General features: G+C 34.3%; 45 protein-coding genes and 1 pseudogene (2 of these 46 only partly in view). 21 read left to right on the top strand and 25 right to left on the bottom strand.

Going from position 1 to position 57,671, the window contains the following annotated elements:
• The 15 genes from ED556_RS04260 to panC all read right to left on the bottom strand — a co-directional run.
• A protein-coding gene (locus ED556_RS04260) for a T9SS type B sorting domain-containing protein (protein ID WP_296319672.1) crosses the window boundary here: on the bottom strand, positions 1-2,031 show its 5' portion. The gene continues 1,998 nt to the left of window position 1, outside the view; 2,031 of the gene's 4,029 nt are visible here — the first part of the coding sequence; it begins with the start codon at positions 2,029-2,031; its stop codon lies off the left edge, out of view.
• Between the two features lie 22 nt (positions 2,032-2,053).
• Complete coding sequence (locus ED556_RS04255; protein ID WP_296319671.1) at positions 2,054-2,668, bottom strand: lipoprotein signal peptidase; 615 nt, start codon at positions 2,666-2,668, stop codon at positions 2,054-2,056.
• Between the two features lie 8 nt (positions 2,669-2,676).
• Entirely contained in the window at positions 2,677-3,339 is a 663-nt protein-coding gene (locus ED556_RS04250) for a hypothetical protein (RefSeq protein ID WP_296319669.1), read from the bottom strand.
• A gap of 13 nt (positions 3,340-3,352) precedes the next feature.
• Complete coding sequence (locus ED556_RS04245; RefSeq protein ID WP_296319667.1) at positions 3,353-3,736, bottom strand: TraR/DksA C4-type zinc finger protein; 384 nt, start codon at positions 3,734-3,736, stop codon at positions 3,353-3,355.
• A 2-nt stretch (positions 3,737-3,738) separates the two neighbouring features.
• Positions 3,739-7,143 carry an isoleucine--tRNA ligase gene (gene ileS, locus ED556_RS04240; protein ID WP_296319665.1) on the bottom strand — a complete coding sequence of 1,135 codons (3,405 nt, stop codon included), beginning with the start codon at positions 7,141-7,143 and terminating at the stop codon, positions 3,739-3,741.
• A 99-nt stretch (positions 7,144-7,242) separates the two neighbouring features.
• A complete protein-coding gene (locus ED556_RS04235) occupies positions 7,243-7,857 on the bottom strand; it encodes a hypothetical protein (RefSeq protein WP_296319662.1) in 615 nt (204 codons plus the stop codon).
• Positions 7,838-8,524, bottom strand: coding sequence for a response regulator transcription factor (locus ED556_RS04230; RefSeq protein WP_296319660.1), 687 nt, complete (start codon positions 8,522-8,524; stop codon positions 7,838-7,840). Before ED556_RS04230 ends, ED556_RS04235 begins: the two co-directional genes overlap by 20 nt.
• The gene (locus ED556_RS04225) at positions 8,508-9,314 is read right to left on the bottom strand and encodes a histidine kinase (protein WP_296319659.1); all 807 of its coding nucleotides are present in this window, start codon (positions 9,312-9,314) and stop codon (positions 8,508-8,510) included. The genes ED556_RS04230 and ED556_RS04225 overlap by 17 nt, the downstream gene beginning before the upstream one ends.
• On the bottom strand, positions 9,278-9,928 hold the full coding sequence (locus ED556_RS04220; protein ID WP_296319658.1) for a hypothetical protein: 651 nt from the start codon (positions 9,926-9,928) through the stop codon (positions 9,278-9,280). Before ED556_RS04220 ends, ED556_RS04225 begins: the two co-directional genes overlap by 37 nt.
• 19 nt (positions 9,929-9,947) lie before the next feature.
• Positions 9,948-10,361: a hypothetical protein gene (locus ED556_RS04215; RefSeq protein WP_296319656.1), complete on the bottom strand. Its 414-nt coding sequence runs from the start codon at positions 10,359-10,361 to the stop codon at positions 9,948-9,950.
• A 64-nt stretch (positions 10,362-10,425) separates the two neighbouring features.
• Positions 10,426-11,790 (bottom strand): DNA repair protein RadA, encoded by a 1,365-nt coding sequence (gene radA / locus ED556_RS04210; protein ID WP_296319654.1) that lies wholly within the window; start codon positions 11,788-11,790, stop codon positions 10,426-10,428.
• Between the two features lie 33 nt (positions 11,791-11,823).
• Positions 11,824-12,972, bottom strand: coding sequence for an alpha/beta hydrolase-fold protein (locus ED556_RS04205; RefSeq protein WP_296319653.1), 1,149 nt, complete (start codon positions 12,970-12,972; stop codon positions 11,824-11,826).
• A gap of 43 nt (positions 12,973-13,015) precedes the next feature.
• Positions 13,016-13,972: a lysylphosphatidylglycerol synthase transmembrane domain-containing protein gene (locus tag ED556_RS04200; RefSeq protein ID WP_296319650.1), complete on the bottom strand. Its 957-nt coding sequence runs from the start codon at positions 13,970-13,972 to the stop codon at positions 13,016-13,018.
• 4 nt (positions 13,973-13,976) lie between these two features.
• On the bottom strand, positions 13,977-14,327 hold the full coding sequence (panD, locus tag ED556_RS04195) for an aspartate 1-decarboxylase (RefSeq protein WP_296319648.1): 351 nt from the start codon (positions 14,325-14,327) through the stop codon (positions 13,977-13,979).
• Positions 14,328-14,340: 13 nt separating this feature from the next.
• On the bottom strand, positions 14,341-15,186 hold the full coding sequence (panC, locus tag ED556_RS04190) for a pantoate--beta-alanine ligase (RefSeq protein WP_296319817.1): 846 nt from the start codon (positions 15,184-15,186) through the stop codon (positions 14,341-14,343).
• A 115-nt stretch (positions 15,187-15,301) separates the two neighbouring features.
• On the opposite strand from panC, the gene ED556_RS04185 reads away from it, so the two are divergent.
• From ED556_RS04185 to ED556_RS04155, 7 genes are all read left to right on the top strand, one after another.
• The gene (locus ED556_RS04185; protein ID WP_296319646.1) at positions 15,302-16,111 is read left to right on the top strand and encodes a glycogen/starch synthase; all 810 of its coding nucleotides are present in this window, start codon (positions 15,302-15,304) and stop codon (positions 16,109-16,111) included.
• A gap of 8 nt (positions 16,112-16,119) precedes the next feature.
• Positions 16,120-17,814, top strand: coding sequence for a DUF4270 domain-containing protein (locus ED556_RS04180; RefSeq protein WP_296319643.1), 1,695 nt, complete (start codon positions 16,120-16,122; stop codon positions 17,812-17,814).
• A gap of 4 nt (positions 17,815-17,818) precedes the next feature.
• Positions 17,819-19,666: a glutamine--fructose-6-phosphate transaminase (isomerizing) gene (gene glmS, locus ED556_RS04175; protein WP_296319641.1), complete on the top strand. Its 1,848-nt coding sequence runs from the start codon at positions 17,819-17,821 to the stop codon at positions 19,664-19,666.
• Positions 19,667-19,852: 186 nt separating this feature from the next.
• The gene (locus ED556_RS04170; protein WP_296319639.1) at positions 19,853-22,633 is read left to right on the top strand and encodes a TonB-dependent receptor; all 2,781 of its coding nucleotides are present in this window, start codon (positions 19,853-19,855) and stop codon (positions 22,631-22,633) included.
• 21 nt (positions 22,634-22,654) lie between these two features.
• The gene (locus ED556_RS04165) at positions 22,655-24,232 is read left to right on the top strand and encodes a G-D-S-L family lipolytic protein (protein WP_296319638.1); all 1,578 of its coding nucleotides are present in this window, start codon (positions 22,655-22,657) and stop codon (positions 24,230-24,232) included.
• A gap of 191 nt (positions 24,233-24,423) precedes the next feature.
• Positions 24,424-25,932 carry a F0F1 ATP synthase subunit beta gene (gene atpD, locus ED556_RS04160; RefSeq protein ID WP_296319636.1) on the top strand — a complete coding sequence of 503 codons (1,509 nt, stop codon included), beginning with the start codon at positions 24,424-24,426 and terminating at the stop codon, positions 25,930-25,932.
• A gap of 17 nt (positions 25,933-25,949) precedes the next feature.
• On the top strand, positions 25,950-26,225 hold the full coding sequence (locus ED556_RS04155; protein WP_296319633.1) for a F0F1 ATP synthase subunit epsilon: 276 nt from the start codon (positions 25,950-25,952) through the stop codon (positions 26,223-26,225).
• A 52-nt stretch (positions 26,226-26,277) separates the two neighbouring features.
• On the opposite strand, the gene ED556_RS04150 is transcribed toward ED556_RS04155, so the two are convergent.
• Positions 26,278-27,045 (bottom strand): LexA family transcriptional regulator, encoded by a 768-nt coding sequence (locus tag ED556_RS04150; protein ID WP_296319631.1) that lies wholly within the window; start codon positions 27,043-27,045, stop codon positions 26,278-26,280.
• A 76-nt stretch (positions 27,046-27,121) separates the two neighbouring features.
• Here ED556_RS04150 and dnaE point away from each other — a divergent pair, with 76 nt between their 5' ends.
• From dnaE to ED556_RS04135, 3 genes are read left to right on the top strand one after another with little or no spacing between them, the layout of a single operon-like run.
• Positions 27,122-30,145, top strand: coding sequence for a DNA polymerase III subunit alpha (dnaE, locus tag ED556_RS04145; RefSeq protein ID WP_296319629.1), 3,024 nt, complete (start codon positions 27,122-27,124; stop codon positions 30,143-30,145).
• Positions 30,135-31,352, top strand: a complete 1,218-nt coding sequence (gene dinB, locus ED556_RS04140; protein WP_296319627.1) for a DNA polymerase IV — start codon at positions 30,135-30,137, stop codon at positions 31,350-31,352. The genes dnaE and dinB overlap by 11 nt, the downstream gene beginning before the upstream one ends.
• A 20-nt stretch (positions 31,353-31,372) precedes the next feature.
• Positions 31,373-32,104 (top strand): SOS response-associated peptidase, encoded by a 732-nt coding sequence (locus tag ED556_RS04135; protein WP_296319625.1) that lies wholly within the window; start codon positions 31,373-31,375, stop codon positions 32,102-32,104.
• 11 nt (positions 32,105-32,115) lie between these two features.
• Here ED556_RS04135 and ED556_RS04130 read toward each other — a convergent pair whose 3' ends face one another.
• The 3 genes and pseudogenes from ED556_RS04130 to ED556_RS04120 form a co-directional block, all read right to left on the bottom strand.
• Positions 32,116-34,719, bottom strand: coding sequence for a T9SS type B sorting domain-containing protein (locus tag ED556_RS04130; RefSeq protein ID WP_296319623.1), 2,604 nt, complete (start codon positions 34,717-34,719; stop codon positions 32,116-32,118).
• 157 nt (positions 34,720-34,876) lie between these two features.
• Positions 34,877-34,954: pseudogene (locus ED556_RS04125) on the bottom strand (helix-turn-helix domain-containing protein); the annotation flags it as partial.
• Between the two features lie 38 nt (positions 34,955-34,992).
• Complete coding sequence (locus ED556_RS04120; RefSeq protein WP_296319621.1) at positions 34,993-37,926, bottom strand: BspA family leucine-rich repeat surface protein; 2,934 nt, start codon at positions 37,924-37,926, stop codon at positions 34,993-34,995.
• Between the two features lie 178 nt (positions 37,927-38,104).
• Here ED556_RS04120 and ED556_RS04115 point away from each other — a divergent pair, with 178 nt between their 5' ends.
• The 4 genes from ED556_RS04115 to bioA are packed head-to-tail and all read left to right on the top strand — an operon-like array spanning position 38,105 to position 41,554.
• Positions 38,105-39,244: a pyridoxal phosphate-dependent aminotransferase family protein gene (locus tag ED556_RS04115; protein ID WP_296319620.1), complete on the top strand. Its 1,140-nt coding sequence runs from the start codon at positions 38,105-38,107 to the stop codon at positions 39,242-39,244.
• Positions 39,241-39,687 (top strand): DUF2007 domain-containing protein, encoded by a 447-nt coding sequence (locus ED556_RS04110; protein ID WP_296319618.1) that lies wholly within the window; start codon positions 39,241-39,243, stop codon positions 39,685-39,687. Before ED556_RS04115 ends, ED556_RS04110 begins: the two co-directional genes overlap by 4 nt.
• On the top strand, positions 39,684-40,292 hold the full coding sequence (bioD, locus tag ED556_RS04105) for a dethiobiotin synthase (protein ID WP_296319616.1): 609 nt from the start codon (positions 39,684-39,686) through the stop codon (positions 40,290-40,292). Before ED556_RS04110 ends, bioD begins: the two co-directional genes overlap by 4 nt.
• Entirely contained in the window at positions 40,289-41,554 is a 1,266-nt protein-coding gene (gene bioA, locus ED556_RS04100) for an adenosylmethionine--8-amino-7-oxononanoate transaminase (RefSeq protein WP_296319614.1), read from the top strand. The genes bioD and bioA overlap by 4 nt, the downstream gene beginning before the upstream one ends.
• Here bioA and ED556_RS04095 read toward each other — a convergent pair.
• A complete protein-coding gene (locus ED556_RS04095; protein WP_296319612.1) occupies positions 41,540-41,977 on the bottom strand; it encodes a cytochrome c oxidase assembly factor Coa1 family protein in 438 nt (145 codons plus the stop codon). The genes bioA and ED556_RS04095 overlap by 15 nt on opposite strands.
• A 126-nt stretch (positions 41,978-42,103) precedes the next feature.
• Between ED556_RS04095 and ED556_RS04090 the strand changes: the two genes are divergently transcribed.
• From ED556_RS04090 to ED556_RS04065, 6 genes are all read left to right on the top strand, one after another.
• Positions 42,104-43,243: a beta-ketoacyl synthase N-terminal-like domain-containing protein gene (locus ED556_RS04090; RefSeq protein ID WP_296319610.1), complete on the top strand. Its 1,140-nt coding sequence runs from the start codon at positions 42,104-42,106 to the stop codon at positions 43,241-43,243.
• A gap of 45 nt (positions 43,244-43,288) precedes the next feature.
• Positions 43,289-43,930 carry a hypothetical protein gene (locus ED556_RS04085; protein WP_296319608.1) on the top strand — a complete coding sequence of 214 codons (642 nt, stop codon included), beginning with the start codon at positions 43,289-43,291 and terminating at the stop codon, positions 43,928-43,930.
• 46 nt (positions 43,931-43,976) lie between these two features.
• On the top strand, positions 43,977-45,404 hold the full coding sequence (locus tag ED556_RS04080; RefSeq protein WP_296319606.1) for a flotillin family protein: 1,428 nt from the start codon (positions 43,977-43,979) through the stop codon (positions 45,402-45,404).
• Between the two features lie 54 nt (positions 45,405-45,458).
• Positions 45,459-45,926 carry a hypothetical protein gene (locus tag ED556_RS04075; RefSeq protein WP_296319605.1) on the top strand — a complete coding sequence of 156 codons (468 nt, stop codon included), beginning with the start codon at positions 45,459-45,461 and terminating at the stop codon, positions 45,924-45,926.
• Positions 45,927-45,956: 30 nt separating this feature from the next.
• Positions 45,957-47,051: a biotin synthase BioB gene (gene bioB, locus ED556_RS04070; protein WP_296319604.1), complete on the top strand. Its 1,095-nt coding sequence runs from the start codon at positions 45,957-45,959 to the stop codon at positions 47,049-47,051.
• Between the two features lie 65 nt (positions 47,052-47,116).
• Positions 47,117-47,986 carry a cupin-like domain-containing protein gene (locus ED556_RS04065; RefSeq protein ID WP_296319602.1) on the top strand — a complete coding sequence of 290 codons (870 nt, stop codon included), beginning with the start codon at positions 47,117-47,119 and terminating at the stop codon, positions 47,984-47,986.
• Here the strand turns inward: ED556_RS04065 and ED556_RS04060 are convergent.
• Positions 47,979-48,452, bottom strand: a complete 474-nt coding sequence (locus ED556_RS04060) for a regulatory protein RecX (RefSeq protein ID WP_296319600.1) — start codon at positions 48,450-48,452, stop codon at positions 47,979-47,981. The genes ED556_RS04065 and ED556_RS04060 overlap by 8 nt on opposite strands.
• 63 nt (positions 48,453-48,515) lie before the next feature.
• Here ED556_RS04060 and ED556_RS04055 point away from each other — a divergent pair, with 63 nt between their 5' ends.
• Positions 48,516-51,626 (top strand): lamin tail domain-containing protein, encoded by a 3,111-nt coding sequence (locus tag ED556_RS04055; RefSeq protein WP_296319599.1) that lies wholly within the window; start codon positions 48,516-48,518, stop codon positions 51,624-51,626.
• 46 nt (positions 51,627-51,672) lie between these two features.
• Here ED556_RS04055 and ED556_RS04050 read toward each other — a convergent pair whose 3' ends face one another.
• From ED556_RS04050 to gdhA, 4 genes are all read right to left on the bottom strand, one after another.
• Entirely contained in the window at positions 51,673-54,039 is a 2,367-nt protein-coding gene (locus ED556_RS04050) for a TonB-dependent receptor (protein ID WP_296319596.1), read from the bottom strand.
• Between the two features lie 80 nt (positions 54,040-54,119).
• On the bottom strand, positions 54,120-54,842 hold the full coding sequence (recO, locus tag ED556_RS04045; protein ID WP_296319594.1) for a DNA repair protein RecO: 723 nt from the start codon (positions 54,840-54,842) through the stop codon (positions 54,120-54,122).
• A gap of 10 nt (positions 54,843-54,852) precedes the next feature.
• On the bottom strand, positions 54,853-57,234 hold the full coding sequence (locus tag ED556_RS04040) for a two-component regulator propeller domain-containing protein (RefSeq protein ID WP_296319593.1): 2,382 nt from the start codon (positions 57,232-57,234) through the stop codon (positions 54,853-54,855).
• A 116-nt stretch (positions 57,235-57,350) separates the two neighbouring features.
• On the bottom strand, positions 57,351-57,671 hold the final stretch of the coding sequence (gene gdhA, locus ED556_RS04035) for an NADP-specific glutamate dehydrogenase (protein ID WP_296319592.1). It continues 1,023 nt past the right edge of the window; 321 of the gene's 1,344 nt are visible here — the last part of the coding sequence; its start codon lies beyond the right edge, outside the window; it ends in the stop codon at positions 57,351-57,353.

Here is a 57,671-nt window from a genome sequence, read left to right as displayed (position 1 = left end):
ACTTACGGAAATTTGTTGGCCTAAAGGAAACAAAGCTCTTATATCGGCATCCGCCGAACTAAAATCAAATGCCGAAATACCATCAGTATTTGTTCCATTTATAGGATCATCACAAGCATAAAACGTTCTTAAAAATGTACTTGGAATTTGAGTTGTCGAGACTATCAAGTTTACTTCTGCCGTTGCAAAACATTCTTCCGAACTTTCTACTCTTGCCCAAACAACATCAGCACTTACGTTTTGGTTTGTATAAGTGGTCTCATTAGGTATTGGGGCATTGCCGTTATCGGCATCTAAAGGACTCTCATGAAAAGTAATAGTCTCATTCATGTAATTAGGAGATAACTCTTCATAAACTTCAGTTAAATTGAATGATGAAAACCCATCTGTATCATCATCGCATTGCCTTAAACTCACCACTGGAGTAACCGTTGGACTAGGAAAGACCTCTATTGATAATGTTGCAACACAATCTGAACTTGTTGAGTATGTAATATCTGTTGTACCTATTGAAAGCGCAGTGACCTCACCCGAATCATTGACAGTAGCAACCGAATTATTTGAAGACGCCCAAGGGGTTAATGTATTAGGTACTCCTGAGCTTACAAGTTGCACCATATCACCTAGACATAATTCGGAAGGACCATTAAGTTCTGCTTCTCCTATAGATAAGTTAATCGCATTACTTTGTATGCAGTTATTAAATGATTCAACCTTAATTCTATATAGAGAGCTCGTTGGTAAATTTCCTGGTATAGTACAACTTATAATGCCGCTTGTATTTGTAGTAATGGTTCCAATGGTTATGTCATTAGTAAAATCACCGAATTCATCACTCAATGATGCCGTAAACGTTGAGTCTGAATTAAAATTACCTGTTAGTGTAAATGTTAAATCGAATGTTTGACTTGAACAAAATGAAAGTGGTGGATCAGGGTCATCAATTTGTATATTGTTGAGAACATCTTCATAGACAGATAATAAAATCTCACCGTTAGACTGGTAAACCACTAAAATATTGTCTGTCGTTGGGCTTCTATCTATATTATGACTATCTCCATTTGCCACAATAATTGGAGTTCCAAAAGTTTCACCTTGGTTTGAACTTATGGCAATGATTAAATCGCCATCCAAAGATCTGTAGCCATCAATAAGTGTTCCTCTATCATCTGCATATAAAGTTCTACCTTCACTAGACAAAATATTTTCTCCTAATACGATTGGTGTTAATATGCCGGTAGTAACATCAATTTTATATCCGATTTCTGAAGAAATAGAAAGCTCACCACCACCTACAAAAATAAAAGTACCGCAGGGACCATCACTCAACGCATAGCTTGAAAAAAAAACTTGTTCTGGCGGCGTTAATGTTGTTTCTATAACACTTGCGCCTTCATCATTGCTTTCAAACAAACGTAAATTGGGGTCATCCATTGGGAGATATACTTTACCATTCTCGTCTGTTAAAACATCTGCATATACCATGAATGCTCCTGTGTCAACACTATTAAAAGAACCAATTCCTTGATTATTATTTGAATATAATCTTCTGCCATTTTGTTCTGTAATATAAATATTAGGACCAAAATTAGCCATGTGCAAACGTGTTACGTCTGACGCTCCTATTATTTCTGGTGTTTCAAAGCTAGCTGCTTGATCAACGCTTCTAGTTAAATTAATGTTGCCGTTAGCAATCCAAGCAACAAACACAATCCCATCATCATTAACCGTGAGTTCGGGTTCTGCATTAGTTGCCGTAGCAACCAATACACTCGGTAAAAAGTCTTGACCCCCATTTACACTTTTAGCTATTCGAATTTCAATAGAATTTGAATAAACAACGTAGATATTTCCTGAATTATCAATGGCTACATTTCTACTTGTATTTGCACTACCTATAGAATTATCAGTACCAAAATCACTCACAGGCACACCAGAATAAAGTGGCGCTTGAGCCAATGATATAAATGATAAAAGCATAATCCCTATGTGGACAATACACAATAAAAAATTCACTTTTTTAGATGCCATTTTTCAATTTTAAAATACGTATTTAGCTAAAAGCTTTTTTATTAAACACAATCAATATACCAATTCCCGTACTAATTGCAACATCAGCTATATTAAAAACAGGATCAAAAAAAGAAAACTGTTTACCTCCAATTACTGGTAGCCAGTCTGGTAAAAATCCATCATACAGTGGAAAATGAAGCATATCTACAACCTTGCCATAAAATACACCAGCATAACCACCACTTTCTGGTAAAAAAGTAGCTACTTGCCCGTAGCTATCATTAAATAGTATTCCGTAAAATACTGAATCTATAATGTTCCCTAAAGCTCCAGCAAAAATGAGTGAAATAGCAAAAACTAATGTTTTCGATTTTTGCTTTTTAATGGTACTTCTTAACCAGAAACCAATACCTATTACTGCAACAATTCTGAAAAGCGTTAGTATTAGCTTTGCAGTGCTATCTGTTATAAACGAAAAGAAATCGCTCAATTTTGTGCCCCAAGCCATTCCATCATTTTCAACAAAAACTAGATGAAACCAAGAGAATGCTGTAATATCTTCACCAAGTTGAAAGTGAAGTTTTACATATATTTTACTGATTTGATCAATCAATAAAATTATAAGAATTATTGCTAAGGACTTTTTTAGTGTCATTTAACTGTTTACTGTTCTAACTTTTCTACCTTAATATTTCCTTTATTGGTTTTAAGCCGCCAAACATTAAAACCCATTATATCATTTGGAAAATCTACCAATCCATGTCGGGAATCGGTTTCTATTATAGCATTATTTGTTTTGGCAAAAATATTTCCGTCTATAGTTTGAATTGTAGCTAGTCTTGCATAACCTTCAATATTACAACCTCCTTGCTCTAAATTAAGTTTTAATTCAAGAAAATCACCCTTAACATTTACCGATCCAACATCACTTTTAACGGATAACTTTAAATTTTCTGGTAATTCTATTTTTAAGGTCGCTGCTACAACTTTATGTGCATTGCGCTTATCATCTGGTGTTTTATATAAAGTTGTATGCTCAAGTTTTAAAAATAACTGATTGCCTTTGATTTCTGAAATGACACTAACATCATTTTGATATTCGCCATCTGTAATTGATGACACTGTAATCTTATCCGTATCTAATGTATTAACCGAAATATTGAAAATTTGATCGCCATCAACTCTAATATCAGAAATGCCATTGGCTTGAAATATATTTTGAGACGTGTTTTGACTAAAACCAAAACTACATACTAAAAACACAAAAGAGACTAAAAAAGTCTTGAAATTAGGCTTCCAAGACTTTGTAATAAGTTTACTATCCAAAATAAGCAGGATTTTATTTTTGCATATTCTTCGCTTCGATGCTCAATGTAGCATGAGGTACTAACTTAAGACGTTCAGGATTTATTAATTTTCCTGTTACCCTACACACGCCATAGGTTTTATTCTCTATACGGATTAATGCATTTTTAAGGTCTCGAATAAATTTTTCTTGCCTGATTGCTAACTGAGAATTAGATTCTTTACTCATGGTAGCACTACCTTCATCAAATGCTTTAAAAGTTGGAGAAGTATCATCGGTTCCATTATTATGGTCGTTCATGTATGCACTTTTAATTAATTCTAAATCGTGCTCTGCTTTGTCTATCTTTTCTTGAATTAAAACTCTAAATTCTTCTAATTCTTTATCCGAGTATCTATTTTTAGCTTCTGTTGCCATATTTATTTTTTTTGAATAAACAACTTGGTATTTACATCATCAAAGGTAATCTCGATACCAGTGTTTAAATTATCTACTATTTTTAAGTTATCCGTTAGGGTTTCTTCTTTAATATAAGCTTCATTTGCATTTACTGCAGCAATAATATTTGCATCACTTTGCAGTTTTACATTGATTCTATCTGTAACCTCAAAACCTGAATCTTTTCGTAAATTCTGAATTCGGTTTACTAATTCTCTTGCAATTCCTTCTTCACGTAAACCGTCAGTAATTGTTACATCTAGTGCAACTGTCAATGAACCTTCATTAGCCACAAGCCATCCTTCGATATCTTGTGAAGTAATCTCAACGTCTTCAAGCCCTAATGTAATATTTTTTCCATTAATATCAAGGTCAAAATTACCGTTTTGCTCTATTTTATTAATATCATCTGTTGTAAAACTAGAAACTGCTGCTGCAATCTGCTTCATATCTCTGCCAAATCGTGGACCAAGTGCTTTAAAGTTTGGCTTAATTTGTTTTACCAAAATTTCTGAAGCATCTTCTAACAACTCAATTTCTTTTATATTAACTTCATGCCTAATAAGGTCCGAAACAGCTTCAATCTCTTCAATCTGTTGCTTACTCGTTACAGGAATCATAATTTTTTGAAGTGGCTGACGTACTTTTATTTTTTCCTTAGCTCTTAACGACAATACTAATGACGATATGGTTTGAGCATTCTCCATTTTGCGCTCAAGTGCCTTATCTATTGCTGTTTCATCAGCTATCGGAAACTCTGCTAAATGCACACTTTGATAGGATTCTTTATGGGTTACGGCATTTAAGTCCAAATACAATCTATCCATAAAGAATGGTGCAATTGGTGCTCCAAGTTTAGCTATTGTAACCATGCACGTGTATAGCGTTTGGTAAGCCGAAATTTTATCGGTTTGGTAATCACCTTTCCAGAAACGCCTTCTGCTTAAACGTACATACCAGTTACTTAAAAACTCTTGGGTGAAGTTTGAAATAGCTCTAGCTGCTTTTGTAGGTTCGTAATCAGAATAAAATGCATCAACCTTTTTTATCAAGGTATTTAATTCTGAAAGAATCCATCGGTCTATTTCTGGACGCTCTTGCAATGCAATATCTGCTTCAGAATAATTAAATCCATCTAAGTTTGTATACAATGAAAAGAACGAATACGTATTATAAAGTGTTCCGAAGAACTTACGCTTTACTTCTTCTACACCATCAATATCAAACTTAAGGTTATCCCAAGGATTTGCATTACTTATCATGTACCAACGTGTAGCATCAGCGCCATGATTTGCAAGTGTTTCGAATGGATCAACCGCGTTACCCAAACGCTTAGACATTTTTTGTCCGTTTTTATCTAAAACCAATCCGTTTGAAACTACATTTTTATAAGCAACCGAATCAAACACCATTGTACCTATTGCATGCAGCGTATAAAACCAACCACGTGTTTGGTCAACGCCTTCTGCTATAAAATCTGCAGGGAAAGATTTATTATTATCTATGAGTGCTTTGTTTTCAAAAGGATAATGCCATTGTGCGTAAGGCATAGAACCTGAATCGAACCATACATCAATTAAATCACTTTCGCGACGCATTGGCTGACCAGAATCTGAAACTAATACAATTTTATCGACCACATTTTTATGAAGATCAATCTTTTCATAGTTCTCTTCAGACATGTTGCCCACTTCGAAACTTTGAAAAATATCGGCTTCAAGAACATCAGCCGCCACAGCTTTTTGCATTTCAGCTTTAAGTTCTTCTACAGATCCAATACATTTCTGCTCTTTTCCATCTTCCGTTCTCCAAATTGGTAGTGGAATACCCCAAAAACGTGAACGTGATAAATTCCAATCATTTGCATTGGCTAGCCAATTACCAAAACGACCTTCGCCAGTAGATTTTGGTTTCCAATTAATTGTAGTATTTAATTGGTGCATTCTATCTTTTACATCTGTGACTTTAATAAACCAAGAATCTAATGGGTAATAGAGAATTGGCTTATCTGTACGCCAGCAATTAGGATAGCTGTGCTTATATTTTTCAACCTTAAAGGCTTTATTTTCTGTCTTTAATTTTATGGCTAATTCTACATCAACTGATTTTTCTGGTGCTTCGCCATCATTGTAGTATTCGTTCTTTACATACTTACCTGCAAACTCTCCCAGTTCTGGTCTAAAGCGTCCTTGCAGATCTACTAATGGCACCAAGTTGTCATTCTCATCTTTGACCAACATTGGAGGAACTTCTGGTGTAGCTTGCTTCGCAACCAAGGCATCATCAGCACCAAAAGTTGGTGCAGTATGCACGATACCTGTTCCGTCTTCGGTAGTTACAAAATCTCCAGAGATAACTCTAAACGCATTTTCAGGGTTGTCATTTGGTAAGGCGTAGTCGAGAAGTTGTTTGTATCTTATACCAACCAAGTCTTTACCAACGAATGCTTTAACTACATAAAATGGAATTTTTTTATCTCCAGAATTGTAGGTTAACAAATCTTGCTTCTCCTCAACTTGCTCGTACTTTCCAGAGAATTGTTTTGCAACTAAATTCTTTGCCAGAACCACATTCATAGGTTCGAATGTATACTGATTGTATGTTTCTACAAGTACGTATTCTATTTTTGGTCCAACAGTCAATGCAGTATTACTTGGTAATGTCCAAGGTGTTGTTGTCCAAGCTAAGAAATAAATATCACCTTCGTTTTGAAGAAAATCAGGCAAGGTGTCTTCTATGGCTTTAAATTGTGCTACAACAGTAGTGTCGGTTACATCTTGGTACGTACCTGGTTGATTTAGCTCATGCGAACTTAAACCAGTTCCTGCTTTTGGCGAATATGGCTGAATTGTATAGCCTTTGTATAACAAGTTTTTATCGTAAATCTGCTTAAGTAACCACCAAACAGATTCCATGTATTTAGACTTATACGTAATATATGGGTCATCCATATCTACCCAATAGCCCATTTTTTGCGTTAGGTCATTCCAAATGTCAGTATAACGCATTACCGCTTTTTTACAAGCTTCGTTATACGCTTCTATGGTAATCTTAGTGCCAATATCCTCTTTGGTAATACCTAATTCTTTCTCTACACCAAGTTCAACAGGCAACCCGTGCGTATCCCAACCTGCTTTGCGCTTTACTTGAAAGCCTTTCATGGTTTTATAGCGAGGAAAAATATCTTTAATAGCGCGTGCTAAAACGTGGTGTACACCTGGCAAACCATTAGCCGAAGGTGGACCTTCGAAAAACACATATGGTTCATGGCCTTCGCGAGTGCTTACACTTTTTTCGAAGATGTTATTGTCTTCCCAGTAATTGCTTATTTCTTCAGCAACATTTGGCAAGTTAAGTCCTTTATATTCAGTGAACTTTTGGCTCATTTTTCGCAATTCTTATAAGGATGCGAAAATAACAATTTTTGATTAAAATTGTCCTTCCAAAGGTATGTAGATCTCTAGATTTCTGAAATTAGAATATAATTAATCCAAATCTGTACAGTAATCATTGTAATATCGAACCAAATCCGGTAACGTAGCCCATCTGAACTCATGGCTCTTAATCCGTTTATTAATTCCAGGACATTCGCCAAAATATGTTCTAATGGTCTTCTTAAAATTACCCTTAAGCCTAATAGCATAGTCTTCTGAATCTCTCTTTACATAATATTTATTTTTAGAATATTGGTAATTGCTTGGAAACTTTCCTCCAATTCCATTATCAACAAAATTTGAACCTCCTATCACAGACCTAACCACAAATAACTTTACTTCTCCAAACTCTAAAACCTCTAATAACGATGGATACCTTCTAAAATTCTTTGTAAAGACATATTCAAAATTTCGTTCAAACTCAAAACCATGAAACGTCACACCAGTTACAATATCTCCTGTCCATATATCAGGTTCGTCTTCTAAGCTTAACCTAAACTCAATTCTATTACCGCCAAGAATAGAAGCATACCCTTTGATGGACTCACCTTCTTTAAAATGCAAAGTAGCTTCTTGATTTTGAGCGTAATTAAGCATAGTAGAAAATACCACAAGTATTAGTATTAATTTTTTTAATATCATGGTATTAATCAAAAGACGTTTCATTTTCAATATTTACGATATTATTTTTTATAGCATAAATAACCAAGCCAGCAATATTTCTGGTCTCAGTTTTTAACATTAAAGAGCGTCTATGAACTTCTACAGTTCTTGCACTTATGCCAATACTATCTGCTATTTGTTTAGCAGTATATTGCTTGCAAATAAGCTCTAAAATTTCTAATTCTCGGGAGCTAATAAAATCTGCATCTAGTGCGGATTTTACAGTTTTATTTGATCTGCTTTTCTTATTCTCTTGTATGTATTGAAATACTTTTCCATTATAATAAAAGCCTTTATTATATACTTCTCTGATGGTCTTTGTCATTAGCGAAGGCGTACTATTCTTTGCCAAATATGCCACTGCCCCAATAGAAATCATATTTAAAATAAATGGCTTAGAATAATAACTTGTCAATGCAATTATTTTTATATCTGGAAACCTTTCAGATAGAATTTTAGTCGCTTCAACACCATTAAGCACTGGCATTTTTAAATCCGTAATTATAATATCTGGTTTTTGTCTTAGACTTTTTAGTTTAGTTAATAAGTCTTCTCCATTTTCTGCATCAAAGACAACATGTATATCTTCTTCATTTTGGAGAATCGCCATTAATCCTTGACGAAATAACAACTCATCATCTGCAATTGCAATTTTAATTTTTTGACTCATTAACTCCTATAATTATAAAACGGCTTCCATCATTTAGTGTACTTTCTATAATCAATTCACCGTTTAAAATTTTCACTCTGCTTTTTATATTTTGCAAGCCAATTCCAGGTTTTTCCTTTACTAAATTAACATTAAACCCTTTACCGTTATCTTCGTATATAATCTTAAATTCGCCTGAATTATTCTCTGATTTAATATTTAATTCGGAAGCCTTGCCGTGACGAATAGAGTTATTTATTAACTCTTGAAAAATACGAAAAACATGTAATTCACTGGTTCTCGTTAATTTTAATTCCTCAAGTTCATGCGCTATTATAAGATCTGTATTTCTACTAAACTCTTCAAATAATTCTTCTAAAGCGGCTTTAAGTCCAAATTTATCCAAGATAGGCGGCAGAAGATCATGTGCTATTTTCCGTGAACTATCTAAGGTTGTTGAGGTAATATCCAGAATTTGATTTAACGTGGCTCTTTGCTTTTGATTTGTCTCTTTATCACTTAAAAGCACATTTGTTGACAGACTGATAATATTTAATTTTGAGCTTATAGCATCATGTAAGTCTTGCGCAATACGTTTACGTTCTGTTTCCTGGATACTAATTGAAGTCTGTAATATCTTCTCTTGGTGTGCAATTTTCAAATCGGCTTTTTCAAGCTCTTTTTTAATGATTTTTTTTCGTGAAAAGTAGAAGAATAGAATAATTCCTATACTTACTAAAACCAAAAAAATTATTGAAAATATTAATACAACAATTAATCGACTTTCATCCGCATGTAGTTCCTGTACCATTCAAAAAAGATTAAACCAAAATAAACTACAAGAAAATATCGATTTAAAGTCCATAATAGGTCTAAGAAATCTCTGTAGTTATTTCCATTGGTATTCGCAAAATTGAGTACCATAAATAATAGTATACTTACAATTTTATAAACAACTAGGCCTATTGTAACATAGATAAATTTTAGTGGAGCACTTATGGAATTATATAAATGCATAGCCGAAAAAACAAGTATCGGCAATGAACAAAGTAAAATTTCTAATGGATCAAAAGGTTTTAAGTTATACATATCTAAGCCATGAAATCCGAAAAGTGATAAAAGTGCAATAAACACAACAATAACAGTAATATCAATTTTGTTTCGTTGTTTCTTATTAAGAAGTTCTCTAAAAAAGAAAATTAATGTTATGAACTCTATTACAAAATAAACATGTGAAAATATAAGATTATTAATCCTGTTCATGGCCATCAAACCAGATACTGTATTGATAACTGTAATACTGCACAAATACAAACAAAAGAACACATATGGCCTATTATGGGCATTTTTTGAATATGTAAATAAATACACAACTGCCAATGGAAGAAAACCAAAAACACCTACTAACCTTAGTATATTGTCCATACTGCTAATTACCAGTAAATTAACTGTGATTTAGCGGACTATTCTCATCACAATCATCAGGGCAACCCATGGAAAAGTCAAAAGCACCACTACCAGTTAATTCTGATTTTTCATAAGGTGGATTTTTTTCTCCTTCAACCATATCTCTCTCAACACCGTTACTGTCTTTTTTTGTTCCAACCATAACTAGTGTTTGTCCATTTGCATTTTGTTGATTTGGATTTACAGCTAAGTAAGCGCGAATACATGAGTCCTCAACATTATGCAAGGAGAAAGTGTTTTTTGACCCTTGTAAAACTTTCATTTCTTTTAAAATGTCAATTAAGGTTTCACATTTTATCAAAAAAGCTTTAGCGTCTCCTTTACGCATATTATCTTGAAAATTCTTAGTCCAATTTTTTGCGTCCTCTATAGAAATATTAGTCTTACTCATAATTTAATTTATTAAGCGGTTATAGTTGATTAAAAATAAAGAAAATTTTTACAAAAATTACCATTTAGCTGACCAAAACGCCCACCAAATCTTCAACTTTGGTTAGTAAATGGATTTTTATAGAAGTATTACTTAAACTTATTTTACTTTGCACTGAAACAAAAATGGTAGAGAATCCTAATTTTTCAGCTTCTAAAATACGCTGCTCAATACGTTGCACAGGTCTTATTTCACCAGATAATCCAACTTCTGCTGCAAAACAATAATCTTGTGGTATTGGTTCATCTTCATTAGAAGATAAAATTGCCGCAACTACCGCTAAATCAATTGCTGGTTCCTCTACAGTTATACCTCCAGTAATGTTAAGAAACACATCTTTTGCGCCCAATCTAAATCCTGCTCGTTTTTCTAAAACAGCCAATAGCATATTAAGTCGCTTGGCGTTAAACCCTGTAGCAGAACGTTGTGGTGTGCCATAAACTGCGGTACTAACTAATGCTTGCACTTCTATCATTAAAGGCCGAACACCTTCTAAAGTTGCAGCAATGGCATTACCTGATAATGCCTCATCTTTTTTGGAGATTAGCAACTCGGATGGATTGCTTACTTGTCTTAAACCTGAACCTTGCATTTCGTAAATACCAAGTTCATTTGTAGATCCAAATCTATTTTTATTAGCTCTTAAAATTCTAAAAACATGATTTCTATCACCCTCAAATTGTAGAACAGTATCCACCATATGTTCCAAAATTTTTGGTCCAGCGATAGTGCCTTCTTTAGTAATATGACCAATAATTAAAACTGGCGTTGCAGTCTCTTTTGCAAACTTTATAAGTTCTGTAGTACACTCTTTAATTTGTGAAATGCTTCCTGCTGAAGATTCGATGTAATCACTATGTAATGTTTGGATTGAATCAATTACAACAATATCTGGTAGTAACTCCTCTATTTGCTTGAATATGTTTTGTGTTTTAGTTTCGGTTAGTATATAGCAATCATTATTGTTTGGCAAAATTCGTTCTGCTCGCATTTTTATTTGCTTTTGGCTTTCTTCTCCTGAAACATAAAGTGTTTTATAAGGTAATTGTAATGCTATTTGAAGCAATAATGTACTCTTACCAATTCCGGGTTCACCGCCAAGTAAAGTTAATGACCCTGGCACCATTCCGCCTCCTAAAACGCGATTGAACTCTGCATCAATCATATGCAATCTCATATCGGTTGAGGTGTCTATTTCATTAATACGTAAGGGTTTTGAACGCTTTTTTGCGGGGCTGTTTTCATAAGTTTTCCAATCGTTTTTTTCAGGCTTTTGTATAAGTTCTTCTACGATTGTATTCCACGTTTTGCAGGCATTACACTGCCCTTGCCATTTACTGTATTGTGTACCGCAGTTTTGACAAAAAAAAGTTGTTTTTACTTTTGCCATAATTATTTAATAAAAGATACCTTTTTGTACAATCTAATAACCAAAATCTGCTTTAATTTGTTGAGCTTTTTCTAACATAAGGTCCTTTGTAACTCCACCTATTTCTTCAAGAATATAAGCAGACTGGTATATTTTCATTGCTTTTTTTGGCTCGCCTTTTTGTTCATAATACAAACCTAGATAATACTTAGACAAGACAGTTTCAGGATAATTGTCCCGAGCCAATTTTGACAAGTCTTGAAAATAGTCCCATTTTTCTTTTTTCTTAATGGCTGCTTCCACAGCTTTAAAATCATTAATAAGGATCTGTTTTTCAATACCAAACAAATTTTTAATTTCGGCATATTTGTTCTCTAAATATGCGACCGGAGATCCTTCAAGTTTAAGTATGGACTCTTTATACTCTTTCAAACTTATAGGTTGAAACATAAAAAATATGGACTCAAGAGCATTTGGAAAAGCGTGTGCTGGCATTGCATAATGTGAAGGTCCATCGAACTCCTTGAAGGTATATATAAAATTACTATTCTGAACAGTCTTTAATTTGGAATCGAGTGATTTTACGGCTTTCATAATGTGCCGAACATCTGAATTAGATACAGCTAAATAATAGAACGTTTTTTGCTCTAGATTTTGTGATCGATTTAATAAATGTGACTCAATATTATAAGCCAAATCTGGACTTATAGCAACATAGGCATTGAACAATGGTTTTTTAATTGCTAAATAGTAATTTATAAAATTTGCAGTTTCACCATGTCCGACTGCAACTCTGAAAGATTCAGTTTTATAATTATCTTCAATGAACGGAATTAATTCTTTACCAACGAATTCGAAGAAATCCGCGCCGCTCTCTACCGGGACCAAATTCTGTTCGGAATACAACAGGTCATCATCTCTTGTATCGACCTGATTTATCCCAACCACAATGGCCTCAGGAATATCTTCCCAATATGCATAAAAATCTATATTACCAGCAATAGTTTCAAATAAATAATCCCCGTCAAATACATAAATTACCGGATATGTTTTATTATCCTCTTCAGAATACGCTCTTGGTAATAAAATCTTCAATTCTCTATCCTCACCAAGTAACTGAGAGGATATCGTTCTATATGTTGCCTGTGAAAAACAAATAAAACTTACAAAAAACAATAATAAGGTAGGCTTAAGCTTTATCATTTGGTGGATTTTAAGTTGGCTTAAGGCAAGGTAAAAAATATTTCTAAGAATCTTTATTTTTATTATAAATTGGAAGCATTATAAGTGACATTCCTCCAAGAATAATTGTCATCAGTGTTTGCGAACCCCAAAGCACCCAACCAAAGGCAAAACTGGGGTTTTTAGCAATACCAAAAATTGAAAACGCCGCGTAAACTGCTGCCGGATATGCGCCTGTACCGCCATTTGTTGCTGCAATACTAAAACTTGCAGAAATAAACCCTATCAGCACTGCCGCAATTGGAATCCCACTAAGACTATCAAAGGCAAAAGTTGTGGTATAAAACATTAATAGGTACATGCTCCAAATAAACAAAGTATGTCCTATAAATGCCCATTTCTTTTCCATTTTAAAGATACTTAAAGCACCTTCGATAATTCCGTTTATAAAGTTTCGTACTTTACCTATTATGCCTGTTTTACTTTTTCTAAAGGCAAATAGCAAAACAAGGCCAACAAGCACTATTATTCCTATAATTATTAGAGTATTAATACTAAAGTGTTCAGAAAAAAATTGAACTATAAATTCAAACTGAAGAATTAGCGTAATAAAAATGATGAAAATCATTACAATCATATCTGCCACACGTTCGGCAATAATAGTACCAAAACCTTTCTCGAACGGGACACCTTCATAATTGGTTAAGATTGAAGCTCTTGCTATTTCGCCAGATCGCGGAATACCATAATTTATAAGATAGGTGGCAAAAACTGCCATAAGACTATTTTTAAACTTCACCTTATAACCTAAAGGCTCTAGCATAAACAGCCATCGATAAGCTCTAGAAACATGACTTATAGTCAAGCAAACTACACTTAAGGCAATCCATCGGAAATCGGCGCCTTTTGCTTCAGAAATAAGAGTGTCTAATGGAACTTTACTTAACGAATACCAAACCAAAGCAATACTTAACAGTATAGGTATTACAATGGTGAGTACTTTTTTAAGTTTAGGTCGCAAAGAATTACTTTAAAAGATTAGTGGCCTCATCAGGGAATACCAATGAAGGTTTAAAGGTTTTTGCTTCCTCAATATCCATGAAGGCATATGTAATAAGTATTAAGACATCTCCAACCGCAACCTTACGAGCAGCAGCTCCATTAAGTGTGATTTCTCCACTATTTCTCGGTCCTGGAATACAGTATGTTTCGAGACGTTCTCCATTATTATTATTTACAATCTGAACTTTTTCTCCTTGGATGATGTTGGCAGCTTCCATGAGGTCTTCATCAATAGTTATACTACCAATATAGTTAAGGTCTGCACCTGTACATTTAACCCTATGAATTTTAGATTTTACAACTTGAATTTGCATGAGGCAAAGATAATTAATTTAAGGCGATATTATCTATGAGTCTTATATCTCCTGCATATGCAGCAATAAAAGCTCTATATGTCTTTTTTGTTGATTTTCGTTTTACTGGTTTTAAGGTTTCTACGTCTGCAATTAAAAAATATTCTAATTCTAAAAGATTATTATTTTCGAATTGTTTTGTAACCCATTCCGTCACCTTTAAAGCACTTTCTGTGCCAAACTTTAGCTTGGCAGATTTTAATGTTTTGAATATAAAAGGGGCTGCAGCTCTATGTTTTGACGTCAGCCTTTCGTTTCTAGAACTCATGGCCAAACCATCATCAGCTCTAAAAATTGGGCACCCCACTATTTCTGTTGGAATTTTATGAATCTCAACTAGCTTTTTTACGATTTGTAATTGCTGAAAATCTTTTTGTCCAAAGTATGCTTTTTGAGGTTTAACTATTTCAAGTAATCGTTTTACTATTGTACCAACACCATCAAAATGTCCAGGTCTAAATGCGCCTTCCATTTCATTTTCTAATCCACCAAAAGTAAACGTTTTAGACGTCACATTATCAGCATAAATATCTTCAACTGTAGGCGCATACACTATAATCTCTTCTTCGGCAACTGTTTTTAGCAATTTTACATCGCGCTCTAAAGTTCTTGGGTATTTTTTAAGATCTTCTACATTGTTAAACTGTGTTGGGTTTACAAAAATGCTAACCACAACAAAATCATTGTCATTCAATCCAAAATTCACTAAAGACAAATGCCCGTGATGCAGCGCTCCCATTGTAGGTACTAGGCCAATTGATTTTGATGATTGCCCATATTTAGAAAGACAATTATGTAGATCTAATTTATTATGAAAAATTTTCAAATCTGTAACATAAGTTTAACGCGTGCAAACTTAAGATTTTACTGGCAATTGGCATAAATTTTTGTAATTTTGCATGTTTTTTACTTTTAATTTTAAAAGCAACCGATTTATGAAAGATAAACGAATATTGTATGTGTCCTCTGAAGTAGTGCCTTATTTGCCAGAAACAGAGATTTCTTCAATGTCTTTTGAAGCACCAAGAATGGTAAACAAGCAAGGTGGACAGATACGAATATTTATGCCAAGATTTGGAAACATAAATGAGCGTAGACATCAACTCCATGAGGTAATACGTTTATCAGGTATTAATCTTGTTATCAATGACCTGGATATGCCATTAATAATTAAAGTTGCTTCAATACCTAAAGAGCGAATCCAAGTTTACTTTATTGATAATGAAGAATATTTTAAAAGAAAAGCAACATTGACAGATGAAGATGGAAATCTGTTTCCCGATAATGATGAGCGTGCTATATTCTTTGCAAAAGGTGTGATTGAAACTGTTAAAAAATTAAATTGGGCTCCAGATATAATTCATGTGAATGGTTGGTTGGCATCATTATTGCCGCTTTATTTAAAAGAGTATTATAAAACCGAACCTTTATTTACTGAAAGTAAAATTGTTACATCTGTATACAATCAAAACTTCGAAGGAACGTTAAATAAAGATATGAAAAAGAAAGTAATATTTGATGGTCTTGAAGAAGACACTTTAAAACCATTATCTTCTCCTAATTATATAAACCTAATGAAAATTGCTATTGATAATTCTGATGCCATAATTAAAGGTTCTGAAGAATTACCGAAAGAATTAGACAGTTATATAGATGAGTCCGATAAACCTACTTTAGGATATCATTCTTTAGAAGAATTTACCGAACCTTATTCAGAGTTTTACACAAATACTGTTTTAAGCTAATTACAATTATGAATCTAAATTTTAAAGCACTAAAATACTTTACTGCTATTGTTACTTTGACCTTTATAATGGTTGCTTGTGACAAAGACTTTACCTCAATTGATTCTGATATTATTAATGATAATACAGCAACTAGTTTTAACACTGTTTCGGAAAAATATGATGTTATTAGTTACACGGATTTGTTAAATCCAGTACAAACAAATGGTCTTGGGCTTAATATGTTAGGCACATTTAACGATCCTACATTTGGCCAAACCACCTCAAGTGTCGTAACTCAATTAAACACGAGTTTAGTTAATCCAAGTTTTGGAGAAAACGTAGTTTTAGATTCCGTTGTATTATCTATTCCTTTTTTCAGCAGATCTGTTGGTGTTACTGATGATAATATTGTATATGAGATTGACTCTGTATTACCTCGGAATGATAGTTACAATTCAATAAAGTTATCAATCTATGAAAACAATTATTTTTTAAGAGATTTTAACCCTGAAGATGATTTTAATAGTAGTCAAGCCTATTTCTCAAATGGATCCGCATCTGACAATGAGATTATCTCAAATGCAGATTTAGAATTTCTATTAATTGATGAAATAGATGTTTTAGAAATTTCACAAGATGAAATTCTTCTTACAGATAACGACGAAACTGAGCCAACAATAACACAAAGGTTAGCTCCTCGTATTAGATTAGTTTGGGATAAAAACATAATGGAAGACCAAGATGTAATCAACTATTGGAACACTAAAATATTTAGTCAAGAAGGTGAATCTACATTGAGCAACTCTAATAATTTCAATGATTATTTTAGAGGCTTGTATTTTAAAGCAGAGCCCATAAATAATGATGGGTCTATGATGATACTTAATTTTTCGCAAGCAGATGCTAATGTAACTTTACATTACTCTTTTGATTCAACTACAATTGAAGATCAAAGAGATCAATCTACATATACACTTACATTTGGTCCAAATAGATTTAATTTACTAGAAAATTTTTATAATTCTAACTTTCCGACAACTGATGGTGATGAGATTTTAGGAGATGAAAGGTTATTTTTAAAAGGAAGTGAAGGTGCTACAGCAAGCATAAAATTGTTTGATGGTGAGAATTCTGATGATGACGATAGTTTTGATAATACTTTTGAGACATGGCGTAAAGACTTTGTGAATTTAGATGCAGAAGGAAATTTTGAATCTTCAAGGCGTTTAGTTAATGAAGCAAATTTAGTCTTCTATGTTGACGATAATCTAGTTCAAGGTCAAGAACCAGATCGATTATTCCTTTATAATAAAACGAATAGAATCCCTTTAATAGATTATATTGAAGACACGCAAAATAACACGATTCCATTAATATCTATACCAAACCATCTTGGGATACTGGTACGTGATGAAAGTACGAATAGAGGTATTAGATACAAAATGAGAATAACGTCTCATATCAACAACATGCTAATCAATGGTTCAGAAAATGTTGAGTTAGGTCTTGCAGTTTCAGGCAATGTTAATCTTGAAGCAACAGTGCCACAATATATAGAACAAACATCAGGTACTGAAGAAAAATTTGTTCCAGTAAGTACTCTTATAACACCTAGAGGAACTATATTACATGGTAGTAATAGTCAAGACGACAATAGTCGCCTTGTTTTGGAAATTTTTTACACATGTTTAGAAACAGACATCAACTGCCCAAACAATTAAGATTATGTGTGGAATTGTAGGATATATTGGACATAGAGAAGCCTATCCAATAATACTCAAAGGTTTACAAAGATTAGAATATAGAGGTTACGATAGTGCAGGTATCGCATTATATGATGGTAATAATATTAAACTGTCTAAAACAAAAGGTAAGGTTGCTGACTTAAAAGGTCGTTTAGAAAATGAAATTTCTACTAACGGTAATCTTGGTATTGGGCATACCAGATGGGCAACTCATGGTGTTCCAAATGACGTAAACTCTCACCCACATTATTCGAATTCTGGAGATTTAGTGATAATTCATAATGGTATAATTGAGAATTATGAAGCTATCAAAACCGAACTGAAAAAGCGTGGTTATACATTTAAGTCAGATACCGACACTGAGGTTTTAGTTAACTTAATTGAAGAAGTAAAAAAACAACAAGATGTAAAACTTGGAAAAGCTGTTCAACTTGCATTAAATGAAGTAGTTGGTGCTTATGCCATTGCGGTTTTCGACAAAAATAAACCCAATGAAATTGTTGTGGCCAAGTTAGGCAGCCCATTAGCAATTGGAGTTGGTGAAGAAGAATTTTTTATTGCAAGTGATGCCTCACCATTTATTGAATTTACTAAAAATGCTATTTACCTTGAAGACGAAGAAATGGCAGTGGTTAGACTTGGAAAAAAGGTAAAAATCCGCAAGATAAAAGATGACTCTCTTGTAGCACCTTTAATGCAGGAATTAAAATTTAATTTAGAGCAAATTGAAAAAGGTGGTTTTGAGCATTTTATGCTTAAAGAAATTTATGAGCAGCCTAATGCCATTCGTGACACCTATCGAGGCCGTCTGTTAGCGAAAGAAGGTATTATAAGGATGGCAGGTGTTGAAAACCACAAAGAAAAATTCTTGAATGCCAATAGAATAATAATTGTTGCATGTGGAACATCTTGGCACGCAGGGCTAGTAGCAGAATATATTTTTGAGGATATAGCAAGAATACCTGTTGAGGTAGAATACGCTTCAGAATTTAGATACAGGAATCCTGTAATAACAAATACCGATGTTGTTATTGCTATATCACAATCAGGAGAGACTGCTGATACGTTAGCAGCTATTAAACTTGCAAAATCTCACGGTGCTTTTGTATTCGGGGTATGTAATGTAGTAGGTTCGAGTATAGCTAGAGAAACTGATGCAGGTGCTTACACGCATGCTGGCCCAGAAATTGGAGTAGCTTCAACAAAGGCATTTACTACTCAAATTACAGTACTAACATTAATAGCATTAAAATTAGCAAAAGAAAAAGGTACTATTTCTAAATCACAGTTTCATTATCATTTAGAGCAATTGGAGTTAATACCTGAAAAAGTAGCTAAAACTTTAGAGTCAGATGAACATATTAAGTATGTAGCAGGTACTTACAAAGATGCTTCTAATTGTCTCTATTTGGGAAGAGGCTATAATTTTCCGGTAGCTTTAGAAGGTGCTTTGAAATTAAAAGAGATTTCCTACATTCATGCTGAAGGCTACCCTGCCGCAGAAATGAAACATGGTCCTATTGCCCTAATTGATGAACAAATGCCAGTATTTGTTATTGCTACCAAAAAAGGACATTACGAAAAAGTAGTGAGTAATATACAAGAGATAAAATCTCGTAAAGGTAAAATCATTGCAATTGTTACAGAAGGAGATGTTGATGTTAAAAAGTTAGCAGATCATACCATTGAGATTCCTGAAACCTTAGAATCTCTTACTCCTTTATTAACAACAATACCATTACAGCTATTGTCTTATCATGTTGCTGTAATGCTAGGTAAAAATGTTGATCAACCTAGAAATTTAGCCAAATCTGTAACTGTAGAATAGATATTATAACCACCAAATAAGATTAATGAATCCATAAAAAAAGTCGTTTTTTTTATGGATTCACTGTTTTTTGGGGTTTAATATTGTCAAAAATTGCTATGCACGCATAATTTTATAGGAAATTCTTACCGATTTTTCATATATTTAGTTAAATTGGGCACCTAATAAATTAACTAAATCTTACTTATGAAAACAATTCTTAAGCTATTCTTAATGCTTTTTACTGTTGGTTCTCTTGCACAAACTACAGTTAAAGGTAAAGTTACTGACGACACAGGGCAACCTTTACCTGGTGCAAATGTAATTATAGAAGGTACAACTACTGGAGCAAGTACTGATTTTGATGGGATGTATTCGATTACTACAGACCAGACACCTCCATTTAACATTGTTATTTCTTACACCGGTTTTGAAACACAAACCATTGAGGTCACATCTAACAATCAAACTATTGATGTTCAGATGAAAGAAGGTAATGAACTCGATGAAGTTGTTATCTCAGCTTCTAGAACTCCTGAACGTATTTTTGAATCTCCTGTAACAGTAGAGCGTTTCGGACTAAAAGAAATTAAAAACACGCCTTCTGCTGATTTCTATGACGGCTTAGAGAATTTAAAAGGTGTTGACGTAAATACTAATAGTTTAACATTTAAATCAGTTAACACAAGAGGGTTTGCATCATTCGCTAATACAAGATTTATGCAATTGGTTGATGGCATGGATAATTCTACCCCAGCATTAAACTTCCCGATTGGTAACTTAGTAGGTATGATAGAAACTGACGTTCAAAGTGTCGAACTTTTACCAGGTGCAGCTTCTGCATTATATGGTGCAAATGCATTTAACGGTATCTTATTTATGAGAAGTAAGAGTCCTTTTGATCATTCAGGTATTAGTGGATATTTTAAAGGAGGTATGACATCTCAGGAAGCCATTGGTGATAATTTCTATACAGATTTGGGTCTAAGAATGGCGCACGTGTTTAGTGATAAATTTGCGGCAAAAGTTAATTTTGGATACCTAAAAGGTACAGATTGGGCGGCAATTAGTGAAGAAGACAGATTTAACAGAGGTCTTACAAGAGACGATATTGATTACGATGGAATTAATATCTATGGTGATGAGGTAGCAACTGATATTAATGATGTTGCGCAAGCACTCGAAGCTTTAGGCCTAGCACCTGCTGGATCCTCTGCTCTAGTGCCTTCAGTTGATGTTAGTAGAACTGGTTATAACGAAAGAGACCTTACTAACTATAATGCAGAAAGTATAAAAGCCGATTGGGGTTTATATTTTAGACCTTGGGCCAATGATTTCGAAATCCAATATGTTGGAAAAGTAGGAACCGGTAATACTATTTACCAAGGTGCCAACAGATATAATATCAAAAACTTCTTCCAACAACAACATAAATTAGAAGTTAGAAACGACAACTTCTTCGTAAGAGGTTATGTAGTAGCAGATAAAGCCGGTGACTCATATGACATGGTATTTACCGGAATCAATATCAACAGAGCTTGGAAAGACGACCAAACCTGGTTTGGAGAATATGTTGCTACGTATATTGGACAAACATTAGGTGGAGCTACAAATGCCCAAGCCCATACTGCTGCAAGAGCAGCTGCAGACACTGGTCGTTTTCTTCCAGGAAGTGCTGATTTTTTAAATGCATTTAATAGAAGTGTTAATGACCCTGATCTAAGTACAGGATCTAAATTTCAGGATGCATCTAAGTATTATCATGCTGATGCAAATTATAACTTCGGAGATTTAGTTGACTTTGCTGAAATACAAGTTGGTGGTTCATTCCGTTCTTATAGTCTAAATTCTTCAGGAACAATTTACACAGATTTTGATGGCCCAATTAACTATTCTGAATTAGGTATTTACACTCAGTTACAGCGATCTCTAGAAGTTAATGAGAATATGGAGTTAAAGCTTACGGGTTCTGTTCGTTATGACAAGTCTGAATTATTCGACGGCTTCTTCTCGCCTAGAATTTCTGCTGGTTTAACAATTAACAAAAACCATAACATTAGAGCTTCTTTTCAAACAGGATTTAGAAACCCAACAACACAAGATTTATATATAGGTCTTAACATTGGGCGTGCTACATTAATTGGTGGTGCATCTGACAATGGTGCAAGATTTGTGAGAGACTATGATGTAAGTACTGCAGGACAAATGCTTGGATTCCCAGCACAGATTCAGCAATCTGGTGCTGCAGCATATGAAAATTCATTCCTGTTAAATTCAGTTGAAGCATTTGGTAATAGCCAAAACCCAGCTGACCTTGTAACAGGTAACTCAAGCCTAGCAGAACCGGAACAAGTTAGTTCTGTTGAAGTTGGATATCGTGGTAAGGTTGAAGGATTTACTATTGACGCATCAGCTTATTATAACAGCTACAAAGACTTCTTAGCAAACGAAACGGTAATAGCACCTTTATATGGTACAGTTGGTGATAATTCACTATCAGTTCTAGCTATTGCTAATGGAGATTTCGAAGCCTACCAAACTTATACTAATTCTGATGCAGATGTAAACTCTTATGGAGCAGCAATTCAGGTTTCTACTAAGGTTTTTGATGGTTTTGATTTAAGTGCAAATTATACATGGGCTAGATTAGACTTTGATGTAGCTGCTAACCCAGATTTTAGAACTAATTTTAACACTCCAGAACATAAGGTTAAAATAGCATTTGGTAAGACCGAAGTATTTAAAAATTTCGGATTTAATGTTGCTTGGAGATGGAGTGACAATTACTTCTGGGAAGCATCCTTTGGTGATGGTGAAGTACCTGCATTTAATGTACTTGATGCACAAATCAACTATAGAGTACCAAGTTTAAAATCTACATTTAAAGCGGGCGCTACTAATATATTACAAGACGAATATTTCACAGCCTTTGGTACTGGATTTATCGGATCTCAATATTATGTGTCTTGGACAATCAACAATTTATAAAAACACGCAAAACAAATTATGATGAAAAAAATTAAATATATATTATTAACTGTTTTGTCTGTAGGTTTCTTGGCCTGTGAAAACGAAACACTAGATGACCTTAGAGATAGAGTTAATCAAAATGACCCTGAATTACCAGCGTTAACTTCTGGTTCCGCTAATTTCTCTAACTATGTTGCTGTAGGCCCATCATTTACTGCTGGATTTGCAGATGGCGGTTTATTTATAGCATCACAAGAAAACTCATTCCCTAATATAATTGCTAGTCAATTTGCTAACGCTGGTGGTGGAACCTTTACACAACCTTTAATGAATGACAATTTTGGCGGCTTAGCATTAGCTGGAAATAGAATAGCAGACCCACGATTAGTTTTTGGTGGTGCCGGTCCTGTGCCTTTAGAGAGTGTAATTGGTCCTGTAACTGTATCTACAGATATAGCACTTAATAACCCAACCGGTCCATTTAATAATTTAGGTGTTCCAGGAGCTAAAAGCTTTCATATTATAGCGCCAGGATATGGTAATATTGCAAATGTGCAAGCAGGTTTGGCTAATCCTTATGCTGTTAGAATAACAGGAAACACGCCAGACGCAACAATATTAGAGCTGGCTGTTGCTCAAAGTCCTACGTTCTTTTCCTTAGGTGTAATAGGTGGAAATGATGTATTAGGTTATGCTACTACTGGTGGTGATGGTTCTAATCCAATTACAGATCAAGGTACTTTTGATTTTGCAATGACCACAATAATTAATGGTCTAGTAGCTACAGGAGCTCAAGGCGTATTAGGTAATACACCTAATGTAGGTAACTTACCTTTTTTCACTACAGTTCCTCATAATCCTCTGCCGATAGATGCGGCTACTGCAGGGTTCTTAAATAGTGCTAGTGCATATGGTGCTTATAATGCTGGTCTTGATGGTGTATTAGCATTTTTATCTGCTCCTGCTAATGTTGGCACTTTACAGTTCTTATTCCCAGCTGCTACTGCAGCAGAGTCTTTGGCATTAGCTACAGCAGAAATGGATAGAAGAAAAATATTTTTCATGGAGGCAGATGATAATGCGGTAGTAATTATGGATGAAGACCTAACTGATTTAACATCGTTTAATCCTGCGTTAATAAACATGCGCCAAGCAACTGCTGACGATTTAGTTGTTCTTCCTGCAGCAAGTTTTATTGGTACAGAAGCTGTTCCAGGTAATCCTGCAACTGTAAATGGTGTTGCTATACCCTTAGCAGATAATTGGATATTAACACCTGAAGAGCAAGAAGAAATTGCAACCGCAACTGCAGGGCATAATGCAACCTTGGCAGCTTTAGCAAGTGCTAATGGATTGGCTTTAGTTGATTTAAATGCAATTTTAGAAGAAGCGTCATCAGTAGGAATTCAATTTGATGACTTCAACTTAAATACTGACTTAGTTTTTGGTGGTCTTGTAAGTTTAGATGGTATACATCTTACAGCAAGAGGTTATGCACTTATGGCTAATAGGTATTTAGAGGCAATAGATGCCACTTATGGTTCTAATTTTGTTGAATCTGGAAATGTCGCAAAGGCAAATGATTTTACAACAAACTATTCGCCATTGCTTCAATAAAATTATTAGATACAAAATCACAAAACGTGCTCAGATTGAGCACGTTTTTTTTTGATAAAAAAGGTTCTAAAAAAAGTATTTATTTTTTAAATAAAACTATATCTTTGCAGCGCGAAAAACAACGCTTTTTTTATGTTGAAAAACCGCAGTTTTTCATTTTTAAATTATTGCAAAACAAAAACATATAAGTAATGTCTAAAGTTACAGGTAAAGTTGCACAAATAGTAGGTCCAGTAATCGATGTTGAATTTGGTGCTGGTGCAGAACTTCCAAAAATTTATGATTCGTTAGAAATTAATAGACCTGATGGTTCTACTCTAGTACTTGAAGTACAATCTCACATTGGTGAAGATACAGTACGTACTATTGCAATGGATTCATCTGATGGTTTAAGTAGAGGTACAGAAGTTATTGCTACTGGTGTTCCTATCCAAATGCCAATTGGTGAAGATGTTTATGGACGTCTTTTTAATGTAATTGGTGATGCTATTGATGGATTAGGAGATTTACCAAAAGCTGATAAAGATGGACTTCCAATTCACAGACAAGCTCCAAAATTTGAAGAATTATCGACTTCTACTGAAGTGTTATTTACAGGTATTAAAGTAATTGACCTTATCGAGCCTTATGCAAAAGGTGGTAAGATTGGATTATTTGGTGGTGCTGGTGTAGGTAAGACAGTATTGATCCAGGAGTTGATTAACAATATTGCTAAAGGTCACGGTGGTCTTTCTGTATTTGCTGGTGTTGGTGAGCGTACTCGTGAAGGAAACGATTTACTTCGTGAGATGTTAGAGTCTGGTATTATTAAATATGGTGATGACTTTATGCACTCTATGGAAGAAGGCGGTTGGGACTTACAGAAAGTTGACAAAACTGCTATGAAAGATTCTAAAGCGACTTTCGTTTTTGGACAAATGAATGAACCTCCTGGAGCTCGTGCGCGAGTAGCATTATCTGGTTTAACAATTGCAGAGTATTTCCGTGATGGTGCTGGTGATGGTCAAGGTAAAGACGTATTATTCTTCGTTGACAATATCTTCCGTTTTACTCAAGCTGGTTCAGAGGTATCTGCACTTTTAGGTCGTATGCCATCAGCTGTAGGTTACCAACCTACATTAGCAACAGAAATGGGTGCAATGCAAGAACGTATTACTTCTACTAAGAAAGGTTCGATTACATCTGTACAAGCAGTATATGTACCTGCGGATGATTTAACGGATCCTGCTCCTGCTACAACTTTCGCCCACTTAGATGCAACGACAGTATTATCTCGTAAAATTGCTGAGCTTGGTATCTATCCTGCGGTAGATCCATTAGATTCTACTTCAAGAATTTTAACAGCTGATATTTTAGGAGATGAGCATTACAACTGTGCACAACGTGTAAAGGAGTTATTACAGAGATATAAAGAATTACAAGATATTATTGCTATTCTGGGTATGGAAGAATTATCTGAAGAGGATAAAATGGCTGTAGGTAGAGCAAGACGTGTACAACGTTTCTTATCACAACCATTCCATGTTGCTGAGCAATTTACAGGTATCCCAGGTGTATTAGTAGACATTAAAGAAACTATTAAAGGTTTTAATATGATTATGGATGGTGAATTAGATCACTTACCAGAAGCAGCGTTTAACCTTAAAGGTTCTATAGAAGAAGCTATTGAAGCTGGTGAGAAAATGCTTGCTGAAGCTTAATATAAAAATTCAAACCTATGTATTTAGAAATTGTATCACCAGAGGCTACATTGTTTAGTGGAGAAGTTGATAGTGTTGCTGTTCCTGGAGTTAGCGGAGAGTTCGAAATGCTTAAGGATCACGCTCCTATAGTTTCTATACTTAAAGCAGGTAACATAGCTATTAATGGTGATGTTACGCTTCATGAAGATGTACAAAATAAATTTACTAAGAAAGATGGTAAAACATTATTAGCCATTAATTCTGGTACTATTGAAATGAAAGATAATAAGCTTATTATTTTAGCTGATTAATCTTTAACGATATAAGATAACAAAAACGCGAAGCATAGCTTCGCGTTTTTTATTATAAATATTTTACTGCTTCTAACTCTACTTTCAATTCTTGAAACATAGTCATAATACTACTGAGTTTTAATTCTTTTTCATCATACTCTTGAGTATTAATGCAGCATGTAAATTCCCAAAGCTCAATGATACTATCTTTAGGTACTAGATAAGGTTTATAAGATTTATTATCTGAACTCAATAATAAATCACTGCTGTCATCGCCTTTAAGATATATACGTTTATAAACTAGACCATCATTCTTGGTTAGAACTATATAGGTTCTACCATTTTTAATGTCATTAACATTCTCCACAAACTTCGCTACTATAAAAGCACCATCTTTAACTGGTAACATAGAATCGCCCTTTATAGGAAATGCACGGTGTGTGCCTGTTGGCAAAAAGGGTAGTTTAATTTTTTGAAGTTGTTCTATATATTCTGGGTCATCATAGCCAGATAAATAACCCGCAGAAGCTTTAGCAGGAATAATTTCTATCAAGTCTTCATTTTTTTCATTTACCGTGACCGGAAACAATATTCGCTTATTCCCTACTTCTATAAACGATGTGTCCTTTGCTTTTCGCAAATCTTTACGAACTAAAATATCAATAGGAATATTAAAATAATTTGACAAATCTATTAATTTTTCAATTGGTGGTTCGCTTCTACCTTCTTCATAAGAACCAACCATAGAACGCGTCCAATTAAGATTATCTGCAAAACGCTCTTGTGAAATCTGCTTCAGAGATCTTAAATGCTTTATGTTGATTTGAATTGGTTTCATAAAAATTCAATTTTAACAATTATTACTACAAATATAAGCAACAATTACTACATATAGTAGCTAATTTTGTAATCTTATGTATTTAAACTGTCACACATATTACAGCCTGCGTTATGGTACTATAAAGCCTGAACAATTATTAGCTATTGCTTCAGAAAATGATGTACAAACTCTAGCACTAACAGATATTAATACGACATCAGCATGTATGGATATTGTAAGATTGTCTAAAAAGTATAAAATAAAACCAATCCTTGGTGTTGACTTTAGGAATAAAGCAGAACAACAATTCATTTTAATTGCTAAAAACAACCTTGGGTTTCAAAACATAAATTCATATCTATCAAAGTTTCTTCACAATAAAGACTTAAAAATCCCTGAACGCCCTAGTGAAATTTTAAATTGTTGCTTTATTATTTACCCTTATCAAAAAGGGAAAGACTTTGATCTAAACACCAATGAGTTTCTCGGTATCACGCCTAGAGATCTTAACCAATTAAAGTTTTCAAAATGGAATAAATATCGCGAAAAACTAGTGGTTCTAAAAACCGTCTCATTTCAAAATAAAAAAGGGTTTAATACTCATCGCTTACTACGCGCCATAGATAACAATACACTATTAAGCAAGTTGCCAAAATCTGAAGAAGGCAGTGAGTACGATACGATGCTTCCCTATAATGATCTATGCGAAGTGTATTCTGAATTCCCAAAAATTATTGATAACACTCAGCAGCTTTTAAATAATTGCATAATCCATTTCGATTTTGAAAACACCAACCCTAAAAATCAAAAATCCTTTACTGAAAATGAAGCTTCTGATTATAAGTTATTAGAACAACTTACCTACAAGGGCATACCCTATCGCTATGGAAACAATATTGACTCGAAAATATATAAGCGCATTAATAAAGAGCTTAATATCATAAAACAGAAAGGTTTTGTGTCTTATTTTTTGATTAACTGGAAGATTTTAGAATATGCACGTAGCAAAGGCTACTTCTATGTTGGGCGTGGCAGTGGCGCCAATAGTATCATTGCCTATTTATTAAGAATTACAGATGTAGATCCTATTGAACTCGATTTATATTTTGAGCGGTTTATTAATTTGTTTCGTAAAAATCCACCAGATTTTGATATTGATTTTTCATGGAAAGACCGTGATGATATCATAAGCTTTATCTTCAAAAATTTTAAGCATACTGCGCTTTTAACTGTTTACAACACCTTTAAATTTAGAGCCTCTATTAGAGAATTAGGAAAAGTTTTTGGGCTACCAAAATCTGAGATGGATATGCTAACCCAGGGTAAGTTTAATATTAATAAGCTCGATAGACTATCAGTTTTAGTTTTAAAATACAGTCAATATATTGAAGGGTTTCCCAACTATCTCGGCATACATGCTGGTGGTATTTTAATTTCCGAAAAACCAATACATTATTATGGTGCAACATTTATACCACCCAAAGGCTTTGCAACTACACAATTTGACATGGTTGTGGCTGAGGATATTGGGCTTTATAAGTTCGATATTTTAAGCCAACGTGGATTAGGAAAAATTAAAGATGCTGTAACTATTATCGCTTCCAATCATCCCAATCAATCTGTACTTGATATTCATGACATTAAACGTTTTAAACAAGATAAACGCATAAAACACCTTTTAAAGAATGCCAAAGCCATTGGCTGTTTTTATGTAGAATCACCTGCCATGCGTATGCTTTTAAAGAAATTACAGGTTGATAATTATTTGGGCCTGGTAGCTGCAAGTTCGGTCATTCGTCCTGGCGTAGCCAAAAGTGGTATGATGCGGCAGTACATTTTACGCTATCGTTATCCTGAAAAACGACAAGAAGCGCATCCTGTGCTTGCCAAACTGATGCCAGATACTTATGGCGTGATGGTTTATCAAGAAGATGTTATTAAAGTAGCACACTATTTTGGCGGCCTCACTCTTGGCGAAGCTGATATGCTACGTCGAGGTATGTCAGGCAAATTTCGCTCTCGAGAAGAGTTTTTAAAAGTAAAACAACAATTTTTTGATAACTGTAAAAACGATGGAAAACCTTATGAGTTTGTTGCTGACGTATGGCGTCAAATCGAAAGCTTTGCTGGCTATGCTTTTGCTAAAGGTCATTCTGCTTCTTATGCCGTAGAAAGTTATCAAAGTCTATTCTTGAAAGCTTATTATCCTCTTGAATATATGACAGCCACCATTAATAACTTCGGTGGGTTTTACCGAACAGAACTCTACGTACACGAAGCCAGAATGCACGGTGGCAGTATTGAAACACCGTGTATTAATACATCGTATAAGCATGCTATAATTAAAGGTAAAACTATTGTTTTAGGTTTTATGTTTTTGCATGGTTTAGAATCCAAAACAATAAAACGTATTATACGTGAGCGAGATTTACACGGAGTGTTTAATTCTCTTGATGATTTTATAGAACGTGTGCCAATTTCTGTAGAGCAAATCACTATTTTAATAAAAATAAATGCCTTTAGATTTACAAATATTAATAAGCGTGAATTACTCTGGGAGGCGCATTTAAAAATCAGTAAAACGGTAGTGCAAGAACACATCATGACCTTATTTAAAACTGAAAAAATAAATTACAAAACACCCAAACTATCAAATACAGATTTAGAAAATGCTTTTGACGAAATGGAGTTGTTGGGCTTTCCATTATGCAACCCATTCTACCTTCTAGAACATTCTTTTCCTGGCAGACTAAGGGCCAAGGATTTACCAAAATTCAAAGAAAAACTTGTAACAATTAAAGGGTATTTGATAACAACTAAAAATACAAGTACATCCAACGGAAAGCGAATGCATTTTGGAACATTTCTAGATTATGATGGCGATTTTATAGACACCGTTCATTTTCCTCCTATTGCAGCAAAATACCCCTTTAGAGGAAAAGGCGTTTATGAGATTATTGGTAAAGTAATGGTAGAGTTTGATTGTGTTTCTATTGAAGTTTCAAAATTTAAACGCCTTGCTGTAATTGAAGACCCACGCTATTCGATAAATTCAAAGAATCAAACATTTCAAAAAAAGAAAAGTTTCAAAGACCTTAAGGCACAATATGATAAATAGTCGCTCTATAGTACATATGGATTTAGACACTTTTTTTGTGTCTTGTGAACGCCTTTTAGACAGTCGTCTTAATGGGAAACCTATCTTGATTGGTGGAACAGGAGACAGAGGCGTTGTCGCTTCTTGTAGTTATGAAGCCAGAACCTATGGCGTACATTCTGCTATGCCCATGCGTATGGCAAAACAGCTATGTCCAGAAGCTATTGTGCTTAGAGGTAATACAGGAGTTTATACTAAATTTTCTGAAAATGTCACAAACGTTATAAAAGAAAGTGTCCCTCTTTACGAAAAAACATCTATTGATGAGTTTTATATAGATCTTACAGGTATGGATAAATTTTTTGGATGTCAGAAGCTAGCTTCAGAGCTACGGCAACGGATTATTAAAGAAACAGGATTGCCTATTTCCTTTGGCTTATCTTTAAATAAAACCGTTTCAAAAATTGCTACGGGCGAGGCAAAACCAAATAACCAAATACATATTATTAAAGGAAATGAGAAACCTTTTTTAGCGCCACTTTCAGTAAAAAAAATACCAATGGTTGGTAATGTAACTTACAAGGCTTTGTGCGATTTAGGTGTAAAGCGTATTAAAACTGTGCAAGATATGCCTATGGAACTCATGCATAAGGTTCTTGGGAAAAATGGTTTATCAATATGGAAAAAAGCCAATGGTATAGACAATAGCCCTGTAGTACAATATCACGAACGTAAATCTATTTCAACCGAACGTACTTTTGGGCAAGACACCACAAACGTAATTAAACTTAAAGGCTTGGTTATTGCCATGGCAGAGAATTTAGCCTTTCAGTTACGCCGTGGAAACAAACTTACAGCTTGTGTTACTTTTAAAATTCGATATTCAGATTTTCAAACCTATACACAGCAACAACGTATTCCTTATAGTGCTATGGATCACAATATAATTCCTATTGTATTAGGGCTATTTAAGAAACTATATAATCGTAGATTGCTAGTACGCCTTATTGGTGTAAAGTTTAGTCACCTCGTAGAAGGTGGCCACCAAGTTAATTTATTCGAAGATAACGAGATGCATCTTAATTTGGCTCAAGCTATGGATGAAATGCGTGAACGATATGGTGATAGAATTGTAATGAGTGCTGCAGGAATAGAAGCCAAAACCATAAGTCGCTGGAATCCATTTAATGGCGAACCTCCACCTTTATTAGCAAATAGACATCAATAAAAAAATGATTACATTTAATCATGTGTTATTCCACTGCATTAAGAAAACAGCGCGAAAAAATTGAAAAAAAATTAAGAGATAGTATTGCTGCTAAATTTCACCCATCAGTAGAGTATACACCATATTACCATCTCAACGGTTTTACCCATGGCAACTTACAAATTATAAAAATGAACGAACCAAATGTTATTTATAATGCAAGTTGGGGATTAGTACCAGATTGGGCAATTCATAATCCTGAAGGTTTTCGAAAAAAAAGCAATACACTAAATGCTCGTGGTGAAAGTATTTATGAAAAACCCTCATTCCGTGAGAGTGCTGAAGAAAAAAGATGTCTCATCTTAGCAGATGGTTTTTTTGAACCACATCATGAAAACGGTAAAGCAATTCCATATTTCTGCTACCAACCAACTCATGAAGATAAAACAGGACAGTTATTTTTATTTGCAGGCCTATATAACGAAATAGATGAAACCAATTTTACTGCAACTATACTCACTACAAATGCGAATGAGTTTTTTGCAGAAGTACACAACAAGCGCAAAAGGATGCCTTTAGTCCTAGACGAGCATTATTATGAAGATTGGCTTGACAATGGGCTTAGCGAACCAGAAATAAATGAAATAATAGCAACTGGTATGAGCTCAAAACCATTCAAAGCACATGCTGTTAGTAGAGACTTTTATAAAAAAGGTATTGACACAAACAAGCCTTATATCATTGAGGAAGTACAGAAAGACACACTATTTTAAAACGTTATCACTTATCTTTTTAATGAAAAATGTGAGGAAAAAACTCTTGGTAACCCATCATTATCTATGTAGTTTACTTGAAACCAATAGTCATTACTTGGCATTAAATTACCATTATAGGTGCCATCCCAACCTGAACTAGCAGGACTAATCTGTTTTAAGAGCTTTCCATATCTATCAAAAATACTGATTATAGAACTTGGTTGGTTTGCCAAACAGGAAATATTCCAAAAGTTGTTATAAACATCTCCATTAGGAGTAAAAAATTTGGGATAATCTAGAACTTGAAATGTCTCACTAACAATATTGCTACAACCAGAAGCTTCACTTGCTCTGATAGTATGAATGTCGCAACCAGAAATATTACTAAAAGAATTAGTGCTTACCCATGGACCATTATCAAGCTGATATATATAATCTCCTGTGCCGCCAATCACATTAGCAATAACAGTCTGACTCCCTGAAAAAGGCTGAGAAACTAAATCAACAGCAATAGATAATTCTGATATTTCGAGTACCGTAATCGTTTCTGTAATGGGTGCAGAACACTGTCCTGGATCTGGTGTAAATGTGTAATTTGTAGTTTGCGTATTGTCTATTGCTGGTGACCAATTACCTGTTATGCCTTCATTAGAAATAGTGGGTAATGGCTCTAATACATCTCCTGAACAAATAGGACCAAAAGAGTTAAATGTTGGCAGCATAGGCGTAATTACAACTATTTCTAGTGTTTGATTTATAACACATCCCTGCCCAATATCTGGTGTAAAAGTATAGGTAGTAGTCTGCGTATTATCTAATGCTGGTGACCAGACACCAGTAATACCGTTGTTTGATGTGGTTGGTAATGGAGCTAATGCTTCTCCAAAACAAATGGGTGTCACAGCATCAAATGTTGGTATGATATTAGGAATCACTATTATGGTTAGTGTCTCTGTAAACGCACATTCATCTGGACCGGGTGTAAATGTATAGGTTGTTGTTTGCGTATTGTCTAATGCTGGTGTCCAAGTCCCCGTAATACCGTTATTGGATGTGGTTGGTAATGGTGCTAATGCTTCTCCTGAACAAATTGGTGACACCGAATCAAATGTAGGAGCGATGTTAGGATTCACTGTTATAGTTAGCGTCTCTGTAAACGCACATTCTCCAGGGTTTGGTGTAAACGTATAGGTTGTGGTTTGTGTATTATCTAAGGCTGGTGTCCATGTACCTGTAATACCATTATTGGATGTGGTTGGTAATGGTGCTAAGGCTTCTCCTGAACAAATAGGCGATACCGCATCAAATGTTGGAGCTATAATAGGATTTACAATAATCTCCAGTGTTTGATTTATTACACAACCTTGCCCTGCATCTGGTGTAAATGTATAGGTTGTGGTCTGCGTATTATCTAATGCTGGTGACCAAGTACCTGTAAAACCATCATTTGATGTGGTCGGCAATGGCGCTAATGCATCACCTGAACAAATTGGAAATACCGCATCAAATGTGGGTATAATATTGGGATTCACTGTTACAGTTAAAGTCTCCGTAAACGCACATTCTCCAGGGTTTGGTGTAAATGTATAAGTCGTGGTCTGCGTATTGTCTATGGCTGGTGCCCATGTCCCTGTAATACCATTATTGGATGTGGTTGGTAAAGGTGCTAATGCTTCTCCTGAACAGATTGGTGATACTGCATCAAATGTGGGCGTAATATTTGGAGTAACATTTACGGTGACATCTTCAAAAGATGTTTCTCCACATATATCACGTATTTCAACAGTATATGTTGTAGTCACGGAAGGCATTAATACTGGGTTAGGAATATTAGGATTACTAACACCATCAGTTGGTGCCCACATATAGTTCACACCACTTGGAATAGATGCATCGATACTAACAAACTCATTTTCGCATATCGTAGCATCTTGTAAATTTAGGTTATCTACAAATGTGATACTATTAAAACAAACTTGGTGTAAATTATTTAAGCCTCCTGTAGAACCTACAAACCCAAAAAAGACAGAGTCGTCTCCAGAAAATATTACATTTTTAATATCAAAATTATCTAAGCTTAATCTAAAATCGCAATCAAAAAAAACATTAAGCATATTTAACGAAGCTATCCATTGTATTTTGACTTCATGTGTATCACCATCTTCTATATCTACACTGGTAGAACTTGCTTGTATAGGTCCAGCTAAATTGGCAACTGCATTATTATGAAAAGGATCACCGTTTCTTTGTATTGCAATATGATCATAAAACGGATCAGCTAGCAGACCTTCAGAGGGACTATTATTTCGATAGGTGTCAAATTCGATGATTAATGATGCATTTGATATGGGATCTAAGGGTGCGCCTATGCCTTGATAACCCATTCCACCTCCCGTATTACCGATTTGCGCATTAGGATTATCTTTAAAAACAAGCGCCATACCATCCGCACCATTAGCATCTTGATCTCCAAAATTTGCTTGAAAATAGATTGTAAAATCATTATCAAAATCGATTGCATTATCGTACCAAACGCCGCCAGCTTGGTTGTTTAATGCTGGTGTAATTATAAAGCAATTATTGCCTATATCAGATGCACTTCCAACTGTAGTGCTATTTAACTGAGCAAACATATTTGTAACAATAAAGCATGTGAACAATATTGTAAGGCATCTATTTTTATATTTGGCTTTAACCATGATTTCGGATCGAAATCTAAAAATAGAAAAAAACTAAATACAGAAATGCTAATAAAACCCAAGTAATAGTTAAAATATAGAGCTTATAACCTTATTCTGTGTACTCCAAAATATCACTTGGTTGGCAATCTAATGCTTTACAAATCGCTTCGAGTGTTGAAAATCTAACTCAGGTAACAATACTTAAAATGTACAAAGAATTTATTATCATTTTTTAATGACTTGTTTTATAATGGTTTCTCCTAAATCTGTAGTTACTTTAATAAAATAGATTCCTGTTTTTAATTTACTAAGGTCAATGTATTTTTTATTATTAGATACAATAATAGTGACACCATAAATATTTTTCACTTCAGTATAAAAATTAAAACTATTTTGAGATGTAAAGTCTAAATTTATAATATTCCTAGTCGGATTTGGAAATATGTTTAAATCTATATCATGTCTAGCAGAAATTTTACAACTAGGAGCAATACCACCGTCGTCAATAGTCCAACCAAAATCATCGATGAGGTTCTGTCTAGCTGATGCTCCTGAGCAATAGGTTACACCGAGTGCTCCAAAATTAACGCTTGTTTGCAAACTATTTAACTCACTCCAACCTATTAAGGTTTGATCGTAATTAAATGTTGATAAATTTGTATAAGCTAGTATACTATTCATATCTGTAACACTGCTCACATCCCAATCATTTAAGGGTTGATTGAAAACATCTGCAAAATAAAACATATAACTCATGTCAGTGGTATTAATCACATCCCAATTATTCAAGGGTTGATTAAAAGATTCTGAATTAGAAAACATCCAAGACATATCTGTAACATTACTTACATCCCAATCATTTAAGGGTTGGTTGAAAACATCTGCAAAATAAAACATAGCATTCATATCCGTAACATTACTTACATCCCAATCATTCAAGGGCTGATTGAAAACAGATGAACTAGAAAACATCCAAGACATATCCGTAACATTACTTACATCCCAATTATTCAAAGGCTGATTAAAAGCATCTGATTCTATAAACATATAACCCATATCAGTAACATTACTCACATCCCAATCATTTAAGGATTGATTGAAAGCAAATGCGTTAGAAAACATACCTCTCATATTATTAACATTGCTTACATCCCAATTATTCAATGGTTGAGTAAAAACATCTGAGTGAAAAAACATATAACCCATATCAGTAACATTGCTTACATCCCAATTATTTAATGATCGGTTGAAAACATATGCATAAGAAAACATGCCGTTCATATTAGTAACATTACTTACATCCCAATTATTTAAGGGTTGATTGAAAGTATCTGCATGAGAAAACATACTTCTCATATTAGTAACATTACTTACTTCCCAATTATTCAACGGTTGATTGAAAGTATCTGCATGAGAAAACATACTTCTCATATTAGTAACATTACTTACATCCCAATTATTCAACGGTTGATTGAAAGCATATGCATGAGAAAACATCCAAGACATATTAGTAACATTACTCACATCCCAATTATTTAGGGATTGATTCAAAATATGGCAATTGTAAAACATCCAAGACATATCAGTAACTATGGATAAATCAGGTGTGTCATTTGCAGAAACCTCTAAAAAGCCACAGCCGCTAAAGGCCCAGACCATAGATGTCCATACTTGAGAACCCCATTGATTAACTGCGATTATTTTATCATGGTTAGCAGATGTATTATTAGATAAACCACTATTAAAAAAAATCCTTGGGAAATCTCCTCTGATATGTACTTCATAAGTTCCAGATGTTCCATAATCATGGGTTATATCTCCAATAACTCCAAAATCATCAAATACGCCATCACCTTCCCAATCTACATCATAGTTATAGGTTTCGCCCGGAAAGGTAGGTATCGTTATTGTTGGGTCTGTGTTGTCTACTTGCCAGGTAGTTATAAAGTTAGATACATCGCAGCTATTATTAACATTTGGTACATTGACCCAAAGTGGTAATGAGAAATTTGCCATAGTTCCGTTAGGTAGTGCAACACCATTTTGTTGATAACCTGCTCCAAGCCCAAAAACATCAGGATTGTTAATAACTCCCAAAATATTACCCGAACCAGCAAGGTATATTTTACCATTTCTTCCTAATTGTAATAATCCATTATCATTTAAGTTTCCAATAATAACAGGGTTAACAGCTAATCTTCTATTATTATTTAGGCCAACTTGATACAGCTTTGATTCTTTATTAATTCTAGGCACATCGTCTTGAAATAAAGAGTTTAATGTTGAGTAGTATATATAATTTGAATTAGGAGAGAATTCTAACCCTAATGGTAGAAAAAAAGAAGAACTATTGGGTAAAACATTTAAATTACTTATTAAGCCTGTTGTTGCATCAAAGTCATATACATGTACACCTCCATTACCTGTAATAGAACTATAGCATGCTCCAAGTCTCCTTCCATTAGGAGAAATTTTAAATCCTCCATATCCTGACCACTCATCATTTATTGTTAACCCGTTAACATCAATACCAGAAATAACTGGTATTTGTACACCAGAATTAGTAACTAAGTAAGAGTAAAATTTATCTCTGATTTGTACTACTACCCATACTTTATCTCTTTCAGTATGTAAAGTAGAAGTTATTTTATTTGAGTATATGCTACCAGCTATATCGTTTGAAGATATTAATACTATATTTTTATCAATCACTTCGCCAAGACCATTATTTAAACTCATATCTATAACATTATAAGTTAAGCCCCTATCAATAATATTTGGTGAAGTTCCATTAAGATTAAACAAAAAATATTTTTGGCACCCTTCTGGAGCAGGTACAATCAGTGCCCCTTGAATATTTTCTTTACTACCACTTAAATTATTACCGTTTACCATAACTTGGTGGTTACTACTGTAAACTGTGTTACCGTCAGAGTAGAACAATAAATTTCCGTTTTCATCTGCAACAGAAGCAGCATTCCGCCTAGTAGACATAGAGTTTGGACCTATTATGGGCTCTGGGTTATTAGAAGGCGTGTCAAAATTTAATGCTGCATTTATTCCAAAATACCATTTAGAGTTTTCTAAATTTTGAGAATAAGAGCTAATACTTGTAAATACAATTAGTGATGAGACTAAGAAAGCTAATTTTAATTTCATGATATTGAATGGTTTAAAATCATGAAATTAAGAAAAAACCTACAATTTATATCACTAACCGTGATTTTTAATAATCGATATAACAAAATATATTAGGTTTAGAATAATATTTTTTGATAATGCATAAAATTTAACTTGTTAAAGTTTAAAACTTTATAGGTCTTTGTATTTTTGACCAATGCTACCAAAAAAGCTTCATAAAAAACTAGAAGACCGTAAAGCTAATAATGCCTACAGACAACTCAGTAGTGCAAACTTTCCAGTAGATTTTTCTTCAAATGATTATTTAGGCTTTTCAAAGTCTGATAAGATTTTCAAAACAGCGCATCAGCATTTAATTGACAATGGTATTCTTCAAAATGGTGCATCAGGCTCTCGTTTACTTTCGGGTAATCATGAGCTATACAGAGAAATTGAAGCTCAAATTTCAGAATTTCATAATTGTGAAGCAGCGCTGATTTTCAACTCTGGCTATAATGCTAACATTGGTATATTGACTTGTATTGCTCAACGAGGCGATATAATTCTCTATGATGAATTGGCACATGCATCTATTAGAGATGGTATTACAATGAGTAATGCTAAATCATATAAATTCAAGCATAATGACTTACAGGATTTGGAAAATATTCTTAAGCGTCGGTCACTGAGCGGAGCCGAAGTGAGTCGAAATCCAATAGAAACAGAAATTTACATTGTCACAGAATCTGTCTTTTCCATGGATGGTGATTCTCCAGATATCTCTGCGCTTATTCAACTTTGTAAAACCTACGATGCACACCTTATTATTGATGAAGCACATGCAATTGGTGTTTTCAATCAGGGCTTAGTTGATGAGCCTGTTTTTGCCAAAATTGTCACCTACGGCAAAGCATTAGGTTGCCATGGCGCAGCCATATTAGGTTCAAAAGCGTTAAAAGAATACCTCATCAATTTCTCTAGACCTTTTATTTATACGACTGCTTTAACACCTCATACACTGGCTTCAATAAAATGTGCTTATACCGAATTATATGAAACTTCTGAAATTGAAAAGCTAGAAGATAATATCAGGTTTTTTAATTCTGAAATTAAACGACTAAACTTTCAGAACACATTTATTGAAAGTGAATCTGCAATTCACTGTTGTATTATTTCAGGAAATGATACTGTGAAGCATATATCAAAACAACTTCAAAATAACGGCTTCGACGTTAAACCCATATTGTCACCTACAGTCCCAAAAGGAAGTGAGCGATTACGTTTTTGTTTACACAGTTATAATTCTAAAGAAGATATGACTAAAGTCTTAGAGTTACTTGCTACCTTTGTTTTATGACAAAGAAAATATTTGTTACAGTAGCAAAATATCAATATTCTTCGGAAGCACAGATCGCTAAAGGAAGATTAGAAGCCGATGGTATCAAAGTGTTTTTGTCAGATAATTTAACCATTGACACAGATCCATTAGTGAGTAATGCCATTGGTGGTGTAAAGCTTAAGGTGTATTCTGAAAATGAGCAAGACGCTAGAGACATCCTTAAATCTATTAAAGCATACTCAGTCGATGATAATGGGCAACCTATAGCTTGTCCTAATTGTGGTAATCATCATGTAGAACTATTCTCTTCTATAGATAGTTTTAAATCTTTAATGGCGTTTTTGTTTGGTATAATAACATTTACATTGCCATTTCATACACGATACAAATATGTCTGCGATGATTGTAAAACCGAATTTCCTGTAAAACAAGATAAATATTTCAAAGGCAAACGTATATGACGACTTACTTCGTAACTGGTATATCTACTGAGGTAGGAAAAACAATTGCATCAGCAATTTTAGTTGAAGCCTTAGAGGCAGATTATTATAAACCGGTTCAAGCTGGTGATATAGACAATAGCGATACTCATAAAGTCAAGCGTTTAGTATCGAATTCAAAATCTGTTTTTCATCCAAATAGTTATGCGCTCAATACTCCTATGAGTCCTCATGCGGCTGCAGAAATAGACAATGTTTCAATTGCATTAAAACTTATAAACGTACCAAAAACCAAAAATGATTTAGTTATCGAAGGTGCTGGCGGATTACTGGTACCGCTAAATGATACGGATACAATTTTAGATCTAATTAAACCAGACTATAAAGTTATTGTAGTTTCTCGTCATTATTTAGGAAGTATTAATCATACCTTGTTAACCGTAAACCTATTGAAAGATAAGGGCTTTGACGTATCGATTATTTATAGTGGTAACGAGCATGAAACTACTGAGTCAATTATTGAAAAAATGACTGGCGCAACTGTAATTGGACGCATAGAAGACGAACCTTACTTTGACCAAAATGTGATTAAGGAATATGCGGAAAAGTTTAAACCTAATTTATGAGTCTCAAAGAACGCGATAAAAAACACCTTTGGCATCCGCTAAAACAGCACCATACGCATCCTGATAGCTTAGCAATCGTAAAAGCACATGGTTGCACTTTGGTTGATGAAGACGGTAACGCGTATATCGATGCTATAGCGTCTTGGTATACGAGTATGTTTGGGCATTGTAACGATTATATTACCAGTCGCGTTTCTTATCAAATGCAACAGCTAGACCAAATAATGTTTAGCGATTTTACACATGAACCCGCGGTAAAATTATCTGAAGAGCTAATAAAAATCCTTCCTCAGGGTCAAAACCGAATTTTCTTTAACGACAATGGTTCTACTGCTGTTGAAGGTGCCATAAAAATGGCGCTTCAATATTACTTTAATAAAAGTGAAAAACGCTCAACCTTTATAGCTTTTGAAGATGGATTTCACGGTGATACATTTGGTGCTATGTCAGTTTCAGGTCTTTCTATTTACAATGGTCCATTTGAAGATTTTTTAATGGACATTAAAAGGATTCCTGTTCCTGACGGGACTAATACTGAAGAGATTTTAACAACACTTAAAACAATTATTTCTTCTGAAGCTATCGCTGGTTTTGTTTACGAACCCTTAGTACAAGGAGCAGCTGGTATGAAAACTCATGACGCAGTTGGGTTAAATGCGCTTTTAAAGTTTTTCAAAAGCAATGACATCTTGACTATTGCCGATGAAGTTATGACGGGTTTTGGAAAAACAGGTAAATCTTTCGCTTCAGATTATATCGAAACCAAACCAGATATTATTTGTTTGAGTAAAGCCCTAACTGCCGGACTTGTACCGATGGCAATTACCTCATGTACTGAGGATATTTATAAAGCCTTTTTAGGCAATACTATTGCTAAAGGTTTTATGCATTGCCATACCTATTCTGCTAATCCTATAGCATGCACGGCGTCTTTAGCAAGTATTGAGTTGTTACAAACTGAAGATATTCAGAACAGTATTAAACGAATTTCGGCTTCACATAAAGCATTTGAAAAGAAAATTGAAAACCATCCAAGTGTGAAAACTACGAGAAGTATTGGTGTCATTTTAGCAATCGATTTAAATACTACAGCCAATCGTTACGGTGATTTACGAGATAAGTTATTATCACATTTTATGAAAAATGGTGTGTTTTTACGTCCACTTGGCAATACTATTTATATACAACCACCGTATGTAATTACTGAAGAAGAATTGCAAAAAGTATATAGTACAATAAAAAGTTCTTTAGAAATCGTCTGAAGAGTCTTCAATAGTATCCAGTAAATTAATGACTTCTGTTTCACCATCTATTTTTACATAAAGTGACTTATAGTCCCATTCTCCATTAGTCTTTTCGGCACTGATAAATATATCCCCTTCATCTTTTGGTCCTTTTATCGGAATCGTTAAATCCACAGATGTCTTCCCATTTATATAATTATAACTAGTATTTCCAATCCCATCAGTTTCAATCGGTTCTCCTAAAAACCCGATTACTTCCTTATTTTTAGAAGCTTCACCAACGGCATAGTTGTAAGTTTCAGATTCCTTTACTGTATCAACCACTTTAAAAATAGCTCCTCCTATAATTAACCCAACAATAACAATTAAGGTTAAGCAGCCGCCACCAAGAACCCAACCCCAGTTTCTACTAAACCAACTTTTACCTTCGCGTTCTTCCATAATATTGATACATTTTAATATGTGAGTAATCTAAAATAAGTTTATGTTACAATTTAATTATAAATAGCTAAAGTTGGTTTTTAAAATTGTGTAGATACACTACTTTTGCTTCAAACAAAAAATGTATTGAATCAACCAATCTCTATAACTGCAATATCCTCTATTTCCCCTTTAGGTTATGAGCCAGATATTATCTGGAAAAATTACAATGCCAAAACCCACTGCTTTTCAAGATTAGATGGAAACTTAGTTGCTGAATTACCTCTTAATGCAAAACAAGAGATCGAAAAACTAAGACATTCCAATTCAAAATATAAGCAGCTTGATAAGTCTGTTTTGTTTGCGATTTTTGCTGCGAGACATGCAGTAAAGCAAGCAGGTTGGGCGTCTCAAGATGATTTTGGGGTTAACATTGGGTCGTCTCGTGGTGCAACAGGTTTATTCGAAAAATATTTTGAAAGTTTTTTAACTGAACATAGAGCAGAAACATTAAGTTCTCCCACAACTACGCTTGGTAATATTTCGTCTTGGGTAGCTCACGATTTGCAAACAAAAGGTCCTGAAATTTCACATTCAATTACCTGCTCTACAGCATTACATGCAATGCTTAATGGCATTGCTTGGATAAATGCCAATATGTGTAATAAGTTTTTAGTTGGTGGTAGCGAAGCACCGTTAACATCATTTACTATTGCACAAATGCAAGCTTTAAAAATCTATGCCAGAACTAATGACGAGTTACCATGCAAAGCTTTGGATTTTAATAAATCTGAAAACACAATGATTCTCAGTGAAGCTGCTTCTATTGCATGCTTAGAGCTAGGAAAAAAAGATAATGCCTTAGCTTATATTGATGGTTTTGGATACGGTACAGAACTATTAGAACACAATGCATCGCTATCGGCTGACGCTGAATGTTTTCAACGCTCTATGACCATGGCATTGGGTGATTCAAACCCCGAAGACATCGACATAATTGTAACTCACACACCTGGTACTATAAAGGGTGATTTAGCGGAATACACTGCTATAAAACAAATTTTTTGTAACAAAATTCCCACTTTGACTACTAATAAAGCACAAGTAGGTCATAGCCTTGGAGCATCAGGAATGCTCAGTATAGAAATGGCCATACTTATGCTTAACCATCAAAAATTTATTGACATTCCATACTTGGAGCAATCGCGTCCAAAAAAAATATCAAAAATTATGATTAATGCCGTTGGCTTTGGTGGTAATGCAGTATCTATAATACTTTCAAAATAGCTTATTGCTGATAGTATTTTTGTTTAACTGTTAATTCATTCATTTATGTTAGAGTGGTTTTCAAATTTAGAATTTCTACCTAAAGTCTATTGGTCTATAGCTGTAGTTGGTTCATTAATTTTTATTGGTGTAATGGCAATGGCTTTTGCTGGTGGAGATGCTGATGATATTGGAGATGCAGATGCTGAAATTGACTCAGATGCTGGAGCAGGATTTCAGTTTATAACATTCAAAAATTTAGTTGGGTTTTTTACCATATTTGGATGGAGCGGCATTGCATGTCTAGACGCCGGACTTTCAACACCAATTACGATAATTGTATCGCTTCTTTCAGGATTGCTTATGATGGTTATTATGGCTTCGCTATTCTATTTTATTAGCAAATTGAGTGATAGTGGTACACTAAATTATAATAATGCTTTAGATGCAGTTGGAGAAGTCTATTTAACTATTGGTGCTGATCGCTCAAGCATGGGTAAAGTTAGTGTTAATGTACAAGGTACAGTTAGAGAATTAGATGCACTTACTGATGCGCTAATCGATTTAAAATCTGGTACAATTATAAAAGTTGTTGATGTCACATCTAACGGAATTCTTATCGTCGACAAAACCAGAAAACCTATCGAAGCTTCAATATCAGAGATAGAAGAACTTCCAAATAACGAAGGTCATTTACTGAGTAATTAACCTTCACACAAATTATTAAATATTAATCTTTAAAATCTTAAATCTTATGACATTACTCATTCAAGACAGTTTTAGCATGGATGGTTTTGGCGGACCAATGCTACTCATCTTTGTCGCCCTTTTTATTGTACTCACTTTGATTATTCTGATTAAGCGTTACAAACGCTGCCCATCAGATAGAATTCTTGTAGTCTATGGTAAAGTAGGTGGTGGAAAATCAGCAAAGTGTATTCATGGTGGTGCCGCCTTTATTATGCCAGTCATTCAAGATTACGAGTATCTAGATTTAACTCCTATATCAATAGAGGTAAATCTAGTTAATGCCTTATCTAAACAGAACATCCGTGTTAATGTGCCTTCGCGTTTTACTATTGGTGTATCAACAGAGCCTGGCGTAATGCAAAATGCTGCTGAGCGTTTATTAGGTTTAGGGTTACAAGACATTCAAGAATTAGCTAAAGAAATCATTTTTGGTCAGTTACGTTTGGTTGTAGCTTCAATGGATATTGAAGAAATAAATTCTGATAGAGATAAATTTTTAACTAATATTTCTCAATCTGTAGAATCGGAATTAAAGAAAGTTGGTTTAAAACTAATCAACGTAAACATTACTGATATCGTTGATGAGTCTGGATATATTGAAGCATTAGGTAAGGAAGCTGCTGCACATGCTATTAACGCTGCTCGTAAATCGGTAGCAGAAAAAAATAGAGATGGTGCTATTGGTGAAGCTAATGCAGTGCAAGATGAAAAAACCCAAGTAGCCGCAGCTAATGCCAAAGCCGTAGAAGGTGAGAACACTGCAAAAATTTCTGTTGCTAACTCCGACTCTTTACGTCGTCAGCGTGAAGCTGAAGCTGAGCGCGTAGCTATAGCTTCAGAAAAAGTACAATCTGCAAAAGCATTGGAAGAGTCATATGCTGCTGAGCAACAAGCCGAAGCAGCAAGAGCAGAACGTGAGCGTTCATCTCAAATGGCTGATGTTATTGTACCTACCGAAATTGCAAAACGTAAAGCTGAAATAGACGCTGAGGCAGAGGCTGAGCGTATTAGAAGACGTGCAAAAGGTGAGGCTGATGCCATATTATTTAAAGCTCAAGCTGAGGCAAAAGGTCTTTACGAAGTATTAACCAAGCAAGCTGCTGGTTTAGACGAAATCGTAAAAGCTGCAGGTAATAATTCTAAAGACGCTGTACTATTATTAATTGCAGATAAGTTGCCTGAGTTAGTTAAAACACAAGCTGAAGCTATTAAAAATATCAAAATTGATAAGGTTACCGTTTGGGAAAATGGTGGTAGTAAAGATGGGAAATCTTCTACTTCAAATTTTATCTCTGGTATGTACAAAGCTGTGCCACCTTTACAAGAAATGTTTAACATGGCTGGTATGGATTTACCTGAGTATTTAAAAGGTAAAGACAGAAAAGAAATCGAAGCTGAAGATGCTGAAATCGAAAATTCTGATAATGCATAGATTCTCATAAGCTGCCTAAAATTAGGCAGCTTATTTTATTAAACAATTTGACTTATGTTTACTTTTAAAAGAAAACTTCCGATATGGAAAACTATCCTAGGAACCATTTCATTAGCCCTTGGTATCTATACATTATTTTCTAGTTATAGTGCCTTCATTCTTATAGGCTTTGGTATTTATTTACTTTTAGTTGAAGGTTCAGAATTTGATTTTAAAAACAGAAAATATCGAAAAATAAGGTCAATCTTAGGTATAGATATTGGGAAATGGGAAGCCTTACCTGATATCGAATATATTTCCGTTTTTAAAACAAATGAAGTTACAACATTACGCGCACGATCTGCCGAAGCTAAAGTTAAAAATGAAATCTTTAAATTAAATTTATTTTATAACCGCAATAAAAGAATTGAGGCCTATAGAACTTATAACATTGATGATGCCTTTAAAAAGGCAAAAGAAATAGCTTCTTTATTAAATGTTGATATTTTAGATGCTACCGAGCGAGAATCTAAATGGATATAACTATTTTTGTTCTATTAAGACCCTAATTTTATGAGTAAAGTAAGACACAACTGGACAAAAGAAGAAATTCTTGATATATACAACAAACCATTAATGGAACTGCTTTATGAGGCAGCTACTGTTCATCGTATACATCATGACCCTAATACAGTACAAGTGTCTACTTTATTATCTATTAAAACTGGTGGTTGTCCTGAAGATTGCGGGTATTGCCCTCAAGCTGCTAGATATCATACAGACATTGAAGGTAACAACTTAATGAGTGTTCAACAGGTAAAGGCCCAAGCACTTAGAGCTAAATCTTCCGGAAGCTCAAGGGTTTGTATGGGTGCCGCATGGCGTAATGTAAAAGACGGCCCTGAATTTGATCAAGTCTTAGAAATGGTGCGCACCATAAATAAGCTTGATATGGAAGTGTGTTGTACACTTGGAATGGTAACCGAAAATCAAGCTAAGCGATTAGCAGAAGCAGGCTTATATGCCTATAATCATAACTTAGATTCTTCAGAAGAATATTATAAAGAAGTGATTTCTACTAGAGGTTTTGAAGATCGATTAGAAACTATTGATAATGTTCGTAAAACCAATGTTACAGTATGTTCTGGAGGTATTATCGGTATGGGTGAAAAAGAAGAAGATAGAGCTGGTATGTTAGTAGCTTTAGCTACATTAAACCCTCAACCTGAGTCAGTGCCAATTAATGCATTGGTAGCAGTTGAAGGTACACCTTTAGAAGATCAAGAACCCGTTTCAATATGGGACATGGTTCGTATGGTAGCTACCACGCGAATTGTTATGCCCGAAACACAAGTAAGACTATCAGCTGGACGAACTCAAATGACTCGTGAGGGTCAAGCCATGTGTTTCTTCGCTGGAGCAAATTCTATATTTGCTGGCGACAAATTACTAACTACACCTAATCCTGACGTTAATGAAGACATGGAGATGTTTAAGCTTTTAGGTTTAAACCCTCAGAAACCTTTCATTAAAAAAATGCAACCAAAAACCGTTGAAGCTGAAGATTCTAAGTATCAATCTTTAGGTGAAAAACCAAAATGGTCAAGACCTGAACATAAGATTGAACGTAATGAAGAAGCAAAGGAAAAAGCTAAAGCTTTAAAGTAACATCATTTACAATAACCAAATTTTGGTAGCGTTTTATTAACTTTGGCGAACTAAAGTTAAAACTCTTGCAATTAAACCTACAAGACATACCTCGAGTAAAAACAATTACGAAAGAGGATTTCATCAAGAACTATTTTAAACCACAAAAACCTGTGGTCATCGAAAATTTTGTTGAGCATTGGCCTGCATACTCTAAATGGAGTCTGGACTACATGAAAGAAGTTGCCGGTGATAAAACCGTTCCGCTATATGATGATAGACCTGTAGATTATAAAGATGGTTTTAATGAAGCTCATGCCACAATGAAAATGAGCGACTATGTCGACTTATTAAAGCGCGAACCAACCAGATACCGCATTTTTCTTTGGAACATCCTAAAAGAAGTACCTCAACTTCAAAATGACTTTTCGTACCCAAATTTTGGATTACGCTTAATGAAAGGATTGCCAATGTTATTCTTTGGAGGTGAGGATTCTTACACCTTTATGCATTATGATATTGATTTAGCGAATATTTTTCACTTTCATTTTGAAGGGAAAAAGCAATGTATCCTCTTTGACCAAAAACAAAATAAACATTTGTATAAAATCCCTCATTCGTTAATTACACGCGAAGACATAGATTTTGCAAATCCTGATTTTGATAAGTGGCCAGCTTTAAAAAATGCTGAAGGTTGGGTGTGTAATCTTAATCATGGTGAAGTGCTATATATGCCAGAAGGCTATTGGCATTATATGCGTTACATAACCCCAGGGTTTTCGATGAGTTTACGGGCAATTGCTAGAAATCCAAAAAACCTAAGCAAGGCAATTTATAATGTATTTGTTATGCGAACCTTTGATAATATTATGCGTCGTATAAAAGGACAAAAGTGGATAGATTGGAAAAATGAGCAGGCTGTTATACGCACAAACAAAGTGTTAAAAGCTAATTAACTAGCTCATTTATTTTTTCATAAACCAAATTCGATTCCCAACCTCGATATAGAAGATAATCGGCAAGTTTTTTCTTCTTCTTATAACTATTCTTCTCTTTTATTTGATGCAATCGCTTAATAGCTAAATCATGTAAAGTTTCAAAATAATCTTTATCTGTTATCTCATTAAGGGCATTATCAATATTATATCTAGAGATTTGTCTAAATTTTAATTCTCTAACTATTCTAGTCTTACCCCATTTTTTAATTCTAAATTTTCCTCTTGCAAAGGCTTTTGCATAGCGCTCTTCATTAAGATAATTATTTGTAAGTAAGTGTACTATAATTGCGTCTATTACCTCTGGTATCATACGCATACTTTTCAATTTATCAATAACTTCCTTGTGGCAACGCTCTTGATAAACACAGTAATTTTCTAAGTGTTTTTGCGCTTCATCGAAGGAATAGGTTTTTTGAGGGTGCATGTAACAAAAATAGCACCTATTTCCCTTACTTTGTGTGTAATATGATTTTAAATATAAATCGTTATGTTAAAAAAATTACCCCATGTACTACTTATACTACTTTCCCTTTCCTACGCTGGGTTTGGTCAAACTACTATATATTCTGAAGACTTTTCGGGACAAAATGGAAAAGGTTCAATAGGTCCTGGACCAATCACAGATGTATCTGGTGTGTCATGGACTGTAGATATTAGTAATGCTACTCTCGCAGATGCAAATGATTACTTTCAAGTTAGAAGTGAAATGCTTGAAGCTAGGGATCTTGATACTGATGCTACATGGTTTTCCCCTGTTATTGATATTACAAATTTCACTAATGTTCAATTTTCTTTAGAAGCCTCAGAAAATGATGGCACGGATACTCTTGAGGATGCAGACACTTTTGTTACAGAATATAGAATCGACGGCGGTGCTTGGACACTAGCAGCAAATAACGGCACTATAATTAATGACTTTCCATTGACTGTAGTATCTGACACAGGCTTATCTGGTTCTACATTAGAGCTTAGAGTTACCATGACTAACAATGGAAATAACGAAAGACCACTTTTGGACAATATTCTTGTAGAAGGTACCGCACCTTTGACACCTACAGTGAATGTGAGTCCACCAACTATATCTGGATTGGGTTATGTAGAAGGTGATGCTTCTTTAACTGAACAAAGTTTTGGTGTTGTTGGTTCTGCATTAACAACTGATATAGTTATTACTGCACCTACTAATTTCGAGATATCTTTAACTTCTGGAGCAGGTTTTGGGGGTTCAATAAATTTAACGCCAGCTTCTGGTGATGTTGCACTTACAACCATATATGTTAGGCTTATATCTGGCTTAACTGTAAACACTTATAGCGATAATATTACTGTTGCTACTACGGGTATTACTACTATTAATATTACTGTTGATGGAGAAGTAACTGCAACAATCCCAAATTGTTCTGAATTAATTATTAGTGAATATCATGAACCACAAGGTGGCGGAACAGGAGATAATAAATATATAGAGTTATATAATCCTACAAACAGTACTATTGACTTAAGTGGTTACAGAATTGCAAGGTTTAATAATGGAGAAACTTTACCAAATACTACTGATTTAATTGGTACTGTAGGCCCATATGCAACCTTCTTATTATCGAGATCTGGTGCTGCAATTACTGGAGATCAAGTTATAGCAGGTAATACTTTAAATTTTACTGGTAATGATGCTATGGCTTTACAAACCATCAATGGCGAAAATATTGATGTGATGGGCTTTATTGGAGATAATTCAAACTTTGCACAAAATACGGTATTAAGAAGAAATCAAGATGTAACTATACCAACAGTTGCTTATGATGCTTCTCAATGGACTGTAGCTACGGTAAATGATAGTAGTGATTTAGGGGCGCATTTAAATGACTGCGCCTGTCTTGTATCCACCACATGGGATGGTACGTCGTGGAGCGCTGGTGCTCCTGATGAATTTACAGCTGCAATCATAGATGGTGATTATGTTGTAAATGCTACTAATCCTAGTTTTACCGCATGTAGTTTAGTAATTAACTCTGGAGACCTTACAATTAGCAACGGCTACTTTGTTGAAGTAATGAATGACTTTACTGTAAATTCAGGTTCAGAAATCACTACTGAAACTCAAGGTAGTTTTGTACAACGCGGTGATGGATCACTTGCTGGTACATTTACGGTCAATACAGGCGCAGATTCGTTTGTAAACAAAGAAACTTCTCCTCTTACTAATTGGTACGACTTAACTTATTGGAGTTCGCCGGTTGCAGGTACCACTACAGATGTTGCATTGTCCACTAGTAATCGTATATTTTGGTTTAATGCGGCCAATTATTTAGATGCTGATGGCGATAGCCTAGATGACGATGCAAATGCGTGGACAAGAGAATTTGGCAGCTATCCCATGACACCTGGACAAGGGTTTGCAGCAAGTCATACCGAGATAGGTTTCATGAGTGGTTTATCGTACGGCTATATTTTTAATGGTGCCTATAACACAGGAGATATTTCATATGGTGTAGTAAATGACCCAACTAATGGATTACATTGGAATCTTATTGGTAATCCTTACCCTTCGGCAATTAATGTAGATGCATTCTTTGACCATAACGGAACAGTTTCTCCAGGAAATAATACAGTTTATGAGGTATTGTATATGTGGTCTCAGGTAAGTCCAGTAGATGCTGCGAATGTCGGAAACGAGGTACTTAACTATAATCAAAACGATTATATTACAATAAATGCTATTGGAGAAGCTGGTAATGGTACTACTGCGGCACCAGACAGGCAAATACCGTCTGGTCAAGCCTTTTTTATACCGTCTGCATCAACAGGAAATGTTGAATTTACCAACAGCATGCGTGTAAGCGGTAACAATGTGAACGATGCTTTTTACCGAACAGCTGTTGTGCAAGCATCAACTCATAGAGAAAAGCTAAATATTAATTTGAGTTCTGATATTGGGATTTATAGCCAAATTTGTGTGGCCTATGTCGATGGTGCCACAAACGATTACGATGGTAATGCCATTGATACCTATAGAAACTATGCTGGTAATGCTGGTGTATTATACTCACTGGATAATGACGGCAACGGTTTCTATGTTATTCAAGGTAAAGATCCTAATAGCTTAAATGAAGATGAAGTGATTAAATTAGGATTTGGAGCTTATATTTCAACAAATGAAACGTATACATTAGAGATTGTGAAGAGGGAAGGTAACTTCTTAAGTAATAACCCTATTTATATTAAGGATAACTTACTTAATACCATTCATGATTTAAGTAACTCTAGCTATACATTTACTTCTGATGGTGGTACATTTGATGAGCGATTTGAGATTGTATTTAAAGTAAACGCTTTAAGTACTGATGACCCAATATTTTCTGATAATGATTTATCGATAATAGAATTAACTGATGGAGATGTTGAATTTAAACTGAATAACAATTCCAACTCAATTGAAACCATATCAATATATGACTTGCAAGGCCGTCTAGTTTATAATTTTGAAGGTAATTCTTCTACGGAAGTATTTAATCTTTCAAACTTAAAAGCGCAAATATTCATTGCGAAAGTAGCCTTGACAGATGGTACACTAATCTCTAAAAAGTCTATTAAAAAGTAACATTGATTTTACAACATATACAAAGCCTCCATTATTTGGAGGTTTTTTATTTACTATACTTTAAGGATAAAATTAGATTTCGCCCTGCTGCAGCAATACCTGAGGAATAGGGTCTATAACGTTGGTCTGTAATATTTTCTAAACTTGCAGAAAGAAGAAAATTATTATTCACCTTAAACTGGGTTCTTAAATTTAACGTATACCAGGAAGGTGAGTACGGATTCCCGTTTTCGTCTAATGCGTAAAGAAAATCTTTACTGATTTCTGATGGCGCAAGATCTTCAAAAGGTAAATCATCATTATATATAGCATAAGCGTTAAATGTCCATCTTCTAAACTTATATATTAAATGTGTTTGTCCAAAGCTTGGTGCAATATGCCTTACTGGCACTTCAATTCCGTTTGACTCTTCTACACCACTAACAATATTATATTGAGATCTAAGCTTCAAATTATCTGAGAAGTTTACCTCAGCACCAATCTCAAACCCATAAATATATTCTTTCGAAGCATTTTGTATAGACTGAACGTCACTTAATTCTCCATCAAAAACTATTTGACTCTGTCCGTTTAATGTAGAATTGCGCCTTATCAAGGCGTTATCAAGGAATGTGTAATAGGTTGCAAAGTCTAACTTTACGATATAATTAAAATTAAGTTTAAGCCCAAGTTCTCCGCCATAGGCATACTCTGATTTTAGATCGTTATTTGGGACTACAACAGCCCCAGGTTCGGAATCAAAAACTTTACCTATGTCATCGATATTGGGAGCTCTAAATGCTGTAGATGCGTTTAGATTCCATTCTAAAACGTCATTAGGTTTCCATTTTATACCAGCTGTTCCTGTTAATGCTCCAGAATTAATCTCCGCATTGTTAAATGGTAAATTAAGAAATACATTGTTAGCTGTAAAATCTGCCTTTGATATAATGTGATTATATCTTAGCCCAGATTGAAATACAAATTTACTATCTGGTTTGTATTTATAGCTTGCATAGGCCGCAATAGATTGCCAATTAGAGCCATCAGGATATCTAGATACTGAAGGCGTAATTGTATTGGTATTAATATTAGTTTCTATCCCTTGTGATCCTATGGCATTATATAAATACTCTAATCCATAAAACAAACTCGATTTCTTATTGATTTGCTTTTCTAAATCAAGATTAAAGGATATGGCATCTACTTCCTCGGAACGCTCTCGTCGAATGACAGATTGAAAATTTCTATCAATTCTACTTTCTTTAAAATTTTGAAATGATGCCGTTAAGTTAATCTTATCATAATAAGGAGAACTACTACTTAGCTTAGTAAGAGAAAAGTTACTCATAAACCATTTTTGTGGCCCATAATTCCATTCTGCTGAACGCAAACCATTACCTTGAGGTCTAATTAGTCTATCATATCTGGCAAAATCAGATGTTGATGAGTAATGGATACCCAAATCAAATTTAAGATTATCCGCAGGTTCATAATGTACTTTTTGCATCAAATTAATCTGGTTGTATCCTGTTGGGTCTTGAACTAAAGGATCATCATTATTTACCAAAGTATCAACACCATTAATAGTCTGTACCAACTGATTTCTAAGATATTCTTCAGGGCCATGGCGCCCCATTTTTAAATCATCAAAATCACTATAGCTTACACTCGTTAAAAATCCCCATTTATTATATCCAAAATTAAAATCGGCATGTGTCGTTTTCTCATTATTTGCGCTCGAATACCTTGTGTTTATATTAGTCTTAAAAAACAACTCGTCTTTATAAGATAGTTGTGGTTTTTTTGTATAAAAGCTCATGACACCTCCAATCGCATCACTTCCATAAACCACAGATCCTGCCCCTAAAGTAACTTCTGTATTATTAATAGTAAATGGATCTATAGATATCACATTCTGTAAGTTTCCGCCTCTAAAAATGGCATTATTCATTCTTACGCCATCTACCGCTATTAACAATCTATTTGTAGAGAACCCTCTAATTATTGGACTGCCACCTCCTAATTGACTTTTTTGAATAAAGACATTACCTGTAGCAAGTAATGCATCGGCACTAGTCTGTGGCGTTGCTAATTCAATGTCTTTAGAGGATAAGCTAACTATCGTTTGAGGTATGTCTCTTTTACTTTGTTCAAATTTTGAAGCTGATACTACAACTTGTTTAAGGTCTTCGACGCTTAAGGTCATAAATATCTCATAACCACGTGCTGCAAGTTCTGATTTTTTTAAGGATAGCTTAGAATATAAAAAGTTCTGAAAATATATGACTTCATTATCTGTGAAACTATCGATTTGTGCTTTTCCATTAATATCGGTTATAACAGATTTATCTTTTTTTAAATTATAAAGTATTACACCAGGTATAGGTTCACTACTTGCCTTTTCCTTTACTGTAATTGTTTGTGAATTCATTACAAAAACAGAAAGCAATGGAATTAAAAAAAATATCGGTCTTAATCTTAGAAAAATCAATATAGAATAGGTGTAAATTACTAGCGAAAAACTTCACTTAAAACAGCCAATGATTTAGGCTTTTTAAAACCTTCCAAATGTAACTCAAAATAAGATAATAGCATACTTAAAAAATCTTGGCGGTCTTTAACGTTTATTTTTATAGAAGATACTGCATCAAAATTTATGCCTAGTAAGCGTTTTAGCAATGTTAAATTTTTACCTCTTATACTATTTATTCCGTTATGCTTATCTTCGAAAAAGCCTGTTTGCAAATTAAAAAACGGCAAATCTTTATTATCGTTACTTGGCAAGAAACCTAGATACCTGCTCAATTTTAGAAGAAATAATATATGAAAATTAGCAAATTCATCCTCATTATCAAGGTATTGAAAAGTTGTAGCTATGAAGTTAAATAAGTCTTCATTCTTTTCCTCTTCCTTTAATACTGAATCTAATATTTCTGACAAAAAAATGACGATTGCACTTTTGTAAATATTTGTATAAAGTGTTGTATAGACATAACTAACCTTTATATCTCTCAGAACTTGTAAAGACTTGTTAGGATTAAAATTTTCTTCAACACTTAATTGCATTAAGGGTTGAAAATAAATGGCTTTGGACTTTCCTTTTTTCGAAGGTTTTAATGCTCCTCTTATAAGGTAGCTGACAATACCATGGTGTTTGGTGTATGCTTTAATAATAAGATCATAATCTTTATACTTAAGTTTACTTAAAACAATAATATTGGTTTTAGTCAACATAAACTGCTAGCTATCGTATAATAAGAAGCTTTATTATTTTACTCTCAAATGAGTCTAAATCGTTGATGATTATAAGATAAACACCTGAAGCAACTATATTATTTGCCAAATTTTTACCATTCCATATTGCAGTTCCTCCGTCTATAGCAAAATTTGTATTTAAATTTGAGTTTCGTCGATTAATTCGTGATTGAGCTTCAGCAACAAGATTCCCTTCTACATCAGTAATTTTAATATTTACATTCTCTGTTAAACCTACCACTTTAATACCTTTATTGATATCATTTAAGTCGTTTGCTCCCAGTATATCATATTCAGGTCGTACAGGGTTAGGATAAGCATAAGCATCATTCAATTCTTCAACAGGAGATGAGCCTCCTGCTCTAAATGCTAATAAACCATTTGGAGTGGCGAAATATACCGTACCATTTGTTTCATCTATAGAAATATCATTAATGGTGTTTACAGGAAGTGGAGAATTTTCTTTTGTAAAATGATAAATCGTTGTTTGTCCGTTAGGTGTAAAATAAAACACTCCTGAATCTACGGTGCCCACCCATTTATTGTTTGAACCATCTACTTCAATATCTGTTATTACTTGGCTCTCAAGAAGCTCTCTTGCTAAACCATCTTCTAAAAAAATTATAGGTTCAACTGTAGGGGATTCTTCATCGAAAAAACCCGAGGTGTTAAATAATACTCTCAACCCAAAACCTGTACCAATCCATAAAACACCATTATTATCCAGTGCTAAAGATCTCACCCAGGTGGTTGGAATACCATCTCTTTCATCTTTTATCTGCTTAATTCTAGGGGATTCATTTTCATTAAATGCAATTAATCCATTTCTAAATGATCCAATCCATTTGGTACCTGTATTAGAATCAATTTCCAAATCATAGAAACCTAATTCATCATTAAGAGCATCAACAATAAAACTGGCAAAACTGTAAGATTGCCATTGGTTATTTGCCGGAAAATATACTCTTAATGCATTATCAACGCGACTTGTAACACTCCATAAACCTCCTTGATCATCAAATTTAAGAGGACCTGTCCTTATATTAATAAGATTCGGGTTTGGAGGAAAAATCCATGACTCCAGAGGACTATTGGTCTCATCAAAAAAATTGGTAGCTTCAAAATTATTAAACTCAAGGATGCCATCAACAAAAGAGCTGACAAAGACTTGATCGGGATTTAAAGGATTGATAGAAATTTTGTTAAGTTCTCGCATCCCTAACAAGCTGTCAAAAGGTATATTTAACCATTCCTCATCTCTTAAAACACTAACACCTCTGCTGTTAAGCGGGAAAGGATTCAATGACTCATCAAATTCACCAAAAGTTACCCATAACCCTTCTCTAATTGCTTGGATTCTGAAAGGTTTATTAAATAAAGGACCGTCTGGTCTTATTTCGGTAAAAACACTAATGTCATTAGCATTGGTTCTTAATACACCAAAGGAGCTTGTTCCTATGTAAATATCATTACCAAAACTTATTGCTGAGGAATAAGAAGTCTGGAATTCTTGAGTAACATTAACCTGATTGGTTAAATTTCCTGAATCGTCAAAAATGAGAACAGCATCTGATATGGTATATAACAACTTGCCATTTGTTGATTCTGAATCTGCTGGTCTAAGATCAAAAGTAAATATAGGGATCAAGACATCATTTACTATTTCTGACAATACTCTATTACCACGTACTGAAAAAAGTTTTCCGTTAATCTCTTCAATAGAGAGATGGCTTCCTCCTACTATTCTTGTCCATTCCTGAGAATCAATTAAATTAGGATTAGACAAAAGACCTTTTCTAATACCATTACCGGCCCAACATGCTGCATAAATTTCACCGTTATTTACGGCTGTTTTTTCTACAGGTATTTGAGTATTATTGTCTCCAATAAAATAGGTGTCTCCAAATTCTAGGCGCACGATATCATAAACTGAAATTCCGAAGTCGGTTGATATATAAACTAAACCTTCATATTCATTAAAATCGTTAATTGTTTTTATACTAGGGTCTATACTTTCTTTTTCTAAAATATCAACAATGGTTAGGACACTTTGGTCAGACTCAAAATAAATCTCCATCAAACCTGTTTCATAGCCAATAAGCAATAATTGTCCTTCTTCGCTATACTCAATTGTAGAAATTAGTTCTCCAGAAAGCCCTTGAATTGTAGTTATTTTTTCGATTTCATTAGAGTTGACATCGTAACTAAAAATTACATTTTCAGACGCAGCATAAATTTTGAATTCACTTTTTGTAACGTCTACGATATCGAAATATGAGAAATAGTCTTGCCATAGCGCTGAAAAATCTTGTGCCGTACTAAAAATACTGGTAAATAGTAATATAAAAACGAAGATGTATCGTTTTGTCATGTTGAGCTTAACTTTTGGTCAAATATATTTATTACTAACGTTTTATTTTCAATTATCATATATAAAAAAAGCTCCTAAAACGAGATAGGAGCTTTTAATTTCGATAATTAGTACTATTATACTATTCCCTGAGCAAGCATTGCATCTGCAACTTTAACAAAACCTGCTATGTTTGCACCTCTTATGTAATCTATGGAGCCATCTTCATTTTTACCATATTTTACACAAGAATCATGAATATCAGACATTATATCTTTAAGTCTTTCATTTACTTCTTTTCTAGTCCAGCTTAGTCTCAATGAATTTTGACTCATCTCAAGACCAGATGTAGCTACACCGCCAGCATTGGAGGCTTTACCAGGTGCAAATAAGATTTTTGCTTTTTGGAACTCATGAATTGCCTCCGGTGTTGAGGGCATATTTGCACCTTCAGACAC

The sequence above is a fragment of the Winogradskyella sp. genome (assembly GCF_003712105.1).
In the GTDB taxonomy this organism is placed as follows: domain Bacteria; phylum Bacteroidota; class Bacteroidia; order Flavobacteriales; family Flavobacteriaceae; genus Winogradskyella.
The sequence above is the reverse complement of the archived record's forward strand: the minus strand, read 5'-3'. Positions and strand labels throughout refer to the sequence as shown.

Excerpts from the sequence above, each read along its gene's own strand:
- ED556_RS04255 (WP_296319671.1), bottom strand. The coding sequence starts at position 2,668 with ATGACACTAAAAAAGTCCTTAGCAATAATTCTTATAATTTTATTGATT.
- ED556_RS04245 (WP_296319667.1), bottom strand. The coding sequence starts at position 3,736 with ATGGCAACAGAAGCTAAAAATAGATACTCGGATAAAGAATTAGAAGAA.
- ileS (WP_296319665.1), bottom strand. The coding sequence starts at position 7,143 with ATGAGCCAAAAGTTCACTGAATATAAAGGACTTAACTTGCCAAATGTT.
- ED556_RS04235 (WP_296319662.1), bottom strand. The coding sequence starts at position 7,857 with ATGAAACGTCTTTTGATTAATACCATGATATTAAAAAAATTAATACTA.
- ED556_RS04230 (WP_296319660.1), bottom strand. The coding sequence starts at position 8,524 with ATGAGTCAAAAAATTAAAATTGCAATTGCAGATGATGAGTTGTTATTT.
- ED556_RS04225 (WP_296319659.1), bottom strand. The coding sequence starts at position 9,314 with ATGGTACAGGAACTACATGCGGATGAAAGTCGATTAATTGTTGTATTA.
- ED556_RS04220 (WP_296319658.1), bottom strand. The coding sequence starts at position 9,928 with ATGGACAATATACTAAGGTTAGTAGGTGTTTTTGGTTTTCTTCCATTG.
- ED556_RS04215 (WP_296319656.1), bottom strand. The coding sequence starts at position 10,361 with ATGAGTAAGACTAATATTTCTATAGAGGACGCAAAAAATTGGACTAAG.
- radA (WP_296319654.1), bottom strand. The coding sequence starts at position 11,790 with ATGGCAAAAGTAAAAACAACTTTTTTTTGTCAAAACTGCGGTACACAA.
- ED556_RS04205 (WP_296319653.1), bottom strand. The coding sequence starts at position 12,972 with ATGATAAAGCTTAAGCCTACCTTATTATTGTTTTTTGTAAGTTTTATT.
- panD (WP_296319648.1), bottom strand. The coding sequence starts at position 14,327 with ATGCAAATTCAAGTTGTAAAATCTAAAATTCATAGGGTTAAATGTACA.
- ED556_RS04185 (WP_296319646.1), top strand. The coding sequence starts at position 15,302 with ATGAAAGATAAACGAATATTGTATGTGTCCTCTGAAGTAGTGCCTTAT.
- ED556_RS04180 (WP_296319643.1), top strand. The coding sequence starts at position 16,120 with ATGAATCTAAATTTTAAAGCACTAAAATACTTTACTGCTATTGTTACT.
- glmS (WP_296319641.1), top strand. The coding sequence starts at position 17,819 with ATGTGTGGAATTGTAGGATATATTGGACATAGAGAAGCCTATCCAATA.
- ED556_RS04170 (WP_296319639.1), top strand. The coding sequence starts at position 19,853 with ATGAAAACAATTCTTAAGCTATTCTTAATGCTTTTTACTGTTGGTTCT.
- ED556_RS04165 (WP_296319638.1), top strand. The coding sequence starts at position 22,655 with ATGAAAAAAATTAAATATATATTATTAACTGTTTTGTCTGTAGGTTTC.
- atpD (WP_296319636.1), top strand. The coding sequence starts at position 24,424 with ATGTCTAAAGTTACAGGTAAAGTTGCACAAATAGTAGGTCCAGTAATC.
- ED556_RS04155 (WP_296319633.1), top strand. The coding sequence starts at position 25,950 with ATGTATTTAGAAATTGTATCACCAGAGGCTACATTGTTTAGTGGAGAA.
- ED556_RS04150 (WP_296319631.1), bottom strand. The coding sequence starts at position 27,045 with ATGAAACCAATTCAAATCAACATAAAGCATTTAAGATCTCTGAAGCAG.
- dnaE (WP_296319629.1), top strand. The coding sequence starts at position 27,122 with ATGTATTTAAACTGTCACACATATTACAGCCTGCGTTATGGTACTATA.
- dinB (WP_296319627.1), top strand. The coding sequence starts at position 30,135 with ATGATAAATAGTCGCTCTATAGTACATATGGATTTAGACACTTTTTTT.
- ED556_RS04135 (WP_296319625.1), top strand. The coding sequence starts at position 31,373 with ATGTGTTATTCCACTGCATTAAGAAAACAGCGCGAAAAAATTGAAAAA.
- ED556_RS04130 (WP_296319623.1), bottom strand. The coding sequence starts at position 34,719 with ATGTTTGCTCAGTTAAATAGCACTACAGTTGGAAGTGCATCTGATATA.
- ED556_RS04120 (WP_296319621.1), bottom strand. The coding sequence starts at position 37,926 with ATGAAATTAAAATTAGCTTTCTTAGTCTCATCACTAATTGTATTTACA.
- ED556_RS04115 (WP_296319620.1), top strand. The coding sequence starts at position 38,105 with ATGCTACCAAAAAAGCTTCATAAAAAACTAGAAGACCGTAAAGCTAAT.
- ED556_RS04110 (WP_296319618.1), top strand. The coding sequence starts at position 39,241 with ATGACAAAGAAAATATTTGTTACAGTAGCAAAATATCAATATTCTTCG.
- bioD (WP_296319616.1), top strand. The coding sequence starts at position 39,684 with ATGACGACTTACTTCGTAACTGGTATATCTACTGAGGTAGGAAAAACA.
- bioA (WP_296319614.1), top strand. The coding sequence starts at position 40,289 with ATGAGTCTCAAAGAACGCGATAAAAAACACCTTTGGCATCCGCTAAAA.
- ED556_RS04095 (WP_296319612.1), bottom strand. The coding sequence starts at position 41,977 with ATGGAAGAACGCGAAGGTAAAAGTTGGTTTAGTAGAAACTGGGGTTGG.
- ED556_RS04085 (WP_296319608.1), top strand. The coding sequence starts at position 43,289 with ATGTTAGAGTGGTTTTCAAATTTAGAATTTCTACCTAAAGTCTATTGG.
- ED556_RS04080 (WP_296319606.1), top strand. The coding sequence starts at position 43,977 with ATGACATTACTCATTCAAGACAGTTTTAGCATGGATGGTTTTGGCGGA.
- ED556_RS04075 (WP_296319605.1), top strand. The coding sequence starts at position 45,459 with ATGTTTACTTTTAAAAGAAAACTTCCGATATGGAAAACTATCCTAGGA.
- bioB (WP_296319604.1), top strand. The coding sequence starts at position 45,957 with ATGAGTAAAGTAAGACACAACTGGACAAAAGAAGAAATTCTTGATATA.
- ED556_RS04060 (WP_296319600.1), bottom strand. The coding sequence starts at position 48,452 with ATGCACCCTCAAAAAACCTATTCCTTCGATGAAGCGCAAAAACACTTA.
- ED556_RS04055 (WP_296319599.1), top strand. The coding sequence starts at position 48,516 with ATGTTAAAAAAATTACCCCATGTACTACTTATACTACTTTCCCTTTCC.
- ED556_RS04050 (WP_296319596.1), bottom strand. The coding sequence starts at position 54,039 with ATGAATTCACAAACAATTACAGTAAAGGAAAAGGCAAGTAGTGAACCT.
- recO (WP_296319594.1), bottom strand. The coding sequence starts at position 54,842 with ATGTTGACTAAAACCAATATTATTGTTTTAAGTAAACTTAAGTATAAA.
- ED556_RS04040 (WP_296319593.1), bottom strand. The coding sequence starts at position 57,234 with ATGACAAAACGATACATCTTCGTTTTTATATTACTATTTACCAGTATT.